Genomic DNA, 57,671 nt, shown 5'->3' on the forward strand with positions numbered 1-57,671 from the left:
AAAAAAAAAAAAAAAAAAAAAATCGCAAAAGCGATTTTTTTAAATCTCAAACCTTTATAGTACTTTTCTAAAGTCGTTTAATACCTCTTCTACCAAGTTTTCATCTATTTGTTTAAAATATTCTATATACTTTGAATCATTAAATCTCTCAAATAAATCTCTAGCCATTTCCATCCATACCTCGGGCACATATATCCAGGCTATTTCTTCCACCTTGCAACTTAACAAAAAATGTTCCATTCCCCAAAACAAATAATTTTCTATGTTATGAAGCTCATTAAATTTAATAAAATGCTTCACAACATCTTTTGAAAGTTCATAATTATAAATATCTACATAGAAAAAATCAAAAGTTTCTTTGTCCGCTTCAAATGCATCACAATTTATTAATTTAACTCTCTCATTAGAACCAAAATTAGCTTCATAAAGACTAATTACATCCCTATCCTTTTCATAAACTACTATGTCAGTTACTTCTTTCTTTTGTAATATTTCTTGAACAAAGTACCCCATTCCTAGTCCAACGATTCCAACTTTTCCTTTTACTTTTTTAATTGCCTCGAAAGAGCCTTGAATTTCCTTAGGAGAAAGTTCCATGTACTTTCTTTCACCGTTAGTGAGCTCTAGTATCTGCAAGTTATCGTTATTATATGAAAGTCTATCTTCTAAAAAAAGATAACCTTCTAATCTATTTAAAAAATTCTCATTTATAATCAGATTATTAAATTTAGCATTTTTTAATTTGTCGTTATATATCTTTAGTTTATCAATATAAAATTCCTCTTCAAACGGAATCATGCTGTCCCCTCAATTCTATATTTTATATTTATATTGTATCATTTTTTCCAACATATTCAAACATTATAATAAAGTAAAACACTTGCATTTAGTAATTAATAGGTATATACTGAAAACAAGTTTTAAATACTATTTATTATCAAGTAGGTGATTTTTATGGAAAAAATAACAATAAGCACACCAGCTTATGAGGAATTCAAAGGGTTCTTAGATGAAAATGAGATTGATAACTACAACATCAGAATAAACCTTGCAGGTTACGGTTGTAGTGGTCCAGTATTTAATATTTCTGTTGATGAATCACATGAAAATGATGTAGTTGAAAAAGTAAATGACATTACTTTCCTCGTAGAGCCTAATTTAGTTGATGAATTTGGTGGTTTTATCATTTTATCAACAGAAGAAAATGATGGCAGAGGCTTATCACTAAGACCTATAATTGAACCTGAAGGTGGCTGTGGTACTTGTGGTGGTTGCCACTAGTAATTATCTTTACCTTAGGTAATCATTTTGAATAATTATCCTCAAAAAGGAAGAGACATAAATATCTCTTCCTTTTATTTTTATATTATTCATTAATTATTATACTTAGTCATAGAAATTTTACAATAATATTATTGTTGAAATTAAGTTCTAAGCCTTAAACTCAAAGCTTGAATAGTTATTACTTATATTAAATATCTTATTTAATATATCAATCCATAAATTTTTAACTTCAATCTTATCCTTCATCCCGTCATAAGTTCCATCATTAGAGTTTTTCTTTATAGTCGTCTGGAAATAAGAATCTAATTCCTTTGAAAAATCATTCATTTTTTTAAAGTTTAGCAAATCATTGTTTTTAAGTTCTATCTTGTCCCCATTAGAGTTAGCATTACTTTCTATAAATTTGTTTACATAGAGCTTTATTTTATTAATCGCATCGTTTGTAACATCGCAGTTAATATTTAAATCATTTTTGAACGTAAATCTCTTAGATTGCTTATAATACGAGTAGTCATCCATCAACTTCCAGACCCCTTGATACACTTGATCATACTGGGAAGATAACTTAACTAAATCAGTTTTTAATATACACTTGCTCTGGATTGAATTAGCCAATATTTGATTAATAGTCTCATTTCCATGTATTATTGTCTCTAGTTCATCAGAAGTTTTCTTTCCAATCCTCTCTCTATAATTTCCGTTATCAACGCTTAAGAAAACATTTACAATTAAACTTATGAGTAAAATCGCCACAATAAAAATAACATACTGAGAATTTTTAAGTTTTCCCATATAATCTCCCCCCGAGCTACAAGGCTTAAGACAAACTCAAACATGTGTAAATTCATAATCTTCGTATAAATTCTTATAAATTACATTTTACCATAGGATGTATCATTCATCTATATTGGATATTACGAAGATTATGAATTTTTTATTAATTTAACTTTTTTAACGTTACATAATGTAACGCCTTATGCATCTTTAGATGTTCCACTTCAGAATATGAATTTGGAGTCTAATCGATAGATCTTCTACCTAGCCCAGTCGTGTATAACATCCCTCATAGCTTGAAGCCCATAATCATATCCATATTTTATTGTTTCTTCTCTAGTAAGTCTTTTCACTATTCCATAAGACTTCTTCAAAATAAGTTCTTCTTTCCCAGTAAGTACCCATAGAATATCTTTATTTATTGGCTTTACAGTAAGCTCTTGTTCACCTAACCCATCAGTAAAATATATTAAAATATGATTCCTCATATTCTCTTTCTTCATATATTCAAATACCGGTGAAAATTTAGTTGCTCCACTTTTACTTATTCTCTTTTTTATATCCTTTGGAGAAGTTAATTCATATACTCTTCTTATTTCGTTGTCGCATTCAATAACCGTGATCTCTGCACTTCTACTTTTTGATATAGCCAAAATCTCAATCATTATATTATTCACTTCTTTATCACTCATAGATGCACTTATATCAATAGCCACTAAAATCTTAGGCATTACACTTGGAAGTTTTCCTCTTAAGTCTAATCTTTCTGGTTGCCTTCTATCTTTACGGGTAATTGTTTTTTTATATCCACATCTTACAGAAGGTATTAACTTTTTTAAGTAATCACTCCATTGAATTTCTGGTTTTTCATCAAGAGCTAATATATACTTTTCAATATTTTTAGGAGCCTTTCCCTTATAGGCATTTAATGCAGTTTTCTTCTTTATTTCTTTTAATATATCTTCAGATATACTAGCATTTTCCCAAGTATCATGAGCACTTTCTACATCAATACTTGTAACTACATTCTCTTTAGTTTTTACTATCGCCTTCTTCCCCTTTTTGGTTATTACTTTTTGTATCTCCTCAGCATACTGCTCCATTGTCATATTTTCCTTAAGTTCAAGCTCATATTCTAAATTCACAGTATATAGCCTGTCACACCAAGTAGGAAGATGTTCAATATATTGGTTTACAGCTATATCCATAGCCTTGCTTATAGCTATATTAGAATATTTATCTCTTAAAGCTCGTTGTCTTTCATAATGTCCTAACATTATATGATAAATTTCATGCTTAAAAAGTGCCTGCAACTCCTTAAGTTCGCATTGAAGGAATAAGATAGGGTTAAAATACATATTAAAGCCTGAAACACGCGGCTCAGTAGCAATAGGCCAAGTTATATCTAGCTTAATTCCTCTCTTTACTTGTATAAGAAATTGGCCAAAAAAGTTATCTTCTTTTTCTAACATGCTTATTATCACTTGTTCTATTAGCTCATTGAAACCTCTTTTAAAGCTTTCATTAACATCCTTTTCACTTTCCCAAGTGGTTGCTTCCTTAAGTAATTCTCTTCTTTTTATATCAAAATTCATATATTATCACCTCCTTGTTAATTCATTATAAATACCTACACAAGCTAATCTTAAAAGTTTAATTTTAAAGTACCTTCTGATTAAAAGATAAATTAATCACAACATAATACTTAATAATATAGCGCGCATTATGCAAATATATCAAAGAATGCATCTAAGAAGTCTTCAGTATCCAGAATTTCTTGATATAACCCACTGGAAGAATAGTCACTTTTTATCTCCTTCATTATTCCAAGCCTCAAATCCTTAGGATAAACCTTTAATAGTTCTGAGAAAACAGCTATTTTATTACTTCTTTTTCCCTCTAAACTCTCCAAGAATTCTAAACAGTTCTTAGCAATTATATAAAGTCTAGAATGGCTTTCATTTTTAGTTCTTTCTTTTAATTCAAAAGATAAAATATCATCTTCAAATATATTTGCTGCAGTTATAAGCGGTGTCTTTAAATTTTTTACGAAATTTATAAAATCTCCTGAAATACTAGTTCCTACATTTCCCTTAACCACATTGTAAAATATATCAAAGGATATGCTATCTTTATGCTTTAAATAAACCCTATAAGATTTAGATATTCTTTCCCAACTTCTTGGAGTTGCTTTAATACTGTCCTTAGAATCTGGTGTGTGAAGGTATTCTGGAAAAGTAGATATGAATTGAATTATATCCCCATGTATATTCCCTTTGCTCATCGCCCACTTTATCCACGACTTAACATCCGAATCCATGTTGATCCAAACAAATCTATCCTCTTGCGCTGAATCCATGTCAACAACTTGATAATCACTTTCCTCAAACCCATCATACTTGTTTGAAGGATTCATAGCAGCTACCACATGTACTCTATAAGATAATTTATATCCATTAATCTCTCTATTAAGTATAAGATTCATAAGCTCCTGCTGTACTGCATGCTCACACCTATTAAGCTCATCTATAAAAAGCAAAACTGAATTGGTACTTCCATCTTCTAAAGCCTCATCAACTTCCACAAGCTTAGAATGTGTAGCATAAATAGTAGTTTTCCTCTTAACTTTTTTGCCACCTACTACATAATCTCTATCTTCAACTGTTGGTAATCCCCCAATTTCTCCTTCCTTAAGAAGATTAGCATCTATATTTACCAGGTAATATTTATTTTCTTCGCATAACTCCTTAATTAAAGAAGTTTTACCTATTCCACTTTCACCTATAATAAGAGGCACATCACCTGCCTCCAAAACTAACTCAACTGTTTTTAATGCTTCACCAAAATTCATACTGTCACCTTCTCTACATCGATAGCTTATAATCAACTAAGATTTTTTTAGCATTTTTACTTCCATATTCACTTATAAACTTTACTTTATTCATATCCAGTATCTCAAGCTCTAAATAATTTCTTACATAGTCATCACTGATATCTTCTCTAGCAAACTCCTCCATCAGCACTTCTACAACCATGTCCACCTCTATGCTGTCATGTATATACTTAACTACATTTATATTGTCTCTTATAAAAAGTTTTATATCTTCATAATCAAAATTCGATATATAATTGATTGCTTCTTCACTAGTCTTAACAGCAGCTCTTTTAGCATTCAAGGTTGGTTTGTCTATAAATCTTACAGCGCCCCAATAACTTTCAATAGCCTTAAGTTGTACCTCTTCTGATGGATCTTTTAAATATTTTATTGCATCATAATCTTTAGCTACAGCCATAAGTTGAAGCTCTACGCTTGGATGCTCAACAAATTGTATGGCCCACCCCTTAGCTCTTACAGCTTCTGTTATTACCCTTTCAGTTTTCTTCTTTATAACCTTTAGCGAATTCCAAAGACTCTTAACTGCAACAACTGCTACATCTTCTTCAACATCTTCAATGTATTCAATCGCTAATGGATTGTTTTTAACTGCTTCATATTGAACCTCATGTTCTGGGTTCTTTATATACTGAATTGCAAATCCATTCTTCTTCACTGCCGCCAACTTTAATTCCATGCTTGGATTTTCTATATTTCTTATTGAAATAGGATTGTCTAATATACTCCTAAGTTCATTATCTGTCATATTTAAGCACTTCCTCTCTTAGACTCACTTAAGGATACACAATTTATGTCTACATATAAATACGTTGCTGTAAAACTCATTAATTTATTGAATCAGCGACACCTTAACTTTGACCCAAGAATTAAAGCTTTACTAACAAATATTTTATCAATATCCCCTTAAGCGTGATTTTATTAGTAAATTTTAAAAATCTTATATTTTTTTAATTTTGCACATTTATGATTTTCACATTTTAAAATATTGTGATTTTATATCTATATAAACAAAAGATGCTTTAAAGTTACATTTATATGATTGCAAATTTTTATTTAAAACGTCGAACTGCTAGTGTTTAAACTTCAACTACTAAAATATGCTTGCCCGTTAATCACGACAAATATTAATTATCAAGCAACTTTTCTAGTATTGTATCTTACAATATTACTATATATTAGATAATAACAAGTATCAATTATTTGTCTAAATTTATTAATTCTATATATTATTTTCTAAACTTTAATAATTGGTTAGACCTTTATTCCAATTCATATACTACAGCCTTAAATCTACTTACAATAAAAACGATACGGTTTAGGAAGCTTTAATTGATAAAACTTCTGGTTACTTGTATAACCTTGTTGTAAACTATTTGTTAGTAGTATAATTATATTTTACTATAAATCTCAAATCATTGGGTTTAAGACTTATATTTTATGCAAAAAGAGCCGCGCACTATTTGTGCGACAGCTCCACTTTTATTTATATCTGACTTTTCGGATTGTTATCATCCAATTGCTCTAAAAAGCAAGAATATAACTACTAGCATTCCAAATCCGTCTATATATTTCTCGAGCGGTTTTCTATTTTCATATGGCTTCTCATTATAAATAATTAAGAGCCTCTTAAAAAAATTGATTGCTAACCCAATAAATATTACACATGAAACCATCATAAAAACAGCGCTTTGGCTTACCACTAACTCACGAAATATAATATATGACATCTCCAAACAGCTTATGGCGTAAATTAGTCTTTCAATAGAAAAATATGCTTTACCCTGATTTTCTATTTCATGCCCTAATGTTTTGTCATCTTCACTCATGAATACACCTCATTTACTAAAAATATATGGACCCACTATTCCCATCTCTATCACATATATCAATTATTTTGGCTACTATATATCCAGGGGACCAAGATATTATATTTCCTATAATATCACTCACTGCATCTGCAAACCACTTTCTTGTCACACTTTTTGTTACCGCATTTGCAGCTCTTCCTCTTAAATTATACACAATCCTATCTAATGCATCATATAACGTATTAGAAATTGATCTTGCAATACTATCTTTTACTGATTTAAAAGCTTTAAATCCTCTTACTATATACGTTAACTTTGCTGAATTATATAGTCCAACAAAATATGGTACTAAAAAGTATAACGCTCCATCCAATATTACTGAAGCCCAAAATACACTAATTCTAAACATTCCAGTTGGATCGCAGCTATTTACTGGATTGTTCTCACAATATGTGAATAGATTTGTCTTAATTAATTCACCTTGCGCTAATTGTAAAATGCTATATTCGTCTGCATTAACAAATCTTCCCCATTCAGCATTGTATCTACTCTGTAAATAATATAATCCAGTTTCAGTATCATACCTATAACCTCTATACCTATAAGGGTTCTTCACTCCTAACGTAGAAGCTAATGTTCCACCTATAGTAACTAACTTTCCCCAAGAATCATAAGTATAGTTAACAACCTGAGTTCCAGATTTATCAAACAATCCTATAATGTCTCCCTGAACATTTTTTATATAATAATACTCAATACCATTTAGGTTCATTGAAACTAAGGAGTTTGAATCATCATAAGTATAGTAAATAGTATCCGTACCATTAGATTCATAAGTCACTCTATCATCAACTAAATGATATTTAGTAACTACTCCATTTACATTTTTCTCTGTCCTTATACCTTCATCATTATACTTATAGCTTATATTATAGCTATTTCCATTCATTGACTTGAGCTGTCTTCCCTCTTCCCAGGTAAAGGTCCATCCATTGTAAGTTAGTGGATTTCCTATAGTATCATAGGTAATTGCCTTGCCATCATAGCTTGTAAGCTTGTCATTCCAATTTGCATCACCATAAGCATATGCATAAGTTTTCGTTGCAGCAGAAACAGTACCTGTTGTATAGGGATATTCAACCTTACTTAATATATTTCCACCTGTATCGTATGAATAAACAATAGTCTTATTTAATACTTGGTTATCTTCTCTCTTAAGCTCATCTAGCTCATTATAATAATATTTTATTAGTTTACCCCCATCATTTATAGTATCAATATTTCCATTCTTGTCGTAAGTATAGCTTATCTTACTACTATTATTTGTTATTGAACTTATTAAATTAAAGGAAGATCCATTTATTCCAGTAGCATAACCTAGTGAGGTATTATAGGTTGCTGTTCCTGTTGAAATTGCGTTGTTAGTTATCCTACCTACTGAATCATACGTATAACTAACTGTATTAGATGAGTTTCTAGTGTATCCTATACTCTTTATTCTATTATCTTTATCATACTGATAAGCAGTATCAAAGGTTTTTCCACCTATAACCTCAGTTATACCCTTATTATTGCTATTGCCATCATAAATAAAGCTTGTGGCATTTCCGACAGAGTCAATAGTTTTAAGTAATCTATTACCTAAGTCATATTGATACTTATAATTAACTCCGTTAACTATATCAACCTTTGCTACTCGATTGCCAAAGCCATCATAATCATAAGTAAATCTGTCACTACCATTATATTGTTTCTTCACAATTCTGTCGCTATTGTCATATATTTGTGATATTATTTGTCCATTTCCATAGGTTACTTTATCTAACCTACCTGTCTTATTATCATAACTGTTAGTTATTAAGTTTTGATTTCCTACTTGTATAGTTGTATTATTACCTAAAGAGTCGTACCCAAAGCTATAACTAAACCCATTATGAGTAATGGTGGCTAACTTATCATTCTGATATGAATAACTATTGTTTACCGTCTGGCCCTCTACTGATTTGCTGACATTAGTAATCCTATCCATGCCATCATAGTCACCACCAATAAGGTCCCTATGGTTCTTATTTTCTTCATTACCTTATCCTCCCAAAATAATAATACTCTTACAAAAGCCTCCTTAACTAACTGTTTATTTAATAATCAATCCTCCCTTATTCTCATACTTTAACTTAGCTACTAAATACTTTAATAAATGCTAGAAATCGTATACATAGCAAGCATAACATTCGCTACTTTATGCAATTTTCCTCCATAAATTCCGTTTTATTTAATATTATTACAAAATATTACATGTTGTATTATTTTTATAACAAATGGTATTTTTTAACTCAAACATTCGTTTGCCTTGATGACATTATCAAATCATAAATATTACCTATAATTAGGATAATAAAAGTTTTATTTCCTAAAAAATAACCATACTCACATAAAAGTGAGTATGGTTATGAAGATTCGGTTTACTTATCAAAAGCCTTATAGCTTAACTTTCTAAAGATATAGATAAAAAATATGCTCCCTGCAGGAATTCGCATTATCATATGATTATATGCAACTTAAAGCAAAGTTTCAAGCTTGATTAAAATATTACAATTTTTCAGTTTGCTCTCTATATCATTCTCAATGCTTTTTGAGATTTTATTTGCTTCCTTTAATGTTAGATTCTCATCTAATACCAGGTGTATATCAACATATCTTTGACTTCCAGCTTTTCTTGTTCTTAGCTCATGCCACTCAGTATAAGAATCCTTGTAATTATCCATAATACTTTTTATCACTAATAAATCCTCTTCAGACAAACTGGAATCTAAAATCGGATTAAAAGCATCTCTTAATAACTCAAAAGCTTCCTTGCATATAAATAATGCCACTAAAATCGCTACTATTGGATCAAGAAAATTTAATCCTGTTATCCAAATTATTAAAAGTCCTCCACCTACCCCTAGGGATGTATACACATCTGTTTTTAGATGCAGCGCATCTGCCTTTAAGGCTATTGAATCATATTTTTGAGAAGCTTTATATAACCTACCAGATACATAATAGTTTATAGCTGCTGATATGAACATAACTATAAAACCAGCTCCAACAGATTCAACTGCTACTCCAGATAATATCTTTTTAGCTGCTTCCCATATGATCCAAAATGCAGCAACAAATATTAATAAAGCCTCGATTACTCCCGAAACATTTTCCATCTTTCCATGTCCGTATGGATGATCTTCATCTGCCGGTTTTCCTGAAATTTTTACCGAAATAAACGCTATAATAGCTGCCACTAAATCTACTGATGAGTGTATCGCCTCTGACATTATACTTACAGAACCTGTAAAAATACCAAATACTATTTTTAATATTATAATTACAGAATTTGATACTATAGATAGCTTGGCAACATTATTTTTTTCACTCATTATAAACATCCTCCGAAACATGAATTATACTGATTTGCATAGTTATTTTAAAATGATTCTCATTTATTTTCACTTGAAAATCAATTGATATAAGTATTTTAATTAATTATCTATATTAAATCAAGTTAAGTTTTAGAACTTTGGTCCATATTTATAAAAGTATTTATAATTTTTCTTTCGATTTAGTATAAACATTGTTTTTCATTGAAAAAATACTTAAGATGAATCTTTGATTTATAATCACGCTTTTTATATTAAGTTTATTATGTACTTTGTTTAAATTAATAATATTAAATAGCGTATTATATTAAAATCTACATAGCTAAAGATGTAGCACTTCAATCCGAAAACTATTTTCAAAGCTTCGCTGGGTCTTGAGATGAGAATTTGAAAATATAAATTTTATTATGAAGTGATACATCCATATAACATATTCAGCTCTAGGAAAAATGGTTCATTAATAACATATTACGAGGAGGATAATAATAATGAATAATTTAGTTGTTTTTGCACATCCAAATCAACAAAGTTTTTGTAAAGGAATAGTAGATACAGTAGTTAAAGCTTCTGAAGAAGCAGGTGCAAATGTAAGAGTTAGAGATTTATATCAAATGCAATTTTGCCCACTACTTAAGCCTGATGATTTCGTGGCGTTTAAAAGTGGCGGTACCCCAGCCGATATAAAAGAAGAACAAGAGCAAATCAAATGGGCAGATGTAATAACTTTCGTTTTCCCTGTATGGTGGGCATCTATGCCAGCCATTTTAAAAGGCTATATAGATAGAGTATTTTCATATGGCTTTGCTTATGAATATGTAAACGGGGCTCCAAATGGATTATTAAAAGGCAAAAAAGTAGTTATATTCAGTACTACTGGTACACCAAATGAAATGTATGCAGCAAGTGGAATGCACAAATCTATGGAACAGACTATAGATCAAGGCATATTCAATTTTAGCGGCATAAACGATGTAGATCATACCTTCTTTGGTGCAGTTCCTTATGTTACTGATGAAATTCGTAAAGATTATCTCGGTGATGTAAGTAGAATCATCACACAAAACATTAGCCATACTGTGAGAGTTCCAATAAAAAGCTAATATAATGAAAATATTTAAAATCAGTTTCTAACATATTTGTATTTTTATAAAGTTAACAAAACAAAAACCTCTGTAATGTCGTACAGAGGTTTTTTGTGTGCAGTATATTAATTTTTTGCATAAGCTCATTAAGACTGAACAACTCTAAACCTAAAAATATAAGTTTAATTATAGAGTTGTTCATCTAAGCAGCATCCGATGGAAGAGCACTTGATTTCAACACAGTGCTTTACCATTTTATATTTCCTTGTATTTCTCTATATCTCTTTGAACCAGATGAAGTAGATTATTAAGCTCCCATACTTCTCCATCTTCAATTAACTTATTAAGAGAGACTTGATATCTTGAAGCCTCTGCAAGCTTTCCAATAGACATGAGGCTTAATATATTGTTCATTATAGTAGAAATAAGATCTGATTTAACCTCAAAAAGCTTTTGTGCGTCCTTTATTTCGTCTTTTATCTCTAACATCTCTTCATCTAGTCTAAAAGCTGCATCAGCTGCTTTTTTAAGCTTTTGCTTTATCTCACTAGGAATCTGTTGTTTATATTTATAATTTAAAGAGTGTTCTATGGTAGCCCAAAAGTTCATAGCTAAAGTTCTTATTTGAAACTCTGCTAGTATTTCCTTTTGTCCCTCCGCCATATTTACTGGATACTTGATTATCATATGATAACTTCTATAGCCACTACCCTTTACATTGGCAACATAGTCCTTCTCATATAATATCTGCATATCTTTTCTTTCTCTTATAATTTCAACAACTCTTTGTATATCATCAACAAACTGACACATTATACGAACACCAGCTATGTCTTCCATCTCATATTGAAGTCTTTGAGATGGAATGTTGAATTTATTTGCTTTCTCTAAAATACTAGAAACTTCTTTTACTCTTCCAGTAATAAATTCAATAGGTGAATATTCATTCTTCCTTCTATACTCTTTTCTTATACTTTTTAGCTTAACTTTCAATTCCTCAACTGCCTGTTCATAAGGAGTAAGGAATTCCTTCCAGTTCTTTATTGCCATAATCTCACCTTTTCATAATCACTTTAAATCCAAGCTCTAAATACAAAAATGAATAAACTTTATTGCAACTTATATAATTATATCAAAATATAATTTGCGTGTAAAAATTTTTATAAATATTACGATAATTAATTATAATTCCAAGTAGAAATGTATTAAAATATGGAGTAAAATTAAAGTTAAGAGTAAAATTTAATTAAACTTATGATTAAAAATTATATTTTGTCACCTAAAAATTTAGTTAATAATTTATGGCCCACAAATGCCAATTTTAAATTATTTTACATAATATGTCAACTAATATTTAAAGGTGTACTTATTAAGAGGTGTGATTATGGATAAAATTTTTTCAGGATTAGAAAACTTGGGGTTTGACAATCTACAAAATGTAGATTTATATAACAAGGAAGAAAAAGCAAAGGCAGCTGCTGCACAAGCTGCAAAAAAGGAAATAGATTTATCAACATTTTTATATGATAAGGAATGCCAATGCCCTGTATGTGAAAGTAAATTTAAAGCTCGTTCACCAAAGACAAACGGACCTAGATTACAAAGCAAAGACTCAGATTTCTTCATGAGATATTCAATTATAAACCCATATTTTTATGATGTTTATGTGTGTCCAACTTGTGGTTATAGTGCAATGAAGGCTGATTTTAACAAAATAAAATCTTATCAAATTGAACCTATTGTAAAAGGTGTATCTAGTAAATGGAATCGTAAAACTTATCCTGCAATTTATGATGAGAAGATAGCTATTGAAAGGTATAAATTAGCTTTAATAAACAGTGTGGTGATGGACGGAAAAAGTAGTACAAAAGCAATGATATGCCTTAAAATTGCTTGGATGTATAGACTAGTTGAAGATAATACCAATGAAACTGCATTCTTAGAAAAAGCTTTAGAAGGCTTTGACAACGCTTACCAAAATGAGGACTTCCCTATATATGGTATGGATAGATTCAGTTTGATGTACCTTCTTGGTGAATTATCCAGAAGAATAGGAAGAACGGAAGCAGCGCTTCAATGGTTTAGCAAAGTAATTAGCAGCATTCAGGCACCGCAAAAAATTAAAGATATGACTAGAGATATGCGAGAATTAATTAAAGATCAACAATTGTAATATTAGTGGCTTTTTTGTTATTTTTTATAGAAAAGCAGAGAATTTTTTGCACTTTGTGCTATAATTAAATTATATAAGTTGAAATAAATAAACATTTTTTCTTATTTAATAATTTTTATTAACAAATTTATCAAAAGAAACTTATATGTTTAATATTATATACGCAAATCAGGGGAGGATAATGATGGGATTATTTTCAAAAAAGAAAGAGTCTATAAGAGAAATAGCCGCTACTCAACCAGAAGAAGTAGCAGTAAAAGAAGTAGCGCAAACTGATTATCATAATTTCGTGGACAAGCTAGTTATACTTTCTAACGAAGCTGATAATGTTAAGAGTAACATTGGAGATGTAACTAACTCTATATCAAGTCTTACAACATCAAGCGAATCAATCAATGAAGAACTACACACAGCAGATGGAATGCTTAGAGGTTTTAATGAATCTATGGAATCTTTAGCAATGAACATTAATAACGTACATATTTCTGTTCTTGACACTGATGAATTAGCTGATAAAGGTATAGTTACAATAAACTCATTAGATTCATCACTTAAAGAACTTCAACAAGCCTTCCAAGTTTCATATTCAACTGTAAATGAGCTTGTTTCAAAGCTAGAATCAGTTAATATGATAACTGACTCAATAAGCCAAATAGCAAGTCAAACAAACCTACTTGCTTTAAATGCAGCTATTGAAGCAGCTAGAGCTGGAGAAGCTGGTAAAGGATTCTCAGTAGTAGCTGGTGAAGTTAGAAAGCTTGCAGAAAACTCAAAACAAGCTGTTCAAAGTATAACAAAAATATTAGATGAAATAAAAGTAGAAATACTTAACGCTTCTTCCGCTATGAATGGTGGAAATACAGCAATAGTAGCTCAACATGATACTATCGTTGAAACAAAAGATACTTTCACTAATATTAAAAATTCTATAGATGGTGCTACTTCAGAAATAAATGATTGTTTAGTTAACCTTGTTGCAACTGCTGAACAAAAGGATAACTTAATTAATTTTATTGGAAATGTAACTACTCTATCAAAAGAAAATTCAGCTTTGGTAGATGAAATAGCAGTAACTTTAAATGAACAAGTTGGATCTCTTTCAGAATTTACTGACTCAGTTAAGGAAATAGAGAACGATCTTAATAAATAGGTAAATTAAAAACCACTTCAATATTAAAACTGAAGTGGTTTTTATCTTTAATGCTATATCTATGGATGTATCACTTCATAATAAAATTTATATTTTCAAATTGAAGTTATACATCTTTATTATTTACACAAAAAGATTTACATTTGAATCCTCTGCTTCACCTAAATAATAACCTACGCCACCAAAATTAATATTATCTAGAAGCTCTTCTTTTTTTATTCCCATTACATCCATAGACATAGTACATGCTACTATATTAACTCCATTATCAATAGCAGCTTGTATTAAATCCTCTAGAGACTGTATATTTTTATTTTTCATAACCGCTCTAATCATCTTAGCACCAAGTCCACCCATATTCATCTTAGAAAGTGTAAGCTTTTTGCTACCTCTAGGCATCATCATTCCAAATGCTTTTTCAACAATATTCTTTTTAGTGTCTATTTTATCATGTTTTCTAAGTATATTAAGTCCCCAGAAGGTAAAGAACATGGTAACCTTTCTTCCCATAGCAGCCGCTCCATTTGCAATTATAAAGGATGCTATGGCTTTATCCAAGTCACCTGAGAAAACTACAATAGTCTTTCCATCATTGTCCGTTTTTATCTGACCTATATCACTTGTAACTGCAGTCTCGTAACTTAATACATTGCTCTTTTTTATATATGCATTAATTATTCCTGCAGATTTCTTTATATCTATTAGTTCATTATTAGTTCTCTTAGCCCAAGCTTTGATATCCTCATAAAAACCTGGGTCGGAAGCTTTAACGCAAAGAACATCTCCATTTTCTAAACTATCCATAGCAGTTTTCACTTTCATCAATGGTCCAGGACAACTAAGGCCACAAGCATCCAATTCAATAAATTTACTATTTTCCATACTGTTATAACCTTTCTCTACAGTTTCAGAACCATAATCTTTTATATCATCCTTACTATTTAAATCATTTGCCAAGGTAGGCTCATTAATCTTATAATTTCCTTGTATAAAACTCTTATATCCACCAGTAAGATTTTTAACTTTAAAACCACTTTGTGATAGCATTCTCGAAGCAACATAACCTCTTAAACCTACAGCACAATATACTACTATTTCCTTTCCTTTATCAAGCTCGTTCATTCTTTTTCTCAACGAATTAACTGGTATGTTTATTGCTCCTTCCATAGTCCCATTCTCTACTTCTATTTCATCTCTAACATCTAATAATATGGTATTATCTTTATCTAAATCCTTCAAATCATCTAATGAATATAAATCTGCCAAACCTCTTAAATCATTTTGGGCAATAAATCCTATCATATTTGCAGGCGATTTAGCTGAAAGGAATGGCGGTGCATATGCAAGTTCTAGTTCAGTCAAATCATCAACTTTAGCCCCAAATCTTATTGCTATAGCTATTACATCAATAAACTTATCAACACCATCATAACCTAATGCTTGAGCCCCTAATATCTTACCATCTAAATCATATAATAACTTAATTGAAAGTTCCGTAGCTCCTGGATAGTAGCTTGCGTGAGACATAGGATGAGCATATGCTTTTTTATAATTTTTACCTAATCTCTTTAAGGTTCTCTCATTATTTCCTGTAGCAGCTGCTACAAGCGAAAACACCTTTAATATAGAAGTTCCAATAGTGCCCTTATATTCCGAACTAATTCCACAGATATTATCTGCTGCTATCCTTCCCTGTCTGTTTGCTGGTCCAGCAAGTGGAACAAAAACTTCATTACCACTTACAAAATCTTTTACCGCTACAGCATCCCCAACAGCTAAAACTCCATCTGCAGAAGTTCTCATGTGAGCATCTACTAAAATGTGACCTCTCTCACCTAGCCTTATTCCTGATTCCTTTAGAAAACCTGTATCTGGAGTTACACCTATAGCTAGAATTACCATATCTGTTTCTAATTTTGTTCCATCATTTAATTCAACTACTACTCCTGATTCACTATCAATAAAGCTTTTAACACCATTATTAAGAATCAACGAAACCCCACTAAATGCAAGTTCCTTTTCTGCAATTGCTACCATTTCTGAATCAAATGGAGCTAAGATATGAGGGGCTGCTTCTACCAAAGTAACTTGCAAGTTTCTTTCAACTAGATTTTCAGCCATTTCAATCCCAATAAATCCACCGCCTATAACAACAGCCTTACGTGATTTTTTTGAATCAACTACAGACTTTATTCTATCTGTATCCGCTATATTTCTTAAGGAATAAATATTATCATTATCTATGCCTTTTATATTTGGTCTTATAGGTTTTGCACCTGGTGAAAGAACAAGAAAATCATATTCTTCCTCATACTCTCCATATTTTTTAGATACTACCTTTACACTTTTTCTTTCTGTATCAACAGATACCACTTCACTATTTATTTTTACATCTATATTAAATCTTCTCTTCATAGCTTCTGGAGTTTGAACTAATAACTTTTCTCTCTCTTTAATAGTTTCTCCGATATAGTATGGTAGTCCGCAATTTGCAAAGGATATATGCTCCCCCTTCTCGAACATAATAATTTCAGCTTTTTCATCTAATCGCCTAATCCTTGCAGCTGCAGATGCTCCACCTGCCACTCCACCAACTATTATAATTTTTTTACTCATACAACTATACCTCCAATAATTTTTGTTAAAACCAACTCAAATTGTTAAATTAAAGCCTCTTACTATTTTGATAATCTATCTATCTCCGTTATAGCCTTTACTATCTTGCTTACTTTGTCATTACTAACCTTATAAGTTATTTCCAGCCCATTCTTATCTCCTTCTATAATCCCAAAGGCTCTTAATTTTTGAAGGTGCTGAGAGACCGTTGATTGAGGCAATTTTAAACATTCCTGCATGTGAGAAACATTACAACCTCCACTCTCTAATAAGCCTTTTATTATACAAAGTCTCACAGGATGTGCAATTATCTTAAGCATCTCTGCTAATTCTTCTAATTCTTTATAATTCATTTCCATTTGGTCCACCTCACCATTTAATTATTTTCAATTCATCTAATATTAGTATATTCATATATTACGATATAGTGATATAATAGTCAATAAATAATTTGTTAATATGGCATTTTTGATACAGCAAAAAAGCACTTCAGTTTTATTACCGAAGTGCTTTTCATTATTTACCCTTATTTCAAAATATAATTAAAATTAAGTGATTATACAGGAGATGCTATATGAGCGAGCTATTAGAATTAAATGATTTTTTCAGATGGAATGGCGTAAAAACTGTACTGTTCGAACGTAGTGAGTTTACAGTTTTAGTCATGGAATATGACAAAATCATATTAATTCTTTGCGTAAGCTCATTAAAGCATTGGATGTATAATCACTTAATTTCAACATGATATTTAACAAATACGTATTTAATCCAAAATCTTTACTGGATCAAAGTTAATATAGTCACATGAAGTCATTATATACTGAACCTCTTCATGCATACCATTTATGACTCTTGATAACGCTGGGCCATGCAAATGGCCATATATGACCTTTTCCACATTATATTCTTTAAATATTTCTGTGAAAGCCGATCCGTCAAACTTTTCATTAGTAGGTGGATAATGTATCATACAAATGAACTTTTCATATCCAGCCCTTTTCGCAGCATCTAAGGACAGCTTTAATCTTATTTGTTCTCTAGAATAAATCTTTTCATCACGACTTGTAAACTTATCACTACCTGGGCAAATCCATCCTCGTGTCCCACATATCGCATAATCTTCGTATGTAAAAAAGTTATTTTGTATAAAATGCATACCTTCATACATAGAATTTAACTTAGATATACTGCTCCACCAATAGTCATGATTTCCTTTTATTATTATTTTTCTTCCTGGTAGGTTATTAATCCAATCAAGGTCATCCTTACTTTCATCAGCAGTCATCGACCATGATATATCACCGCCAATTAATACTGTATCTTCTGCGGTTATTTTACTTATCCAATTTTCTTTTATCTTTTCATCATGCCTATACCAGTTCTGTCCAAATATATCCATAGGCTTATCAACATTTAAAGCAAGATGAAGATCAGAAATAGCATATAGCGCCATATTAAATTCACCTTTCGTCTATTAGTTTATCTATATCAGTTACATAGGCTATCACATGGGCTACAGCTTCGTAAAGATCATAGGGAATATTATCGCCTACATCTACATTTGATAACATCTCAGCCAATTCTTTATTATAAACTACAGGTATTTTATTTTCTTCTGCATTTTCAATTATCTTATCAGCTATAATTCCAATACCTACTGCAGTTACAATAGGTGCTTCAAAATTTTGTTCGTATTTAAGTGCAGCAGCTTTTCTCCTTTGGTTCACATCATCACACCCTTTGCCTATTCCATTAATTGATATGTAACCTTATAGAATAATTTCTTAAAGAGTAAAAAATTGCTGAAGCGACTTTCTTCAGTAATTTTTTTGCGCATCTGCCTTTCCGAATGCATATGAGGAAAACTTGGCAGGCGACATATTCTTTTTATTTATTCTTTAGCATACATTATGTTTTAAGTCTGTTACGCATTTTTATCCGCATATCTCATCAAATTATAATTTCTTAAAGAATAAACGATTTCTACTCTTAATTATAACAGATTAGTCGGTAAATCGTATATATTAAACAGTTACATTTATGGCAGATATATTCTTATCATCAAAAAAATCTCTACAATTTACTAGATTAACATCTTCTAACTTTTTGGATATAACAACATTTGAAATAAAGCCCATATTCTCTAAGGAATTTTGAAGTTTACTTTTCCCTAGATCTAAAGCTTTAACAAATCTTCCATCACATTTTAGATCAATGCTAAGCATCTTATTTTTTAAATTCAAATATCCATCTACTGTTCCTAGATTAAAAGTTTTTACGGTAACTACCATCTTAACATTAGTAGAATCAATTTTTTTGCCTTCTTTTCTATCATCTTTTATTATAAGCTTACAAGGATAGTCCTTTTCTTTTAGCTGAATAGGAAGGTCCAAACAATAATACTGATTATTTAAATTATTAAACACTTTAAAGTCATTCATATTATTTTTTAAAAGTTCCATTACCTTTTCACCAAGTTTGTCTGAAAATACTCCATCTAATTGATTCTTAATTGTATCATTTAATTTTTCAATAACCTTCATTTTAGTTGGCTCATCTAAATTAGCCATCTTCACTTCTAAAATCTTATCCATTGCATGCTTGTCTAATAAAGTTTTTACTATATCCAGTTTTGAATTTTCAATTTCCTTTGGAGATAACTGCTCAGTTAATTTATCAACAGAAGATTTAGTTGGTTGAACAAAAGCTTTATCTTTAGGCAGATTTTCTTTATATTCGATAGTTTCTCCATTAGGAACAGTTTCATTCTTATTTATAGTATTTGCTTTACCATCAGCTACTAATCCATCACTATTAATCTGCTCTTGAACAACTTTATTTATCATATCATCAATTGAACTATTTAAATCAGTATTTATAGTACTATTTACTAAATCCAAATGAGTCATTACACTTTTTATGAGATCTTTAACTTGTTCATTTCTGCTTGAAAATTGATTTTTTATAATTTCGTTGTTAGGCAAATTTGTGTTCACTTTTGTATCTTTTCCATTTGCTAATGCTTCTGCACTATTAGATTTTAGAGAGATACTCTTTGCATTGCTAGTTTTATCTACTTCAACTTTATTAGCTTGTACATCATTTCCGCCTATGTCTTTACCGCCAAAATCACTATCAGATACAGCCTCATTTACAAATTTTATTACATCTTGTAACCTACTAAATTCCTTATTTGATAGACTTATTCTTCTATCCAGAATTTTAAATATGCTATCTTCAATATTTTCTTTATTAATTTTAGCCATTTCATTCCCATTTGATGAAACTTCTTTTCTAATAACTGCTATCAATTCCTTATCAGAAAGAGAGTTTAATTTACCTTCTAGCGCATCATACTCCCCTGTAATCATAAATTGATTTTTATTATTTGATAATACATCTCTTAAGCTGTCTCTTAATATATCATTATCATTAGCAGTCATTGACCTAAGAAGTTGTAGCATACTAATCTTGCTATTTCCTGAGGAATAGGTGTCATTTACCAGCTTTCCTTTTACATTATTGGAAGCGACCTCATTATTAGTGTTGCTAGCTTTACTATTATCAATAGATTTTTCTTGAGATACTTCTACTTTATTATTTGATCGTTCTTGAGGGATTTCATTGGAATCGTACGTATTGACATCTGATTTTATCTCAACCTCATTCATCTTATCGTCAATCAAATTTAAATTTTCAAAAACAACACCAAAATTCTTTGATAACTTTTTAAAACTTTCTATATTTTCTGATGTGAGATCTATTCCACTCTCCATCATCATCATTAACTCATCTTTATTCAAAGAATTAAAGCTCACAAAAAAATCTTTAAGAAGTTTTTGAATCTTTTGTCCTTGCTCACTGTCTTTGGCAATTCCCTTTATAGAAAGATATCTATCTATAAAAGCATCAGCTTCCTTAGGATTATCTTGAAGCTTGTCTCTAAAATTTATAAGACTTTTAAGCCTTACTACGCTATCTTTAGTTAAATTCATATTGAATTTAATCATAAGCTTTATTATATCCTTATCATCTGAAGAAAGACCCTCTGCTTTAATAAAGTCGTCAACAGGATCTTTGGTGCTGCTTCCATCTTTAGTATTGTCATTTACAATCTTAAGTTTTAACTTTCCGTCTACAAAACCATCTACTTGAAACTTAACTAATCCATCTTTCATTTGTTCTAGAGGGGCATCTACATCAGCAGCAAATTGCCAACCATCTATAAGCTTAATCATTACTTCATTTTTATCATCTAAAGATTTGACTACTCTACCAGAAAACTTTTCACCTACTTCAAAAGTTAGCTTTGAAGACATCTTTTTATTTCCAGTATTATATACATTATTTACATTCCAAATTGCTGGCATAGGCTACTCCCCTCTACAAAACTATTTATAATATATTATCGAAAAACAAATCACTTTTCTTTAATAATTATTTCTCCTAAAAGTCATTGTACCTATTATAATGCATTTAGTAGATAAATGTATATATATTGAGTTTTTTCTAAATATTGCACTTACATAATAATTGAAATTTGTAGGACACTCTAGAGATACCATCATGAGCAAGTTTATATAAATAATAAATAAAAGCACTACTCCATGCTCAAATTATTTCAAATAACCTTCGTTCAAACCAAATGGCTATTTTCAATAAAAAGCATTAAGTAGTGCACTAGAATATTCTTAAGCTAATTCAATTTTATTGTAATTTTTCTTACCTCTTTTTATAAGGGCCGCTCCATCTTTGAAGTCTTCTTCAGTTAGTTCTCTTTTAAAGTCAGTTACCTTTTCTCCATTTACCGACAATCCACCTTGTTGAACTAATCTCTTTCCTTCAGCCTTTGATGGAATTATAGCAGTTTCAGCTAGAACATCTAAAAGTGATACTCCTAGCTTTTCTCTAGTTACAGTTACTGTAGGAACATTACTCATATCACTTCCAGCACCAAATAGAGCTTCTGCTGCACTTTGAGCTTTAGCTGCCTCTTCTTCTCCATGTATAAGCTTTGTCACTTCAAAAGCAAGAACTTTCTTTGCATCATTTATAGCTGAATCCTTTAAAGCTCCTAATCTTCTTACTTCATCCATAGGTAAGAAAGTAAGTAATGCAAGACATTTTTCAACATCAGCATCTCCTACATTTCTCCAGTACTGATAGAAATCATATGGAGATGTCTTTTCAGGATCTAACCATAAAGCTCCATTTTCTGTTTTTCCCATCTTCTTACCTTCACTGTTAGTAAGTAGAGTACATGTCATTGCAAAAGAATCTTTTTGAGACTTTCTTCTTATAAGCTCAACACCAGCAATCATATTTGACCACTGATCATCTCCTCCAAGCTGCATCTTACAATCATACTTTTGGTTTAATTCATAGAAATCATAACCTTGCATTAACATATAGTTAAATTCTAAGAATGAAAGTCCCTTTTCTAGTCTTTGTTTAAAGCATTCTGCAGTAAGCATTCTATTTACAGAGAAATGAGTTCCTACTTCTCTTAGGAAGTCAACATAGTTTAGATTTAAAAGCCAATCAGCATTGTTTGCAAGAATTGCTTTTCCCTCTGAGAAATCAATAAACTTCTCCATTTGCTTCTTTATGCAATCTACATTGTGCTGTATTTGCTCTTTTGTAAGCATCTTTCTCATATCAGTTTTTCCACTTGGATCTCCAACCATAGCTGTTCCACCACCAATTAGTGCAATTGGTCTGTGTCCAGCTCTTTGCATATGTGCCATAAACATCATAGCAATAAAATGCCCAACATGAAGACTATCAGCAGTTGGATCAAAACCTATATAAAAAGTTATTTTTTCCTTTTCTAATAATTCTCTAGTTTCATTTTCATGAGTAAATTGTTTTATGTATCCACGCTCCATTAACTCATTAAGTACTTGTGCCATTTAAATCCCTCCAAATATTCTTAGATGTATCACTTTATCATCCAACTGTTATTTTGTTTTTCTCTTTAAAAGCTAAAAGTCTCATATCTGCTCGTAAAAGCCAATAATTATAGTATATAAATATTCCCTTTATTTATCAACATAAAACTCTAATTATAGCCTTTATTCCTATAAATTAAATTTAATAGGAGCTACAATATAGTAGCTCCCTTATTTAACATATTATAATGTTCAATTTCAGCCATTAAGCTATAATGTTAAAAGTCAAAGGTTAATGATTTTCTAACATGCATAACTTAAGTTTTCACATAAGACATCTTTAGACGTACAACTTCGTATATATATTTATATCTTAGTCTACATTTAAGCCTGGCACTTTAATATCGCTATATTCTTAGTTAGCAACCAATTGATAGTTAGTGTATTTTTGAATAAATTCCGGAGCTTCATTTTCATGATTAATACTAATGTATACGTTTATTCCAAATCTATTAGCCAATTCATCTAATTTATAAAACAAATGTGCCGCATTTTCCAATTCACAATCGACAATATTGCATAGCCCATCTATATAGATGTTCTCAATATCGTAATCCTCAGAAATTATGCCGCACAAAAAACCATACATACCTTCATAGCTCATTAGACCTAAATCGCTAGTAGATATAAACCTTATTTTTTTGTCTACTTGTAGCATGCATCTGCTATCGTCATCGATAAAAACAGAGTTACCTTTTTCAGTTAAAACATTTCTGTTTGCAAGATTAATTAGCTCTTTTGTTTTCCCAGAACCTCTCTTATTACAGAATACCTGAATCATTAGAATCACTCCTTAAATTTATTTTAATTTAGTTCAAGATTTCACACAGATTTTTTACAAGAAATAATTGTGAAAAATCTTCAACTAAAGAATAAGTACAAACGAACATTCATTAAGATTTTATAGAAGTTATTTAATCTTTATATAGATTATTAACTAGAAATAGTGAAAAAAATCAACTAATTATATAATTTTACTTTATTTATATAATATTCAGATTTTCTTAACATCTTTCATAAGTTTTTAATTTTTACAAAGCTTCACTTACTCCTGGAAATATAACTTTAAAAACATTCTCTTGTTTTGAATTAATAAATATTATCTTTCCTTTTCCTTTAAAAGCTTTTTTCATGTTAGACAAACCTGTGTTATTCTTTAGAAATCTCCCTTTATCATCTAGGGTTATCACTTTTTCATATAGCCACATATTTCTTCTATTATAATCCCTTGTATCACCATTCTTTTTATTGGTTTTCATAAGTTCGCCTGGACTCATCACTACAATGGAGTTGTATCCCATATAAACTTCAATTATCCTTGAAAATTCTGAATATTCCCTGTATAAAACTGCATTCTTAATAGCTTCTAATACTGCAATATATGGGTAATTATCTGGCAGCAATTCTTTTAAGTGAATTTCGCAAAGATCAATCATATTTATTATATTACCTTGAACTATTATGACCTCTGGCTTATTCTTATTTATTTTATTTATTATTTTTATCATATTATGGGGTATATATATACTATTTATATCTGAAAATACTAAGAGCCCTCCAAGAGTACAAATAGTTTCTCCTGTTTCTCTATCTCTAGAAGTTATTGAGCTCTTTCGAAGAAGAAACTCTCTATTATCATCATTTATTTCAATGGATTTAGACTCAAAGTACTTATTAACTATCTCCATATTTAAAGCACTAATATCACTTCTTACAATAGCACAGGCTTCTATATTAAGGTTTAAACTTTCCTCAAAAGCAGCAACAAGCTCTTGCTTTCTCATGATATCAGTAGTGGACCCCCTTCTTATAAAAAACGCTCCACTTTCTCTTACTTGATACGGTCTCTGTTCCCAGTTATATATGGTTATCACTGCTACATCTTTATCTTCGATTCTCAGATAATCCACTGATACCGGTATTGGAGGATCACATCTAGAGGCTACTATTTGCTGAATCTTCTCTTCATTAAATTTATCTTCTTCACTTATTCCTATGATTTTCTTTGTCTTATCTTCTATTCCAACTACTATATAACCTCTTCCACCATTAGAATTGGCTATAGCACATATATCCTTCGTCAATTCCTTTTTGCCAGTCTCAAAGTTTAACTCTATTCGTTGTTTAAAATCTAACTTTCTTCCTTCTTCCCTAGCTAGTAGGCTTAAAAGTTTTTTCTTATCCATTAGAAATTTCCTCTCAAAAGTTAAATTAAATTCACTTAATATAATATATTATATTCCAATAGCATCGTATAAGATACCACATAAAAGTTAAATTACTTATAAAAACTTTTTTAGTTTATATTTAGATGTCTCTACCTCCGATACTTTAATGAGCTTCGCAAAGAGTTAATATTAAACAAAAAACAGCCTGTACAACAAGCTGTTTTTTATTTGAAAATTAGTGAACTTATCACTCTATTCTTACCTGAACTCTTAGCTTTATACATTAGTGAATCAGCTACTTCTACCACAGCATCAACGCTATGCCCGTCCATAGGATAAAAACTTAATCCTATACTTATAGTTATAGTCTTTATAATATTATCTCTTGTAACAGGACTATTCTCCAATTTCTTTCTTGTTTGCTCTACTCGTTCTTCCATTTCTTTTTCTGTTTCATCACTCCGTAGACAAACTATTATTTCTTCTCCACCATATCTGGCAATTATATCTTCCTCCTTGAGGCAGCCTTTTATAACTTCAACTACATGTTGAAGGGCTTCATCACCAAATTGATGTCCAAAATTATCATTAACCTTTTTGAAGTTATCTACATCTATCATAACTATTCCAAAGCTCTTCTCTGGAAACTCTTTAATCTTCTTATCTAAGCTTTCGAAAAAGTATTTCCTATTATATATATTAAGAAGAGGGTCCCTCTTGGATGATTCCTGTATTCTTTTATAAAGTATACTATTTTCTATTGCTATAGCAATCTGATTAGCAATAGAAGACACAAACTTTATATGTGCCCTTGTAAAGAATCTATATAATGTATGTTCAACCATTATATAACCAATATTTCTATTTCTTATCCTTATAGGAAATCCTATTACCGAACGAATGTCTCTTCTAAATTCTTGCGCTTCAAATATTATATCTTTAGAATTTACTACGAATTCTTCAGCATTTTCAATGTAACTGTTTATAATAGTAGGAAATATTATTTCTTGAGAGTTTGTATTAGTTGCTTTAACTTCTAGTTTTCCATCTTCTATAAGATAAATTGTAGAGTAAGTTCCTCCAAGTATACCAACAATCATATCATTTATCATTGATATTAAATTTTCATGAGAAATGTATGAATTAATATATTGGCTTACTTCAACTATATTTGCTAGTGCATCTAGATCTCTTTCCAATCTAGTATTTCTTTCACTTAGCACTTGTAATTGCTTTTCAGCAAAATTTTGATAGGTCTCAAACTCTTCATGTATTCTCTCATACATCAATCTGTAATCGTCCATAAGCAACTCTCCTACTACTTTTCTTCTTTTACTCTTTATAATGAATGTAAGTTATCATTATCTGAATTTTTTTACTTGTATATATCCCATTCCACACTTAAATACATTTTTAACATTATATTAAAATATTTTATAAATTAAATTTAGAATATCATCAATAAATCTATTATATTACTTAAAACTTCAATTTTATAAAGGGTAAAAAAAACAAGCTCTAATATGTCATTATTAGAGTATTTAGGATATTTTAATAATTTACGACATACAATATTATTTTATCTTATTAGGTTTAATTTGTAAATCCAAAAAAATAACCATTTTATTACATTTTTATAAGATAACATATTAATTTAACTTCAAAGTTCATTTAACTTTTCATTAAATACAGTAACCTTTACGCTTCAAATTAATCCCCTAGGGGGTTTATTCTTCATATGGTTATTTTAGCTTATGTACCCTATTACATCAAGAATTTCAGGGGCATTTTTATACACATGCCCCCTAAATTATTACATGTTAAGTAATCTTTTTAATTCATCTAAATTTATGAAATCAATAACCACTCTATTACGACATTAAAATGTATGTTCTCTTACACTTGGTCCTTCTAAGTTTACATTTACATTTAATATCAAATCAGTTTTTTCCATAAGCTCACCTTTTAGATCTGCATTAGGATATTTCTCTTCAAGCAACCTTCCAACCTTAAACACATCTAAGTCCTGCAATTTATAAGTATCAAAAACCATACCTAGATACTTCTTAACATTTTGTTCTTCAGCATTTTGTATATAATCTCTTACAGTTTTATCTACTATTAACCTTCCTTGAGATTCAGCTAAATTACATCTTATATTTATAGTTTTATATAACTTTACTCTTTCACCATCGTATTTTAAATCAGTTTTAGTCTTTGAATTTAGTATCTCAAGAGTTATAAATTGTTCAGGATTCTGTGGATTATTTATTTCAAGAGTTCCACTCTTAACATTATTGCTTAAAAAACTATAACTTAGTGCTTCTTCAATAGTTAATTTTGCAGCAAGTTTATCATTCTTAAGAATAGCTCCACCTTTTATTTGAACTCTATTTTCCATAATATCCTTGACAATTTCTAATCCTCCTAAAACCGCAACATTGCCTCCATTAATTCTATTGGTCAGATAATCATTTAAGTTAGTTGCTATGGTTCTAGGACTTGCTTTCATTTTATACACTAGTTCATCTAAAAATATTCCCAAATATTCTTCGTCTGATTTTACCTTAGTGAAAAGATCTTCAATTTGACCAAAAAACACAAAAACATAAGGTCTTATAAGAAATTCTTGATCTCTAGCCATTATATCAACAAATTGCCCCACACCTTCTTTTGCTGCCCTTTCAGAGAAAATGTAGGCTTTACATTGAGTCATATTAAGCTTAAAGCTTGAAAAGGTACTTGCATTTCTAATTGCTTCTAGAACAGTTTTTCCTTGTCCTTTAAAGACCATTCTTTTTCCTTTTTCAGAACTTTCATTTGTGCTTCTGTAAGGCATAACACAATCCAAATACAAAACTGTGTTTTTACTTTCATCAATGTCATAAACTATACTGGTTACGAATGTAGCTCTATTAATATCCCTATAGTTATAGCAGCCCGTTAATCCTATTGAAAAACATATAATCAAAAAAACTGAAACTATCCTATTTAGTCTTTTCATTAGTATCATCCTCGCCTAAAAAATCATTTGAAATATCTTCTAAAGGTCCTCTAAATACTATATCTTTAAGTTTTAATTTTTTTAAAGTTCCTATAGGAAACATATAGTAATATCCACAAGACTTAAGATTGCATATATGAGCAAACAACAGCATTACTCCAACAAAAAAACCAGGTAACCCCAAAAATGCAGCCATAATCACCAAAAGCATAGACCATACTGTAATTGCTCCATATATCCTAGGAATTAGAAAATACGACAAAGAACTTATCGCTACCACTAATATTGTTATTCTAGAAGCGATACCTGCTCCAACAGCGGCATCTCCTAGTATAAGTGCAGCTACTATACTCATTGCAGTCCCTATTGGCTGAGGAAGCCTAAGTCCTGCTTCTTTTATTAACTGAAAGAAAATCATCATAAGCACAACTTCAACCACAGTAGGGATTGGCACCCCTGCTCTAGACACAGCTAATCTAAATACAAATGATGGAGGTATTACATCAAAATGATAGGTTACTATAGCTAAATATAATCCAGGTAAAAAGGCTGCAAAAAAGAAAGCAAGCCATCTCATGAATCTTGTGAAATTAGCATAATATCTATTTATATAATAATCATCTTGAGCTTGAAAATTTTCCACAAAGAAGCATGGTGCAGTCATTACGAAGGGGGTTCCATCTACTAACACTGCAATTCTTCCTTCCATTAATTTGGCTACAACAGTATCAGGCTTCTCAGTATATCCTACAGTATCAAAAATTGTATTTTTATCTCTAAGTTTATTCTCTATATAGTTTGTATCCAAGATAAATTCATAATCCAATTCATTTATTTGATTTCTTATATAATCAACTAAACTTTTAGGCGCAGTACCTTTCAAATAGGAAAGACATACTACAGTATTTGATTTATTACCTACATATATAGGCTCAAACTTTAAATCAGGATCTTTTATCCTTCTTCTGATTAGCGCCACATTATCCACAAAAGCTTCTGTAAAACCTTCTCTCGGGCCTTTAAGAACAGCTTCTGAAACCGGTATGCTTACACCTCTTCTTATAAACCCCTTAGCCTCGCAGTATAGTATCTTTCCATCATAATCATCGAACAATACTATAACATCACCTGATAGTATGTGAAGAATAGCATCGTCATCATTTTTGGCATATCCTACTATATTTATGTCCAAGGCTTTGCTAGCCATGTCGTCTATAGAATTTATACCTACTTTAGTATTTTTTAAAGGAGCAACAATATATTGACTCACAAATACTGTAGAGCACATATCATCTATAAATAATACAGTAGCTTTTCCCAGTGCTGTATCTACCTCCCTAACCTTTAAGTCAAAAGAATCCTTTAGTTTTTCTGAAATATAATCTTTTGTATTTTTCATAATCATCACCTAAAAATATTATCTTCACTAAAAATGTTTAATATTCACTTTTTGGAGAATAATAAATTAAGGTAATTATAGGATTTTTAAAAGAGGTGAATTTTTTGGAAGGATTGTCATCAAAACATTTAATACTTTTTATAGCAGGCTCTATGATAGTATCCATGAAGATTTTTTCATCAATCTTCATATCTTCGGGGGGAAGAGATACCTGGATTATTGGTATACTTTCATCAATTGTATTTATGATTTTAATTCTATACATTGTAAATACATTTAATAAAGCAAAGACTTTCAATTTTAGAGAGATCGTCCACGGTGCTATTGGTGATAGATTTGGCGAGGTTTATATATGGCTTTTTGCTGTTGGTTTATTCATATCTGCTGGTGAAAGCGCTGCAGTAGAAGCGAGTTCCATACATGTAAATCTATTTATAGAAAGCCCTATTTGGTATATACTGTTGTTCTTTATTGTTCCAGCAGTGTATATTGCATCTAGGAATTTCAATAGTATACTGAATATAGTACTTATTGCAACATCTATAGTGTTAATAACCATAGTTGTAATAGAGCTATTAGTACATAGATATAAACACTTTGACTATCTATTCCCCTTGTTCAAATACAACTCACTTTATAGCCAATTACGTTGCGCCTTAGAGTTCTTAGGAGGTTTTAGCTGTGTTGCAATAATTTTTCCTTTACTAAAAAATGTACAAAAAACTAAAAGTTTTACTTTCCACTTTTTTATAGGGGTATTATTATCCGTAGATTTAGTATGCTTTGCAATAACTGGACATATTGCAAGCATGGGGTCTATGAGAGCAAAAAACATATTATTTCCAGCCTTTAGGCAAGTGCAAAGAATATCCTACGGAAACTTTATTGAAAACGGAGAAATACTGGTCCTTATTTTGTGTGTGCTTGGACTAATGGTAAAATACATTTTAGCTATAAATGGGATTGTAATGTTATTTAGAAACAATATAAAAAACAAATTACTTTTTGTAACAATACTTTCAATATTACTTTACATTTACTCACTATTAATTGGTAATAATGCTTTCAGATTTATGGATATTTTAGAAATAAATCAATACATTTATCTAGTGATATTTTTGATTTTTCCATTGATACTTTTTAGCCTTTATAGAGCAAAGCATTTCGACGGAAACAGAGGAAAACTAAAGCTTAAGAAGAATTCTTAAATAAAAAATCCAGTTGAAAATCTACTAAAATATGCTATAATATAGGAGTGAATATTATTAAAATTTTATAGGAAATTTTCTGTTTACTAACCTGCCCTTTAAAGACTGGTATGGCAGTAAATATCCAAAATAGCCTATGAGTTTTAAAGGAGGTTTTTTTAATGGAAGATAGAAAAATTACATGTAAAGATTGTGGAAAGGAATTCGTTTTCACAGTTGGAGAACAAGAATTCTACAAAGAAAAAGGATTTGAAAATGATCCTGTAAGATGTCCAGAATGCAGAAAAGCAAGAAAAGCTCAAAAACAAAGAGATAGATTCTAATTAATCTTTCGAGATTTTGAGTAAACCCAGTAGTCCTTCAAGGATTACTGGGTTATTTTTTACTGTATAAGAAACTATAAAATTTTTAATGTAGCTAAACCTATATATTTCAATGCTTTTACAAGCTATTTATAGCTATACAATAAAAAAACAAAACTTATTCGCCTGCCAAATTTTCCTCATATACATTCGGAAAGGCAGATGCGTGAAAAAAGCTCGCTGAAGAAGGTCGCTTCAGCGACTTTTTTTTATAATTAAATACTAGCACTGTTCCTTTTCTTCACAAGTGCTACTGATAAAGGTAATGCTATAACAACACCAGAGGTAGCTTGAAGTACATTGCCCACAATATCTTTAGCCGCAAATACAAGTCCCCCAACGATTGCAGTTGAAAATCCATTTCCTGATGTAGCTGCTGCAATAACTGTACCAGCTAAAAAATATCCAAAAATCATGAATATTCCCCCTAAAACAAAGCCTACTACATACGAAATATAAGTCCCCTTAAATCTTTCAATCACATCCCCAGCGATATAAGCCATGCCAGCCTTTATTATAAACGTAAACGGAGCCCAGATAATCCATCCTCCACTTATATCTACCATAGCCATCCCTATAGCAGCAGCTAATGCTCCCCTCTTTTTACCAAGTATAACAGCTGAAAGAAGAACCATACAATCTCCTAAATGCACAAAACCACCCGCAGTAGGAATCTTAATTATATTCCCTGCTATAAAAACCAATGCAATCATTAACCCAGTTAAAGCTAAATCTCTAGTTTTTAAGTTTTTTAAGTTTTCCATAATATTCGCCCCTTTTTAATATTTTTTAATAAAAAAACTTTATATGTACTTTGTTTACAGTTTTAGCTATGTAATCGTAGAAAACCATATTAATTCTTAGCGAAGTTCATTAAGTATTAACAACTCTAATCCTATAACTATTTTAAAAAATTCTGCTGGGTTTTGAGCATAGTTTTTAAAAATATAAATTCAAATATAGAGTTGTTAATCTAAAGATCATCGGATGAATAACCACTTAATTTCAATCGTTACTTTACATGATAATCAATCCATAAATGGATGATATAACATAATTCATTGCATTGCAAATGTACCGATACAAAGTTAATGTATTATTATTTTATTTTTACTAATACTAGTATCAAGATATAAAATGCATTATTTCATAAGCATATTTAGGTTTTAATATTTCTTAAAATCATCTGTACTAAAAAGGAGGTGATTATATGGCTTTCCTAAGATGGCTTGGTGGTATAGTAGTATTCTTTTGGTTACTTGGAATAATCTTCAGAATAGGAGGTTACTTCATCAACATTCTTCTTGTAGTAGCAGCAATAATTTTTATAGTTAACTTAATCTTCGGAAGAAAGAATAAAGTCTGAGTTGACACTTTGTTTTATATGTCATAATATAGAAGTAATAAATCATTACTTCTATATTCTAAAATCAAAGAAGAGAAATAGTAAACTTAAGTTCACATTTTCAGAGAGCTGTAGGCGATGAAATTACAGTAATGTTGTTTAAGTTGAATGGATCTCTGAGATACTTAGACGAAAAATTATTATAGATAATTAAGTAGTTTCAGTCGTGTTCTCACGTTATAGAGATAGGATATTATTGTATCTTAATTTAAAGAAGAGAATGAACTTCTCTTGAATATAGGTGGCACCGCGTTTTATACGCCCTATGGATTTTTATCCATAGGGCTTTTTTACTGTTTAGGCAAGTATAATTTTTTTTAGTAGGAGGATTAAAGAATGGAAGACAAAAAGAAAGTAATATTTAGTGGTATTCAACCATCTGGCGAATTGACCATAGGGAATTATTTAGGAGCTATAAAAAACTGGGTTAAACTTCAAGATCAATATGACTGTCTATTCTGCGTAGTAGATTTACATGCAATTACTGTTAAGCAAGTACCTGCAGACCTTAGGCGAAGAACCCTAGAAGTTTTAGCAATATATATAGCTGCTGGTATAGATCCTGAAAAGAATACTCTTTTCATACAATCACATGTACCTGCCCACAGCGAAGCAGCATGGCTTTTAAATTGTAATTCATATATGGGTGAACTAGGAAGAATGACTCAATATAAGGATAAATCACAAAAAATGGGTGATTCTATAGTAGCTGGACTTTTCAACTATCCAGTTCTTATGGCCGCTGACATACTTTTGTATAATACAGATTTAGTTCCTGTTGGAAAGGATCAAACTCAACATCTAGAATTAGCTAGAGATTTAGCTCAAAGATTCAATAATGCTTACAGCCCAACTTTTGTTGTACCTGAAGGTTATATAGCTAAAGAAGGTGCAAAAATAATGAGCCTTCAAGAGCCAACAAAGAAGATGTCCAAATCAGATGAAAATCAAAATAGCTTCATCTTGCTTCTAGACCCACCAGAAGTTATAAGAAAGAAGGTAAGCAGAGCTGTTACTGATGGTATTGGGGTTGTAAACTATACCGATGAACAACCTGGAGTAAAAAACCTTATTGATATATTATGTGCCATAAAAGGCTTAAAACCTGAAGAAGTTGTTGCTGACTATGTAGGAAAAGGATACGCAGAACTTAAGAGCGATGTTGCTGATACAATAGTAGCTGAACTTTCTCCGCTTCAAGAGAAGGTAAAGGAGCTTTTAGCTGATAAGTCTTACCTTGAAGAAGTCTATAAAAAGGGTGCAGAAAAGGCTAATTATTTAGCTACTAAGAATTTAAGAAAAATGCAAAAGAAGATTGGATTCATTCCTAGGTAATATTGATACTGAAAATAAAGTGCTCCTACATCCAATGCTTAGATGAGCTTCGCAAAGAATTAATATAATTTTCTCCGTTGAATTAGCTAAAATTGTATAACTCGCTTTGCTCAGACAATACAATTGTGAAAAATAAAAAGCTCATGAGCAAATCATGAACTTTTTATTTTGAGAAAAACCTATTTTTCTTCTTCAAAATTAATCTTTTCTTTAATTATATATAGTGGTCTCTTTTTACTTTCATCGTAAATTCTAGCTATATATTCTCCCATAATTCCAAGGGATAATAATTGTACTCCACTGAATAATGTTATAACCACCATTAGAGATGTCCAGCCTGGTTGTGTTCTATAACCGAAGACTTTAACTATTATTGAATATAAGAGCATTATGAAAGATATAATTATGGTTATGCTTCCAATTAGGGATACGACTTTTAATGGTTTTGAAGAGAAAGCAACTATTCCATCTGATGCAAATTTAAGCATTTTCTTTAAAGGGTATTTTGTAGTTCCAGCAAATCTCTCATTTCTATTGTATTCTATGTATGTTTGATTAAACCCAACCCAACTTACCATGCCTCTTACAAATCTATTTCTTTCTGGCATTTCTCTTAGAGCTTCTACTACAGTTCTATCTATAAGTCTAAAATCACCTGTGTCCTTTGGTATCTCTATATCTGACATGCTGGCTAAAAACTTATAGAAGTATTTTGCAGTAATTAACTTAAACCAGGTTTCCCCATCTCTTTTTCTTCTCTTTGCATATACAACTTCATAACCTTCATTCCACTTATTAACCATATCTACTATTAATTCTGGGGGATCTTGAAGGTCGGCGTCTATTATTACAACAGCATCACCTGTAGCATTAAACATACCAGCAGTTACTGCAGTTTGATGACCAAAGTTTCTTGAAAAGCCTATAATCTTTACATTCTTGTCATTTGCAGCAATATCCTTAAGTATTGGCATTGTTTTATCTGTAGAACCATCATTAACAAATACAATCTCGTAGTTATAATTATTGTTTTTCATAACTTCAGTCATTCTGTTGTAGCATTCTTCAGCAACTTCCTCTTCAAAATACATAGGAATAACAACCGAAAGTTTTTTATCCATTCTTTACATCCTCCGAAAACGTCCATTTTTTATTCAAGAAGTAATTTAACACCATACATATTCCAATCACTAATATCTGAGCTATATGCTTATCTATACCAAACTTACTTACAAATAATATGAGTAGGCAGTTATTAATAGCTAATACAATAAGATTGATAATAATGAATTTTACACTTCTTTCACTGTTCTTGGCATCTACCTTAAACACCCATTTACTATTTAAAAAGTAACTATTTACTACACCTATAAGGTAACTAAGGGTATTTGCCAAAATATAATTCATTCCGAACTTACCTAATATCCAAAACGCTATAATAGTAATTAGAGTATTCATACCCCCTACTATTCCAAATCTTATGAATCTTAATAATTCCTTCATTTTATCACCACAGAAAATATATTTATAAACATTAAATTCATTGTAACCTTAAATTTGTTGCTCAAATATGCGATAATTATGTAAAAATTTTGTGAAAACATCTAATATAAAAGTAATATATTTTATATACAAAAGAAAAATAGGAGTTTTCACTTATCTCCTATTCTCCAAAAAAGAAATACAAATTCATAAAATGTCTTATTGGTTTTCCCAAGGTTTTGAATTAAGATACTGTGTAAAGCTATCTTTTAGATCTTCTCTTCTTAAAGCATACTCAACAGTAGCTTGTAAAAATCCAAGCTTATCTCCTACATCGTATCTATTACCTTCAAAATTATAAGCATACATAGCTTCTTGCTTTATCAAAGTCTTAAGTGCATCTGTTAATTGTATTTCTCCACCTTTTCCTGGTGCAGTGTTGTCTAGTATATCAAATATTGCTGGAGTTATTATGTATCTTCCTAAAATAGCAACATTACTTGGAGCTTCTTCAATTGATGGCTTCTCTACTAGATCTTTTACCTTGTAAACTCTATCTTCTATATGGATACCGTTTACTATTCCATATTTATTAACATTTTCGTGAGCTACTTCTTGAACTCCTAAGATTGTAGTATTATACTCACTGTAGCAATCCATAAGTTGCTTTAAGCATGGCTGTTTATCGTTATAAACAACATCATCACCAAGCATAACAGCAAAAGGTTCATTACCAACGAAAGCCTTAGCGCAATGAATTGCATGACCAAGTCCCTTTGGCTCCTTTTGTCTTATATAATGTATATCAACCATATCACTTATATCTCTAACTAACTCTAAAAGCTCACTTTTTCCTGACTTCTCAAGTTCCATCTCAAGTTCAACAGATTTATCAAAATGATCTTCTATACACTTTTTATTTCTTCCAGTTATTATAAGTATTTCTTCTATCCCTGAATCTATAGCTTCTTCGATTATATACTGAATTGTTGGTTTATCAACTATAGGAAGCATCTCCTTAGGTTGTGCTTTTGTAGCTGGTAAAAATCTAGTTCCAAGTCCTGCAGCAGGAATTATTGCTTTTTTAACTCTCATAATAAATGTCCTCCAATCAATAAGTTTAACATTTACATTTTAACATACTGGTAAAATTATAACAAATTTATTTGTATAAAATTAGTTACTAAGTAAACTATATAAATACCTTACTCACTGTCCATTTATAAATATATCCAAATAAATATTATTTAAACACCATAACCATATTTTAGAGAGAAATAACTAAAGATAAGTTCAAATAATTATATTTATATATTATCTAATTGACTGTTTATTATCTTACTATGTTTAAGTGTTGTGTTGAGATTTGCAACTAAAACGAGTATTTTTTATCTATATACTAACATATTTATACTTACTATAAAAATCACACAATTTTACATTGGCACTATTGTATATTATATACCTAATGCTCTAAAATATAGATATATTATTATTGACTTGAAGGAGGCAAAAATTAAAATGTTAAACTTTACTTATTATAACCCAACTCAATTAGTCTTCGGTAAAGATACTATTAAGACTATAGGAAATCATGTAAGTAGCTTTGGAGTTAAAAAAGTCTTATTCTTATATGGAAAAGGCTCTATATTTAAAAATGGTGTTTACGATACAGCAATTGCATCACTTAAAGAACACAATATCGATTTTGTTGAACTATCAGGGGTTAAACCTAATCCTGTACTATCAAAGGTACACGAGGCTATTAAGATAGTTAAGGATAACAATCTAGAGGGTATAGTTGCAGTTGGTGGAGGAAGCGTTGTAGACTCTGCAAAAGCAATTGCAGCTGGTGCTTTTTATGATGGAGATGTTTGGGACTTCTTTGAAGGAAAAGCTCAGATTACTAAAGCTCTACCTATATTCCCTATACTTACTATTTCAGCAACAGGATCAGAAATGAATGCTGGTGGAGTTATAACAAATGAAGCTGAAGGTAAGAAATGGGGCTTTGGTTCTCTTTTACTTTTCCCAAAGGTTTCAATCCTTGATCCATCAGTTCAAGCAACCCTTCCAACTATCCAAACAGTTAATGGAGCTGTAGATGGCTTAAGTCATGTATTTGAAGCTTACTTTGGAGGAACTTCAAATACAGATATGGAAGATGAACTTTCAGAAGGTATCATAAGAACTATCATCAAGCATACAAGAGTTTTAATAGAAGATCCTTCAAACTATGATTCAAGAAGCGAGCTAGCATGGTCAGCGACTCTTGCACTAAACGGAATAAATGGAGTTGGAAGAAAAGGTGACTGGTCTTCTCATGGAATTGAGCATGGAGTTAGTGTATTTAATGATATAGCTCATGGTTCAGGGCTTGCAATAGTAATGCCTGCTTGGATGAAATACGTACACAGTATGTGGCCTGAAAAATTCGAAAGATTTGCTGAAAATATATTTGGCATAACAGAAGGAACTAGAGAAGAAAAGGGCTTAAAAGCTATAGAAGCTTTAAGAGCTTTCTATAAAGAAATAGGAGCTCCAATAACGCTGAAAGAAGTTGGAGTTGAAAAGAAGGATTTAGATTTTATAGCTGATACTGTTGCGAAGCAAGGAGTATTAGGTTCTTTAAAGAGATTAGAGCGAGACGATGTATATAAAATATTAGAAATAGCCTTTGAATAATCTACGTCTTTTTTAGTACTGAATTGAAATTAAGCTGTTAGTCATCCAATGCTTTAATGAGCTTACGCAAAGAATTAATATGATTTTTGTCATATTCCATGGCTAAAACTGTAAACTCACTCCGTTCGAACAGTACAGTTTTTTAACGCCATTCCATCTGAAAAAATCATTTAATTCTAATAGCTTTCTCATATAGCATCTCCTGCCTAACCACTTAATTTCAAATATAGTCTAAACATCAAACTAAACTAATTATAGAAAGAGTTGCTCACAACAAGAGCAACTCTTTCTATATTAGACTTTTTAAGTACCGTGTTAAACATAGAATTATGTTTAAACTATCTTTAAATTAAAATTATGTAATTATATCCTCTTCAACTTTTCTATTATATCATCATCTATACTATGCATTCCCTTATTTGACACTAATTCTTCATATTCCGCTGAACTTATCGGGTACAATATATCCTTTTTTACTAATAGACCTTCTTTTTTTATAGAAGCATAAAATGAATCATCAGTTCCTATTTTGTACTTTCTTGTATTCTTATTCTTTGCAATTAATAATTTGTTATCTAAAACATCTTTTCCTATAAAGTACTTACCATTTTCCCCAATTATCGTACATCTATATAATTTTAATTCATCCATAAAGTTAACCCTCCATCAAATCCAGCGTATACCATCTTAAACACTATACTAACCATTCAAATATAATTATTTCTTTAATGCCATTAAATATTTAATATAATATTTACAATTATATTCTACATATTAATCTATAAAAATGCAACTAAAATCTATCAATAAACATTTTAACATCGAAAATTGACATTCTACCTATATTATTCACTCTTTTACAGAAAAATAAACACAGTAAGGTTAATTATCCTTATTGTGTTTATTTTCGACAAATTGTTACTTTTTCTTTAATTATTTAACATTGCTTATTAATTCATCAAGACAAAAAATTTATCATTTTATTAATATTTAAATACGATATTTTTATAAACTATAAAAGCCAAAGTTTACATAATGTATCCTTCAGCCTTTATAACTTATATTATTATACTAATATGTATTTTACATACACTCTGCATTACTTAAAAACTAATTATTAAAGTAAATATATATTATATATAAACAAAAATTATTTGATTTAGTTATATACTGGATATTCAAAATCAACTCTCACGCCTCTATACAAATAATACAAATCATCTATAGTTCCAGAAATACCTCTTGCCCAATGAGCATCGGTAGCATACTGATGAATACCATTGCTTGCGTTATTATCCCAAGCATAATTCCATCTCATTTTATATAATGTATTTTGAGCTAAAGGTGTTGCATGTATATAGTGCTCCGATATCCACTTAGCCCCACCATTTATAGCAGCAGCTTTGTTTGTCCACCCTTCAGTATATGCCTTTTTTGCACCTGCCTTAACAGGATCGGAATCATATGCTCCTATTCCCCAAAAATTATACACAACAGTTGGTGTTATAGGGTTATTATTCTTATCTACGTTCAAAGTTACTCCATTGGAAAGCTGTGAAGTACCATGTCCAGTCTCCCAAATAGCATGAGCTACTAAGTATAGTGTATCCACATTATACTGTCTAGCTGCATCTATAAACGCTTTTGCTTGTCCTGATAAAGATCCTTGGTTTAATAGAAAAAGATTCAACTCAAATTCATTTATTCCTGATCTAAAAGTATCTAACGTTAAAAATTGATATCTTTGTGAAGGAGTTTTAAAATCCTCTGGTGTTGCATAATATTGCACGTAAGTATCACTTGCAGCCCCTCCATTATAAACGTTAGATGCATTTCTTGTTTTTTGTTCCTGTAGGAATTGAGCTAAAGTTTTACCAGTAGGAACTGCTTTCTCAACAACACTATTTGTATTTTGATTTTTTATAAACCTTACTCTTATTGCTTCTAATCTAAGACCTTGTCCTGTTGTACCAGCAACTTGTCCATCTTCAACCCAAGGCATCCATCCAATATTTTGAACATGCGCTTGATACTGAACATGATATCCTGGTGGTACATTGTTCAGCCATATCTTTATAGCTTCAACTCTGAGCGATTGTCCTATAGTACCTGACAATGCGCCATCATTAGTCACCGGTTGCCAACCTAAGTTTTCAACATGAGTTTGATAACTTAAACTCATACCAAGTGGCGCCTTAGCGAGAGATAATTTAATAGCTTCTAATCTCAAGTTTTTACCTTCAGTACCAGAAGTATTACCATCATTTACATTACCTTGCCAACCTATATTTTGTACGTGCGATTGATAAGTAATGCTAGTATCATCATCATTAGGTCTTTCTATTTTTATCCTAATAGCTTCTATTCTTAAACTCTCGCCAGTTGTACCAGCAACTTGTCCATCTCGAGTCCACGGCATCCAACCTTTATTTTGTACATGTACCTGATATGCTACATGATATCCTGCAGGAACATTTTCTAATTGAATTTGTACTGCTTCTATTCTTTTGCTTTGTCCTGTGGTTCCTATATTATTAGGTCCATAAACCCAATCAGACCACCCAATATCTTGAATATGGGCTTTATATTTTATTTTTGCAGAAGAAAGCTCCTTTATATTTTGAGGAACACTCAATTTTACATTAAAGCTCTCTATTCTAAGTCCTTGTCCAATAGTACCTATTACAGAATCTTCAGTAACTAACCTCATCCATCCTAAATTCTCAGCATGCACATTGTAGCTAACTGTAAGATCTTTATCAGTATTTGTTTCCGCATACACTTTGTTACCGCTAAAAGCTACAAGAAAAAGCAATACCAATAAAGAAAAATATTTACTTACTCTTTTCAAAACTTCACCTCCATAATTACAAATTATACTAAAATTATAATTCTAATATTGTAATATATCAATGTTTTCACTAATTTTTCCACATAAAATTCTATAAGACTAAAAAAACAAGCCTTTTGCATTATACTTTGTGAAGCTTTACCCTTACGAGCAACTCCTATAAAGTAAAAAATTTCTAAATCATTATACCTTTGCAAATGATTTAGAAATTAATTATTTCCTATTTTTCAATGTTTTGAATAAATATTTGTAATGCATCTTCCCAATTTCTCATATGATCTCCAATAGTTAATCTAAGCATCATATTATCCAGAGAAGAGAATTCTGGTCTTTTCGTTGGACTTGCAAATTCCTCGGAAGTACAAGGTCTAACTTCACAATCAATTTCTGAAAGTTCCATTATCTTCTTAGCAAAATCATACCAACTACACTCACCAGCGCCAGTACAATGATATGTTCCATACTCTTCAGTTTCTATAAGATTAAGAAGATGATGTGCTAAATCTTCAGCATTAGTAGGATTACCTCTTTGGTCATTTACTACATTAATATATTCTTTATCTTTCCCAAGTTTCATCATAGTATAAACAAAATTCTTCCCATTATAACCATATAGCCAAGCAGTTCTCACTATAAAGTATTTACTTGAAAATTGTTTTACAAATTCTTCTCCAGCAAGCTTTGTTTTTCCGTATACACTTACAGGACCAGTTAAATCATACTCTTTTAATGCTTTTGTTCCAAATCCGCTAAATACATAATCAGTAGAGACATGTATTAGTTTTGCTCCTAATTCTTCACATACCACAGCTAGATTTCTTGGCCCAATAGCATTTACCCTAAATGCTATATCTTCATTGCTTTCACAGGCATCTACATTTGTATAAGCAGCACAGTTGATAACAACATCTGGTTTAATATCATTAAGGTATGATCTAGTATCTGATAAATTAGTTATATCAAGTTCTTGAATATCTATACCTATTACTTCAGAATTAGCAACCGAATTTGGTATATCTCCTAATTCTGATCTTTTTTGTTTTATAATATTTATTATTTGAGTTCCAAGTTGTCCTCTTGCTCCCGTAATTAATATCTTCATAACCTATATCTCCTTAAAATAATTACTTCTATTTTTACTGATAATTACTCACTATTCCATCCACTATTGCACTAGACATTTTTTCCGCATCATATCTTTGCATATCATCCGTATTATCTATAAAACAGCCTTCTATTAATACTGCTGGTGCTGTTGTATTTCTTAATACCGAAAGATTATCAGTTTTTATTCCCCTATTGGTAAATCCTAGGTTAACCAGGTTGTTTAGTATAGTTTGTGCCAAGTTTTTAGAAATATCCGAATTAGTTTGGTAAAAAACTTCCGATCCATGAGCTTGTCCATTAAATACGTTAAAATGAACACACACAAATCTTCCAACTTCATTTTCATTAGCATAATTTGATCTTTGTATTAATGAATCACTAGTACTTGTGGCACTTGATGGCAGTGTATCAATTACCGTATATCCAAGATTCTTCAATTTATTTATTACTTTATCTCCAACTTCCTTTGTCATTGCATCTTCTTGCCTGATTCCCGTAGCCCCAGAATCATAATCGTTATTATGACCTATATCAATAGCTACTTTTGGCTTTACATATTGAGATAATTCACTTGTCTTAACTAATTTTATAATCAAGCCTTCTATTCTAAGACTTCTTCCTACATATCCCGATATTTCGCCATCACCAAGCCAACCTTGCCAACCTCTACCTTCTACATAGGTTTTATATATTATATGGTAATCACCAACATTTCCATCAAGCTTTATTCTCAAACCTTCTATTCTTAAGCATTTTCCAGTAGATCCAGAGTTTTGCCCACTTTCTACCCAATTCGTCCAGCCAACATTTTGAACATGGGTTTGGTATAGTATTTTTAGCCCCTGCGGAGCATTAATACTATATATATTTATACTCTCCATTCTTAAACCTTCACCAGGAGTTCCAGCAATATCTCCCTCCTTTTTAACTTGTTGCCAACCAATTGTTTGCATATGTGCTGTATAATTTAATGTCATTTGGTTTCTCACTAATCTAATTCTAATTGCCTCAATCCTTAAGCTTTTTCCTGTAGTTCCTGCTACTTCACCATTCTTAACCCAGTTTTGCCAACCAATATCTTGTATATGAACTTGATATTGAACATCATAGCCTGCTACATTTTCTAACTGAATCTTAATAGCTTCAACTCTAAGCGCATTTCCTACAGTTCCAGATACTTGTCCATTTTCTACCCAATTTTGCCAACCTAAATTTTGAACATGAGTCTGATATTTTATTTTCATTCCTGAACTAGGATTCTGTAATTCTATCTTAACAGCCTCCATTCTAAGTGCTTTACCACTTGTTCCTGAATCATTTCCATTTGAATTATAGTCTTGCCACCCAATATCTTGGATATGACTTGAATATTTTACTCCTTGAAGCTCGTCTGCTTTTGCGACATGTTTGAACCCTATTATACATACCAACAATGGTAATATAAATAATACTAACTTTCTCATAACACCCTCCCCTAAAAAAATATTACTTTTTTACTAATAAAACAATATTCTTCAATTCTTTTCTGAAAAACAACAAATTTATCAGAATAAGTACTGCTATATAAATAAATATACCAATATACCACTTAAAAAACTGAGCTATAGCTATGAACAATACAAAAATAATTATATCAAATATTTGGTATCTAATAACCGTTATATTTAATAATTTACAAAAATATCTATCTGAGTATATTATCCATAAAACAAAGGAGATCAGAGTTGCTATAGCTACTGATATGCTACTTCTAAAAATTGCAAAAGCAACTATATTGGTCACCACAGCTATGACTAAAGCAACTAAATTATTCTTAGTATAGTCCTTAGTCGCCTTCAAAACCTTGTACATATTTTGAACAAGTATATTTATAATTCCACTACATACAATTGTCGGAATCAGATATATCAATATCTCAAGGGAATCTGTGTATTTCGATACAAACCGTTCAACTATGAAACTTATTATAAAATAACCACTTAGAGCAAACGTCATAACGAAACTTATAGCATATCTACTAATCTTATACACAGAATCATACTTACTCTTATCTGATCTAGTTAAAAAAGGATATATTACCGAAGTAACAGAACTTAGTAATACTAAAAATAAAGAAACTAATGTGTATGCAAAAGAATACATGGCAAAATCATATTTAGTCATAAATCTATCAACTATAAGTCTATCAATACCCAAAACTAAGAGTGTCGTAAAATTTCCCATCATAGCTAAAAATCCAATTCCAAATATCGATTTGTACTCATTAAAACTATTTTTTATTGATTCACTTTTACCAAATACTATCTCTTTATTATTAATTATGTATATAATCACAACAATAAAGTTAACTATTGTTTGTATAATAATATAGTATACATAGCCGTATTGATTAATTAAAAGTAACACTACACATCCAATTCCATAAAATAACTTTGTAAAAATAGTATTGAATGAAAATAACTTAAATCTTCTAGTAAATTGGTGTATAAATGAAAACAACATGGCCATGTTTATTAAAACCATATTAATTACTACAAACAGCATAACTATATTTCTATCTTTATCTGCTGTAAACAAACATACCCCAAAACCTAATACAATAGCTTCAACTAATTGTAATAAAAGCATAAACTTAAAATATGCCCTAAATTTTTCTCTTGGTAAATCATCATAGTCATAAGCTCCATATTTTATATAAATTCCATCTAAAAATCCAAAATGAGTTATCCCAACATATGTTATATAGAAACTGAATACTCTTATATAGTTATAATCGTTATACCCTAAGTAGGCAGGTAATACAAATCCAGTTATTACTCCTATTAGTAAGGTGATTATATTTGCACTTAACGTATAATATAAATCTCTGAACTTTTTGTTCATATGGTTTTTCTCCTTGAAATTTTGTCTATGTATATTAATAATGTTATTATTTCTCAATAAATTAAAGGGGACATTTCCCCTTCAATTTATTGATTATACATAGTGTCATAGTACTTTTGATAAACTCCAGAAGTAACATTTTCCATCCATTGTCTATTATCTAAATACCACTCAATAGTCTTAACTATTCCTACCTCAAAAGTAGTTTCAGGATACCAACCCAACTCTTCTTTTATCTTATCTGGAGCTATCCCATATCTTCTATCATGACCTTTTCTATCTTCTACATATTTAATTAAGTTTTCTGTCACCATTTCGTCAACATTATCGTGGATATGTTTTATAACAGTTTTAACTATTTGAATGTTAGTTCTTTCATTGTGTCCACCAACATTATACACTTCTCCAACTCTTCCGCATCTTACAACCATATCTATTGCCTTACAGTGATCTTCTACATAAAGCCAGTCTCTTATATTTAATCCATCACCATATACAGGAAGATCTTTATGGTTTAAACAGTTGTTAATAAGTAGTGGTATTAGTTTCTCTGGGAAGTGATATGGACCATAGTTATTTGAGCATCTTGTTATAGTTACGGGCATATTGAAAGTATCAAAATAAGCCTTAACCATGAAGTCTGCTCCAGCCTTACTTGATGAGTATGGGCTGTGAGGATCTAGTGGCGTAGTTTCCATGAAGTATCCTGTCTCGCCAAGCGAACCGTAAACTTCATCTGTTGATACTTGATGATATCTTACTCCTTCTTTCCATCCATTTTCTCTTTCCCATGCATTTTTAGCACAGTTTAATAGGTTAACTGTTCCTAAAACATTTGTACTTGCAAATATTTCCGGTTCTTTTATACTTCTATCAACATGTGATTCAGCTGCAAAGTTAACAACATAATCTATATCATACTTATCAAAAAGTTCTGTAACTAATTCCTTATCACATATATCTCCTTGAACAAAAATATGATTAGGATTTTCTTGTACATCCTTTAAATTTTCAAGATTTCCTGCATATGTAAGCTTATCTAAATTAACTATCTTAACATCACTATATTTTTTAAGCATGTAAAGTACAAAATTTGAACCGATGAATCCGGCTCCACCAGTTACTAAATATGTTTTCATAATAAGATTATTCTCCTTTATATTCAAATGGTACATCTAACTCTTTTAGAGTCTTTTGTTTCTTGTCTTTCTCTGATAAAAGAAGTTCTTCTATTCCATCAAGTGGCCATTGTACTCCAACTTCTGGATCATTCCATAAAAGTCCACTATCATATTCTGGTGCATAATAATCAGTGCATTTATAGTTAAATACAGCTTCATCAGATACTACCAAGAACCCATGTGCAAACCCTTCAGGTACATAGAACTGTCTTTTATTTTCAGCCGTAAGAAGAACACCCTCCCACATACCATATGTTGGAGAACCTTTTCTAAGATCTACAGCTACATCATAAACTGAACCCTGGGTAGCTCTTACAAGTTTCCCTTGAGTATGTTTTGTTTGAAAATGTAATCCTCTTAACACACCTTTTTTAGACTTTGATTCATTATCCTGAACAAACTCCATCTTTAGACCAGCTTCAAAGAAATCTTTCTTACTGTAAGTTTCCATAAAATAGCCTCTATGATCACCAAAAACAGTAGGTTCAATTATATATAAATCTTTTATCTTAGTTTCTATAAAATTAAATTTTCCCATCGTAACTCACCTTCACATATAAGAGTATTATCTTTTCTTATTTTCCACTTCTTCAACTACATCTATCAAGTATTGGCCGTATCCAGTCTTCATAAGTGGTTTTGCAAGTTCCTTAACTTGATCAGATGTAATCCATCCTTTTCTAAAGGATATTTCTTCTAAACAAGCTATATAGGTTCCTTGAGTATTTTGAACTGCTTCAACAAAGTTAGAAGCTTGAAGCATTGAACCATGTGTCCCTGTATCTAACCACGCAAGCCCTCTACCTAAAAGTTCAACTTTTAAAGTTCCGTCTTCCATATACACCTTATTTAAATCAGTTATTTCTAACTCTCCTCTTGGTGATGGTTTTAGTGCTTTAGCTTTTTTTACTACAGAATTATCATAAAAATAAAGCCCTGGAACTGCATACTTTGACTTGGGCTTTTCTGGCTTTTCTTCTAGAGAAACAACATTCCCTTTATCATCAAATTCCACTACTCCAAAGGCCTTTGGATTTTGTACATAATATCCAAATATCATGGCACCTTGTTCTAATGCAGCTGCTTTCTTTAAATTATCACTAAATCTTTGACCATAGAAGATATTATCCCCTAATATCATAGCAACATTATCATCTCCAATAAACTTTTCTCCTATTATGAAGGCTTCAGCAAGTCCATTAGGTGCTTCCTGTATTGCATATTCAATTTTAAGCCCTAATTCAGTTCCATGTTTAAACAATTCTTTAAAATTAATAATATCTCTCGGTGTAGAGATGATCAAAATTTCTCTAATGCCTGCTAACATAAGCACTGACATAGGATAATATATCATCGGCTTATCATATATTGGAACCATTTGTTTTGACATCGCTTTTGTTACTGGATATAGTCTTGTACCAGACCCTCCAGCCAATATTATTCCTTTCATAATTAAACACTCCTCTTATATATTATTGAAGTCTCTTAATGAAACACCATTTCATCGACACATAAAAATCTTATTATAACCTTATTAAGTGCTTTTATATCTTCGATTTGATAAAGTTTCTGCCTAACTTTATGCCTTCTACCATAGCTCTAGCTTTATCTGACTCACCGTTTGCAATATACTTAATATATTTAGCAATTCTTGATACATAAAAGAACGCCTTTGCCTTAATCAAAGCAGATTTATCAACCTTGTAGTAATACTTATTCATTAATATAATTCTGTTTCTATTACCCCATTTTACTGAAAATGCAGATTCTTCCCCACCAGTAGCAGCGCTTACTTTATGATATATTTTTGAGCTTGGGTTATAAATAATTTTATAACCCTTCTCAGCTACAGCTATGCAAAAATCTAAATCTTCTAAGTATAAAAAATACTCGTCAGGTAAAAGTCCAACAATTCTAAAAACTTCTGTCTTTATAAGCATACAGCATCCAGTCATAAAATCTATTTCTCTGATTGTCTTATCACCATTATCTATGCTACCATAATTCTGATGTGCTCCAGAAAATCTATCCCATTTAATTTGGCCTCCACCAAACCATATTTTATTCTTTTGTGAAAAATAGTTTATTTGATTCCCTACTATTCCTATTTTATCATCCATCTTAAATGTCTCAACCATCTTTGCTAAGAAATCCGCCTCTACTAAAGTATCGTTATTTAGCAAAAGTACATATTGAGCATTATTTTTAATGGCATAATCAATCCCAATATTATTTCCTGAAGCAAACCCACCATTAACCCCCGATTGAATAACTTTGCAGTACATCCCTACTGACTCACTAAGAATCTTCTCTGAATCATTTGTAGATTTATTATCTACAATGACGATCTTATAGTTTTTGTACTCAATCTTTTTAAGACTTTCCACACACTCAATTGTATCATTGTAGCTATTATAATTTAAAAGTATTATATATATTAAAGGTTCGTTCATATTTAAATCCTTCTCTTATAATCTAATTCTTCCTACTATTCTCGTAAAAGCTTTTGGAAGTACTGCTATAAATGCTAATGCTAAAAGTGGATATACATCATGAAAGCCAGATGAAATAGATAATGAATTAGCAAAAGTTATACCTAAGCTTATAATTATAAATCTTAATTCGAATCTATCTTTTTCTTTTAGCACATTTGTATGAAAAGACTTTTCGCCTAATCCATACATTATACCTAATATTATAGCTACCACCAACACCCCAATCCAACTGAAGTTGACATAAGGTTGAAGGAACATTCCACCTCTTAACCCATAATGGTCTTCATACCCTGCAAGCTGTTTTGCAGTAAAATTTCCCCATGACCAAGTCTGCCTATAACTTGATAACGAAGACGGTACAAAAGACATCAAATCTGCAAGATAGTTCTTACCATAGAGATAACCGTCGAATTTATCTTCGTATTTATTTAATACAAAAGCTCCATCTCTTATATCAGAAAATGTATTTCCGTACATTACTTCTTGTTCCATTTTATCTGCAAAACTTGTATCAATCTTATTACCATGTCTAATAAATAGCATTCCAATACCTAATACTAATGTAATAAGCAAAGCAGATACTATTATTAAGTTTGGTTTTTCAAACCTTTTTCTATTTGAGTATATATAGAATAATGTTAAGTTAGCAATTAGATTAACAAAAGGCCCTCTGCTTCCAACACAAAAGATAATAATAATCCCAATAACCACTAAAACAATAAGATATACCTTTTTTGTATTTATAAACTTCAAAAATATGTATTGAACGAGTATAACTATTATTATATTTAGCGCTAGATATATAGGCCTTAAGGAGTTATTTACTCCAGAGTCAAATATCATCCTGTTTCCGAATACAGGAATAGCGCCTACTTTTATTATAAGCAACCACCACAAAGCTACACATAATACATAAAAATATATTAATAATTTATCTTTTATAACAAAATTATCATTTACTCTTAAATAACCTGATGATCCTTTATAAAAGAACTCAAAATATGAAATCGTAAAAATAAAAACAAGAAACCCTATATTGTTAATTATCATATTCTCATTTAGATTACCTATGTATGCAATTGCAGTTGAACTTCCAAGCGCTTCCCATGCTTTATCATTATATTGAAGCATGGAAATAAACAATAACGCAAATGCTGAAATAAATATTGAAATATTAAAAGGTGAAAATATATATTCTCTCATTTTATATTTATATATCAAATATGAAATGAAAACAAAAATATTAGTAATTAGCAATAGTTTTACAAATATTGTGGAATTGTTTATAAAACTAAAAAAGTAACCCAAATCAATCACCAACTCTCAAAGTTTCTATCGTATAGTTTTCCAATGTGTATTTTGTTTAAATTCTTTGTATTTCAAATTTACAAACTCTTGTATTTTCTTTTTAAAAATTTCTTCATCAAATGTTTCAGCATGTTTTCTTATTTCATGTTTGTCAAAACTCATTTTTTCAAACTTTTTAACAGCATTAACTAAAGATTCAGTAGTTTGTTCATCAAAAAATGTTCCAGTTACACCATCTACTACGGTTTCTAATGCTCCACCCTTACCATAAGCTATAACTGGCCTTCCACTAGCTTGAGCCTCTAGAGGAGTTATTCCGAAGTCTTCCTCTCCAGGAAAAACAAAAGCTCTACATTTAGCATAATACTCTTTAATGACTTCATCTGATTGTCTCCCTAAAAATTGTATATTTCCTTTTGCCATTGCTTCAAGCTTTTCTCTTTCTTCTCCATCACCAATTATGACAAGAGGTAATCCTAGTTCATTGAAAGCTTTTACTGCTAAATCAATTCTTTTATAAGGAACCAATCTTGACAATATTAAAAAGTAATCTTCATCTTGATCAACAATATTAAAAAGTTTACATCTAACCGGTGGATGTATAACCACTGATTCTCTCCTATAATGCTTCCATATACGACGTGCTACATTTTCTGAATTGGCGATAAAATAATCTACTCTATCTGAAGCAAGCTTATCCCACATTCTCATATAATTCATGAAATATTTTAGGAATATTTTTTTTATCTTCTTCATATTGGTCTTATCTGCATACTCATAATAAAACTCCCATGCATATCTCATCGGTGTATGACAGTAACATACGTGCATTGTGTTAGGATTGGTTACAACTCCTTTTGCACATGAAGAACTACTACTTAGTACTATATCATATTCATTCAAATCAAAACTCTCAAATGCCATAGGCATAAAAGGAAGATATCTTTGGTGACCATTCTTCACTTTTTTTTGCAAAAAAGATGTTCTGACATCTATATTTTTTAACTCTTCGTCTAAATTTTCCGGACTATACATAGTTGTATATATAGGGGCATTTTCATACAATTCTTTAAAATTAACTACAACTCTTTCAGAGCCTGCCATGTTTGTAAGCCATTCGTGTACAAGTGCTATGTTCATTAAATCACCTCATTAGATAAATGCTCTTTAGCAATCTTTATTTCTTGTTCATGTTTCTTAGAAGAAATCATTATGTAATCATCTGTCTCCACAATTATTAGGTCATTTATATTATTCAATAATATCTTTTTCTTAGTTAGAACTATATTATTATTTGAATTAAATGGATATCCATTAGCGTTAAATACATTTCCATTAAAATCCTTATTTGAATATCTATCAATGCTAGTCCAATTCCCAACATCATCCCAACCAAAATTACAAGGTACTACAAATATTTTATTATATCTCTCCATGATAGCATAATCTACAGATATGTTATCTGTTTTATGGTAGTTTTGATTAATATATTCTTGTACTTTATCTTCTTCTAAAGTTATTATCTCTTTTAATGCATCATAAGTAAAAGGCAAGAACTTTTTCACTAAGTTAAGTATATTCTCAACTTTCCAGAGGAACATCCCGCCATTCCATAAGTAATTGCCCTCTTCTAAATATTGTTTCGCCTTCTCATAATTTGGCTTTTCTACAAATGATTCAACATCATACACACGCCTATAATCACAATTAAAAAATTCATTTCCTACCTTTATATAACCATATCCAGTCTCAGGTCTATTAGGCTCCATCCCTAACGTAACTATCGCATCTTCATTTTCATCAACAAACTTAGAAGCGACACTTAAAATATCTATAAAATTATCCTCTTCTCCAATCAGGTGATCTGATGGCAGAACTACTATATTCGTATCTTTATAGTATCTGCTTATCACTAAAGATGAAAGAGCTATACATGGAGCCGTATTTCTCCCTTCAGGTTCTACAATTATATTTCTATAAGGTAAATTTGGGAGCTGTTCTTTAACTAAATCTATGTATTTTTCTCCAGTTGAGATAAAAATTCTTTCTATAGGAATCAATTTTTCAATTCTATCTACAGTCATCTGTATCATAGTTTTATTCCCTAATAGTTCCAAAAACTGTTTTGGTCTCTCCTCAGTAGAAAGCGGCCAAAATCTTGTTCCCTTTCCCCCTGCCATTATTAAAGCACAAAGCATAACTATCTTCTCCTTCTATACGCTTTTAATTATCTTGTGAAGATTAGATGAATTAATTAGTTTATTATCTTAGCAAGTCAACCTGCTTAATATAATCAATCTACACTTATCGAATTCACTTTTTATTGTATTTAATTCTATATCTTCACTTATTTATATTAAATCCAAATAATCAAGACTAAGATAATTCAATTCTTAGCCTTCATTCATTTTCACTTTAAGAATAGTAATTAAGATTACATGCTTGCCCATATTTTTTCATATTGTGATATAGTTTCTTCTACAAGTTTTCCCCAAGTGAAAGCCTTTGCTCTATTTATACCATAATCAATATATTCAGAACATTTCTTATTATCGTTGAATAAGTAATCAATCTTTTCTGCCAACTCAACATCATTGATTGCTTCAAAAACAATTCCTCCATCACCTATAACTTCTGGTAGTGATGAAGTATTAGCAACTATTGAAGGGCATCCACATGACATAGCCTCAAGAGGTGGAAGTCCAAATCCTTCATATAATGATGGAAATACAAATAACGAAGCCATATTGTAAAGTTCCACCAAATCCTCTTCATCAATAAATCCTATAAACCTTACTCTATTCTCAAGATTATATTCTTTTATTATACTCATAAGAGAATCATTGGCATTTCCTCCTATAACTAACTTAATCTCATCATCAAGCTTTACATGTCTCATTGATTTTATCAAAGTTTCTACATTCTTATGAGGCTTTAGGTTTCCTACATAAAGCAAAAACTTTTCTGGAAGGTTATATTTAATCTTTACTTGATTCATTTGTTTCAAATCATCAATCACTTTAAATCTATCCCCTATACCATTATAGGTTACTATTACATCCTCATCTTTTAAATCTATCCATGATAAAATTTCTTGTTTTGAAAACTCTGATACAGTAAATATAATATTACATTTCTTCGCTGAATATCTAACAATATACTTATAATAATACTTATGGAAAGGAGAATAGAATTGTGGCAATCTCACATGATTTAAATCATGAATTGTCATTATCATCTCATTCTTTATAAATGGGCTTGAGACAAAAGATGGAGAGTGAAATATTGCCTTTCCACAGTATCTGTTTACTATTTTCGGAAGTTCTAACTGCTCAGTCAAAGATAAAAACTTAGATTTCATTACTATAAAATCTATATCTGTTACACTTTGAAACATCTTTTCAGCCAACTTTATGTCATTAACTAAAAGTGAAAAGTAAACCCTTCCAGTTTTAACACTGTTCTTAATCAATTCATAAGTATATCTAGCTATTCCATGAAGATTTTCATCTATCATTCTAGCATCAATTATTACATGAATTCTATTTTCCATGATCTTTTAAATCCTTTCAATTTTTTCCAGTTTACATTGCGCCTTCTTTTCTCAAAACAGAAATGAAAGTCTTAAAAACTATCTTTATATCTAAAATCAAAGACTTGTTATCTACATAATACATATCCATTTGGACTCTTTCTTCATAGGTAGTATCACTTCTACCATTTGCTTGCCAATAACCAGTTAATCCTGGTGTAACTGAAAAAAGCTTGTCCGCCCATTCCCCATACTTCTCAATTTCTTTCTCAACTATTGGTCTTGGCCCCACTACACTCATATTTCCGACTAAAATATTAAAAAGTTGTGGAAGTTCATCTAAGCTTGTCTTTCTTAAAAAACTTCCTATTTTAGTTATTCTAGGATCATTTTCTAACTTAAAATTTATTGCAAATTCTTCTTTTTGCTCTTTGGTAAAGTTTTTGAATACCTCATCAGCATTTACTACCATTGTTCTAAACTTATATACTTTTATACTTTTACCGTACTTACCAATTCTTTTATGTCCAAAAACAGCTGGCCCTTCTGAGTCTAGTTTAATCAATGCAATCAAGATAATAAATATTGGAAAAAGCACTACTACACCTATTAGAGCGCTTATAAAATCAAACACTCTTTTCATAAACATGTATATAAAACTCTGTTCTTTTTTACTTTTTTTATTTTCAGATACCACATTTGCATTATCCATCATCTGCATATTACTCCCCCACCTTAGTCACTTTTTACATTAATATTATATATTCACAGAATAATTATGTCTATATTAATAAAATGTTGTCATTTTTCATTTCTCTTACAGCATAAATATTATTTTACACCATTTATCATAATTAATAAATTCAATTTAGTTTAAAAGCTAAATAATCACTCAACATTTATCATGGTTTTGTGAATTATTTACCATATTTCTTGAAAATATTTTAACCCGATTAAATATTGTACTATATTTTTATTAGTAATATAATACCATTATTTACAATAACTTCACCAAATACTATTAAAAATTTTAATTTTCCAATCTAAATATAAAATTGTACATGTCTAATTGATCTAAAAATAATGAGTTTAACTAAAAATATAATCTAATCGCTCTTTTATTTTTATATTTTCAGTGCTTAAACTTTTATTATCTAGGCTAATCATTATATTACTATTAAGTGGAGTTTTTAACCTTATTTCATCTTTTATAGTTTCACTTTAGTAAAGAACCATCTAATAATATTCTAACTTATTCATAATGCTTCTCTCATAATTTTTTCATCTTGCCAAAATTCTCTCTGAACTATTTCATAGTTCATAAACTCCTCCTTCTAAATTATTCATTTAAGCAAAATTCTTATTTAGTTTATTACGTTAAAGTATCATACTACACTTCAATGTTTCCCTTAAATTTTACTTTTCGTAATATTTCGCATTATAAGATTATAATAATTTATATTATAAGTTCAATCCCTATATATACCTAGTTGTTAAGAAATTTGTAATAATTTATTCTTAACTCAGTAAAAACTACGCTGTATATGTGAACACTTTGGTTGATGAGTCTATAAGACAGTAATATTATTATATCATTAACAAATCGAATAACATTTAATTATTTACAAATAAGCAAAACTCCAGAAGAAGTCAATTCTACTGGAGTTAAGAATCATAATAAAAACTATTTACTCTAATTATAATACCTACCCCTATTATATAAAGTAAATGATTGCAACTTTTCAATATATCTTTCTACACCTTCGTAAACTATAATGTCAGGTCTTTCCTTTTCAATATCTGAAGGCTTAAAACTTTCTCCATGAATAAATACTGTTGATGCGAAGTTTTTAGGTATATAATCAAACATTGCTTCTGAGAAGGAATCTCTAATTACAAGAATCTTTCTCTTATCCAACGCATTAGATTCATATTTTATATAACTCTCGTCAGCAGTCTTCTTCACTAAATTAACCTTTATGTCATCATGAAATCCCGATATAGAAAACATCTTATCATCATTAAAATATGAAGTTAAATTTAACATATTAGCTAAATCTCCACTACATTTACTTTCATCTAAAATTTTTACGTCCTTTAGATATAATCGATTTCCAGTCAACTTATCAGCCAGTTCTTGGCTACCTATAAATCCACCGATTTGATTCCAATGAGTATCATATTTATAGTAGATCTGATACTTTTTTTTAGCCTCTAACAATTCCGATTTCGGGTAAATTACCGGAATATCTGTATTCTCTGATATATATTTTGCAGTTTGATCTGCAATAGTGATATTACCTTCAACTTTTATATTACTCGGCATATGCTCAGAATACATAATTTCCTTGTCCGGAGCTAAGAACAAAACAAATTTTATATTTTTATTTTTCAAATACGCTTCTACTTTTTCTAATCTATCCTTCAATGATGATAATTGCTGGTCAGAAAAAAGATTGTTCCTTTGATAATCTGAAATAGGATCTCCATCATCTTCATCTTTATAGAACAACCAATTGTTGTCACCTAACAAAACACGTTCAGAGCTTATTGTATGAAAAAATTTTATATTAATAAGATTATTTAATTTTACAAACTGATTCTTGAAAGCTATATTATCATCATAATACTCTTCATATTGCCTTGGATATATACATATATTTTTAAATGAAAATGTAGGTTTTTCACTCAATTTCTTCTTTTGAAAGTTTCTTGTATCTACATAACCTTTTAAAAAGAAAAATAAAATATTTGGGGCTAAAAGTGCTATTATAAAAACTGTAATAAAAATCCGCTGCCTTTTTTTCATATTCTCACCTCCTAAAACTGGAAATAAATAAATGACTTTATTGAACTTGAAACAAGCATCATGATAGATACAAATAGTATAACTAACTGAGCTATACTTTCAGTGATATATATTTTTTTCTCATCATAAACTGCCCACTTTAGCTTTTTAACTAAACTCTGAAGAATACCAGATAGCAAAATACCTACAATAATAAATATTGTAATTCTTGTATCAATGAACTTTGCTACATAGTAATGCCCTGAACTATGTATAAACATTATTTTAATATATTCCACCGCAATATGTAGGTTATCAGCTCTAAAGATTACCCAAGCTGTAATAATGATAAGAAGAGAATAAATATGATTAATAAACTTTAACTTATTATTTCTTAGCCATTTACCTAGAAACATTCTTTCTAACACCAAGAAAACACCATAAAATAATCCCCATGCAATATATTTAAAACCTGCTCCATGCCAAAATCCTGTAACAAAAAATACTACTAGAAGATTTAGATACGTCCTCAAGTTTCCTTTACGGTTTCCCCCTAAAGGAATATACAAATATTCTTTAAACCATGTTGATAGTGATATATGCCATCTTCTCCAAAAGTCTTGAACTGAATCTGCCAAATAAGGATAATTGAAATTTTCTATAAAATCAAACCCAAAAATTTTTCCTAATCCTATTGCCATATCTGAATATCCAGAAAAATCATAATATATTTGAAGTGTATATAAAATAGCCGCTACCCACATCAAACCTGTACCTATTTGTGAAGCTGGCTCTCTCAGTATACTATCAGTTACAGCACCAAAAGTATTCGCTAAAATCACTTTTTTCCCTAAACCATAAATAAACCTTTTTATTCCATATGCCGTTTTTGAAGTATTTATCGGATGGGCTGTTATTTGCCCTTCAATTTCATGGTATTTATTAATCGGGCCTGCCATAATTTGAGGAAAAAATGAAATATAAAGAGCAAAATCTAATATACTTTTTTGCGACTTACTGTTCTTTCTGTATACATCAATAATATAAGATAAAGAAAGGAATGTATAAAATGAAATTCCAATTGGCAATACTATATTATTAATTGATAGAAGTTCATGATTAGTCACAGCATTTATTTTCTTAGCAAAAAACTCGTAATATTTGTAATAACCTAGAAAAAAGAGATTTATACAAACATCTAATATAAGAAATATTTTACGTATGCCTTCTCTTTTCTGTTTTTCTATAAGTAAACCGAGAACATAGTTTACACCAATAGAAAAAATTAAAAGTATAATATATTGTGGCTGCCCCCAGGTATAAAATAA

Annotated in this window: 50 protein-coding genes and 1 other annotated feature (1 of these 51 running past the window's edge); of the genes, 10 read left to right on the forward strand and 40 right to left on the reverse strand. The window is 30.4% G+C overall.

Features of this window, described 5'->3' with window-relative positions:
* Positions 1-54: 54 nt before the first annotated feature.
* Positions 55-798, reverse strand: a complete 744-nt coding sequence (locus J3477_RS22080; RefSeq protein WP_206872409.1) for a hypothetical protein — start codon at positions 796-798, stop codon at positions 55-57.
* A 156-nt stretch (positions 799-954) separates the two neighbouring features.
* On the opposite strand from J3477_RS22080, the gene J3477_RS22085 reads away from it, so the two are divergent.
* Positions 955-1,281, forward strand: coding sequence for a HesB-like protein (locus J3477_RS22085; RefSeq protein WP_183275871.1), 327 nt, complete (start codon positions 955-957; stop codon positions 1,279-1,281).
* Between the two features lie 150 nt (positions 1,282-1,431).
* On the opposite strand, the gene J3477_RS22090 is transcribed toward J3477_RS22085, so the two are convergent.
* The 7 genes from J3477_RS22090 to J3477_RS22120 form a co-directional block, all read right to left on the reverse strand.
* Entirely contained in the window at positions 1,432-2,076 is a 645-nt protein-coding gene (locus J3477_RS22090) for a hypothetical protein (protein ID WP_206872411.1), read from the reverse strand.
* A 242-nt stretch (positions 2,077-2,318) separates the two neighbouring features.
* The gene (locus tag J3477_RS22095) at positions 2,319-3,653 is read right to left on the reverse strand and encodes a vWA domain-containing protein (RefSeq protein ID WP_206872412.1); all 1,335 of its coding nucleotides are present in this window, start codon (positions 3,651-3,653) and stop codon (positions 2,319-2,321) included.
* Between the two features lie 128 nt (positions 3,654-3,781).
* Positions 3,782-4,909 carry an AAA family ATPase gene (locus tag J3477_RS22100; protein WP_206872414.1) on the reverse strand — a complete coding sequence of 376 codons (1,128 nt, stop codon included), beginning with the start codon at positions 4,907-4,909 and terminating at the stop codon, positions 3,782-3,784.
* Between the two features lie 13 nt (positions 4,910-4,922).
* Positions 4,923-5,699: a hypothetical protein gene (locus J3477_RS22105; protein WP_206872415.1), complete on the reverse strand. Its 777-nt coding sequence runs from the start codon at positions 5,697-5,699 to the stop codon at positions 4,923-4,925.
* Positions 5,700-6,462: 763 nt separating this feature from the next.
* On the reverse strand, positions 6,463-6,780 hold the full coding sequence (locus tag J3477_RS22110; RefSeq protein ID WP_206872416.1) for a hypothetical protein: 318 nt from the start codon (positions 6,778-6,780) through the stop codon (positions 6,463-6,465).
* A 16-nt stretch (positions 6,781-6,796) separates the two neighbouring features.
* A complete protein-coding gene (locus J3477_RS22115) occupies positions 6,797-8,791 on the reverse strand; it encodes an RHS repeat-associated core domain-containing protein (RefSeq protein ID WP_206872417.1) in 1,995 nt (664 codons plus the stop codon).
* Between the two features lie 529 nt (positions 8,792-9,320).
* Complete coding sequence (locus J3477_RS22120; RefSeq protein WP_206872418.1) at positions 9,321-10,178, reverse strand: cation diffusion facilitator family transporter; 858 nt, start codon at positions 10,176-10,178, stop codon at positions 9,321-9,323.
* Positions 10,179-10,666: 488 nt separating this feature from the next.
* Between J3477_RS22120 and J3477_RS22125 the strand changes: the two genes are divergently transcribed.
* Entirely contained in the window at positions 10,667-11,278 is a 612-nt protein-coding gene (locus tag J3477_RS22125) for an NAD(P)H-dependent oxidoreductase (RefSeq protein ID WP_206872419.1), read from the forward strand.
* Between the two features lie 237 nt (positions 11,279-11,515).
* Here J3477_RS22125 and yjbM read toward each other — a convergent pair whose 3' ends face one another.
* Positions 11,516-12,310, reverse strand: a complete 795-nt coding sequence (gene yjbM, locus J3477_RS22130; RefSeq protein WP_206872420.1) for a GTP diphosphokinase — start codon at positions 12,308-12,310, stop codon at positions 11,516-11,518.
* Positions 12,311-12,644: 334 nt separating this feature from the next.
* Between yjbM and J3477_RS22135 the strand changes: the two genes are divergently transcribed.
* Positions 12,645-13,433 carry a DUF2225 domain-containing protein gene (locus tag J3477_RS22135; protein WP_206872421.1) on the forward strand — a complete coding sequence of 263 codons (789 nt, stop codon included), beginning with the start codon at positions 12,645-12,647 and terminating at the stop codon, positions 13,431-13,433.
* Positions 13,434-13,617: 184 nt separating this feature from the next.
* Entirely contained in the window at positions 13,618-14,583 is a 966-nt protein-coding gene (locus J3477_RS22140) for a methyl-accepting chemotaxis protein (RefSeq protein WP_206872422.1), read from the forward strand.
* Positions 14,584-14,706: 123 nt separating this feature from the next.
* Here J3477_RS22140 and J3477_RS22145 read toward each other — a convergent pair whose 3' ends face one another.
* The gene (locus J3477_RS22145; protein ID WP_206872423.1) at positions 14,707-17,199 is read right to left on the reverse strand and encodes a DsrE/DsrF/DrsH-like family protein; all 2,493 of its coding nucleotides are present in this window, start codon (positions 17,197-17,199) and stop codon (positions 14,707-14,709) included.
* A gap of 62 nt (positions 17,200-17,261) precedes the next feature.
* Positions 17,262-17,558 (reverse strand): ArsR/SmtB family transcription factor, encoded by a 297-nt coding sequence (locus tag J3477_RS22150; RefSeq protein WP_206872424.1) that lies wholly within the window; start codon positions 17,556-17,558, stop codon positions 17,262-17,264.
* Positions 17,559-17,773: 215 nt separating this feature from the next.
* Between J3477_RS22150 and J3477_RS22155 the strand changes: the two genes are divergently transcribed.
* The gene (locus J3477_RS22155; protein WP_206872425.1) at positions 17,774-17,944 is read left to right on the forward strand and encodes a hypothetical protein; all 171 of its coding nucleotides are present in this window, start codon (positions 17,774-17,776) and stop codon (positions 17,942-17,944) included.
* Between the two features lie 18 nt (positions 17,945-17,962).
* Here the strand turns inward: J3477_RS22155 and J3477_RS22160 are convergent, their stop codons facing one another.
* From J3477_RS22160 to J3477_RS22200, 9 genes are all read right to left on the reverse strand, one after another.
* Positions 17,963-18,652: a metallophosphoesterase gene (locus tag J3477_RS22160; RefSeq protein ID WP_206872426.1), complete on the reverse strand. Its 690-nt coding sequence runs from the start codon at positions 18,650-18,652 to the stop codon at positions 17,963-17,965.
* Positions 18,653-18,659: 7 nt separating this feature from the next.
* Positions 18,660-18,926, reverse strand: a complete 267-nt coding sequence (locus J3477_RS22165; RefSeq protein WP_206872427.1) for an EscU/YscU/HrcU family type III secretion system export apparatus switch protein — start codon at positions 18,924-18,926, stop codon at positions 18,660-18,662.
* A gap of 297 nt (positions 18,927-19,223) precedes the next feature.
* Entirely contained in the window at positions 19,224-21,569 is a 2,346-nt protein-coding gene (locus J3477_RS22170) for a hypothetical protein (protein WP_206872428.1), read from the reverse strand.
* Positions 21,570-21,890: 321 nt separating this feature from the next.
* Positions 21,891-23,111, reverse strand: coding sequence for a tyrosine--tRNA ligase (gene tyrS / locus J3477_RS22175; RefSeq protein ID WP_206872429.1), 1,221 nt, complete (start codon positions 23,109-23,111; stop codon positions 21,891-21,893).
* A gap of 394 nt (positions 23,112-23,505) precedes the next feature.
* Positions 23,506-23,931: a hypothetical protein gene (locus J3477_RS22180; RefSeq protein WP_206872430.1), complete on the reverse strand. Its 426-nt coding sequence runs from the start codon at positions 23,929-23,931 to the stop codon at positions 23,506-23,508.
* 250 nt (positions 23,932-24,181) lie between these two features.
* The gene (locus tag J3477_RS22185; protein ID WP_206872431.1) at positions 24,182-25,336 is read right to left on the reverse strand and encodes an AlbA family DNA-binding domain-containing protein; all 1,155 of its coding nucleotides are present in this window, start codon (positions 25,334-25,336) and stop codon (positions 24,182-24,184) included.
* A 206-nt stretch (positions 25,337-25,542) separates the two neighbouring features.
* Positions 25,543-26,622: a sensor domain-containing diguanylate cyclase gene (locus tag J3477_RS22190; RefSeq protein ID WP_206872432.1), complete on the reverse strand. Its 1,080-nt coding sequence runs from the start codon at positions 26,620-26,622 to the stop codon at positions 25,543-25,545.
* Between the two features lie 575 nt (positions 26,623-27,197).
* Positions 27,198-28,322: a Ger(x)C family spore germination protein gene (locus J3477_RS22195; protein ID WP_206872433.1), complete on the reverse strand. Its 1,125-nt coding sequence runs from the start codon at positions 28,320-28,322 to the stop codon at positions 27,198-27,200.
* Entirely contained in the window at positions 28,306-29,721 is a 1,416-nt protein-coding gene (locus tag J3477_RS22200; protein ID WP_206872434.1) for a spore germination protein, read from the reverse strand. The genes J3477_RS22195 and J3477_RS22200 overlap by 17 nt, the downstream gene beginning before the upstream one ends.
* 104 nt (positions 29,722-29,825) lie before the next feature.
* Between J3477_RS22200 and J3477_RS22205 the strand changes: the two genes are divergently transcribed.
* Entirely contained in the window at positions 29,826-30,929 is a 1,104-nt protein-coding gene (locus J3477_RS22205; protein WP_206872435.1) for an endospore germination permease, read from the forward strand.
* 161 nt (positions 30,930-31,090) lie between these two features.
* On the forward strand, positions 31,091-31,252 hold the full coding sequence (locus tag J3477_RS22210) for a zinc-ribbon domain-containing protein (protein ID WP_206872436.1): 162 nt from the start codon (positions 31,091-31,093) through the stop codon (positions 31,250-31,252).
* Between the two features lie 254 nt (positions 31,253-31,506).
* Here the strand turns inward: J3477_RS22210 and J3477_RS22215 are convergent, their stop codons facing one another.
* The gene (locus J3477_RS22215; protein ID WP_206872437.1) at positions 31,507-32,055 is read right to left on the reverse strand and encodes an ECF transporter S component; all 549 of its coding nucleotides are present in this window, start codon (positions 32,053-32,055) and stop codon (positions 31,507-31,509) included.
* A gap of 446 nt (positions 32,056-32,501) precedes the next feature.
* On the opposite strand from J3477_RS22215, the gene J3477_RS22220 reads away from it, so the two are divergent.
* Together J3477_RS22220 and trpS are read left to right on the forward strand one after the other, a co-directional pair.
* The gene (locus tag J3477_RS22220) at positions 32,502-32,657 is read left to right on the forward strand and encodes a lmo0937 family membrane protein (protein ID WP_206872438.1); all 156 of its coding nucleotides are present in this window, start codon (positions 32,502-32,504) and stop codon (positions 32,655-32,657) included.
* 58 nt (positions 32,658-32,715) lie between these two features.
* Positions 32,716-32,965: a binding site (T-box leader), on the forward strand.
* A gap of 67 nt (positions 32,966-33,032) precedes the next feature.
* Positions 33,033-34,031 carry a tryptophan--tRNA ligase gene (gene trpS / locus J3477_RS22225; RefSeq protein ID WP_206872439.1) on the forward strand — a complete coding sequence of 333 codons (999 nt, stop codon included), beginning with the start codon at positions 33,033-33,035 and terminating at the stop codon, positions 34,029-34,031.
* Positions 34,032-34,210: 179 nt separating this feature from the next.
* On the opposite strand, the gene J3477_RS22230 is transcribed toward trpS, so the two are convergent.
* The 3 genes from J3477_RS22230 to galU form a co-directional block, all read right to left on the reverse strand.
* The gene (locus J3477_RS22230) at positions 34,211-35,152 is read right to left on the reverse strand and encodes a glycosyltransferase family 2 protein (protein ID WP_206872440.1); all 942 of its coding nucleotides are present in this window, start codon (positions 35,150-35,152) and stop codon (positions 34,211-34,213) included.
* A complete protein-coding gene (locus tag J3477_RS22235; protein ID WP_206872441.1) occupies positions 35,145-35,534 on the reverse strand; it encodes a GtrA family protein in 390 nt (129 codons plus the stop codon). The genes J3477_RS22230 and J3477_RS22235 overlap by 8 nt, the downstream gene beginning before the upstream one ends.
* 198 nt (positions 35,535-35,732) lie before the next feature.
* Entirely contained in the window at positions 35,733-36,608 is an 876-nt protein-coding gene (gene galU, locus J3477_RS22240; protein ID WP_206872442.1) for a UTP--glucose-1-phosphate uridylyltransferase GalU, read from the reverse strand.
* A 426-nt stretch (positions 36,609-37,034) separates the two neighbouring features.
* Here galU and J3477_RS22245 point away from each other — a divergent pair, with 426 nt between their 5' ends.
* The gene (locus J3477_RS22245; protein ID WP_206872443.1) at positions 37,035-38,198 is read left to right on the forward strand and encodes an iron-containing alcohol dehydrogenase; all 1,164 of its coding nucleotides are present in this window, start codon (positions 37,035-37,037) and stop codon (positions 38,196-38,198) included.
* Between the two features lie 363 nt (positions 38,199-38,561).
* Here J3477_RS22245 and J3477_RS22250 read toward each other — a convergent pair whose 3' ends face one another.
* The 16 genes from J3477_RS22250 to J3477_RS22325 form a co-directional block, all read right to left on the reverse strand.
* Positions 38,562-38,849 carry a hypothetical protein gene (locus tag J3477_RS22250; RefSeq protein ID WP_206872444.1) on the reverse strand — a complete coding sequence of 96 codons (288 nt, stop codon included), beginning with the start codon at positions 38,847-38,849 and terminating at the stop codon, positions 38,562-38,564.
* 508 nt (positions 38,850-39,357) lie between these two features.
* Positions 39,358-41,049 carry a glucosaminidase domain-containing protein gene (locus J3477_RS22255; protein ID WP_206872445.1) on the reverse strand — a complete coding sequence of 564 codons (1,692 nt, stop codon included), beginning with the start codon at positions 41,047-41,049 and terminating at the stop codon, positions 39,358-39,360.
* A gap of 220 nt (positions 41,050-41,269) precedes the next feature.
* Positions 41,270-42,151, reverse strand: coding sequence for a dTDP-4-dehydrorhamnose reductase (gene rfbD, locus J3477_RS22260; RefSeq protein WP_206872446.1), 882 nt, complete (start codon positions 42,149-42,151; stop codon positions 41,270-41,272).
* Positions 42,152-42,185: 34 nt separating this feature from the next.
* Entirely contained in the window at positions 42,186-43,619 is a 1,434-nt protein-coding gene (locus tag J3477_RS22265) for an N-acetylmuramoyl-L-alanine amidase (RefSeq protein WP_206872447.1), read from the reverse strand.
* Between the two features lie 22 nt (positions 43,620-43,641).
* The gene (locus tag J3477_RS22270) at positions 43,642-45,039 is read right to left on the reverse strand and encodes an oligosaccharide flippase family protein (protein ID WP_206872448.1); all 1,398 of its coding nucleotides are present in this window, start codon (positions 45,037-45,039) and stop codon (positions 43,642-43,644) included.
* Between the two features lie 86 nt (positions 45,040-45,125).
* Positions 45,126-46,178: a dTDP-glucose 4,6-dehydratase gene (rfbB, locus tag J3477_RS22275; RefSeq protein ID WP_206872449.1), complete on the reverse strand. Its 1,053-nt coding sequence runs from the start codon at positions 46,176-46,178 to the stop codon at positions 45,126-45,128.
* Positions 46,179-46,185: 7 nt separating this feature from the next.
* Entirely contained in the window at positions 46,186-46,758 is a 573-nt protein-coding gene (gene rfbC / locus J3477_RS22280; protein WP_206872450.1) for a dTDP-4-dehydrorhamnose 3,5-epimerase, read from the reverse strand.
* Positions 46,759-46,785: 27 nt separating this feature from the next.
* Entirely contained in the window at positions 46,786-47,670 is an 885-nt protein-coding gene (gene rfbA / locus J3477_RS22285) for a glucose-1-phosphate thymidylyltransferase RfbA (RefSeq protein ID WP_206872451.1), read from the reverse strand.
* A 94-nt stretch (positions 47,671-47,764) separates the two neighbouring features.
* On the reverse strand, positions 47,765-48,673 hold the full coding sequence (locus J3477_RS22290; RefSeq protein ID WP_206872452.1) for a glycosyltransferase family 2 protein: 909 nt from the start codon (positions 48,671-48,673) through the stop codon (positions 47,765-47,767).
* Positions 48,674-48,688: 15 nt separating this feature from the next.
* A complete protein-coding gene (locus tag J3477_RS22295) occupies positions 48,689-50,023 on the reverse strand; it encodes an O-antigen polymerase (protein ID WP_206872453.1) in 1,335 nt (444 codons plus the stop codon).
* Between the two features lie 24 nt (positions 50,024-50,047).
* Positions 50,048-51,163, reverse strand: coding sequence for a glycosyltransferase family 4 protein (locus J3477_RS22300; RefSeq protein WP_206872454.1), 1,116 nt, complete (start codon positions 51,161-51,163; stop codon positions 50,048-50,050).
* Positions 51,163-52,221: a mannose-1-phosphate guanylyltransferase gene (locus J3477_RS22305; protein WP_206872455.1), complete on the reverse strand. Its 1,059-nt coding sequence runs from the start codon at positions 52,219-52,221 to the stop codon at positions 51,163-51,165. The genes J3477_RS22300 and J3477_RS22305 overlap by 1 nt, the downstream gene beginning before the upstream one ends.
* Positions 52,222-52,457: 236 nt before the next feature.
* On the reverse strand, positions 52,458-53,576 hold the full coding sequence (locus J3477_RS22310; RefSeq protein ID WP_228731343.1) for a glycosyltransferase family 4 protein: 1,119 nt from the start codon (positions 53,574-53,576) through the stop codon (positions 52,458-52,460).
* A gap of 31 nt (positions 53,577-53,607) precedes the next feature.
* The gene (locus J3477_RS22315) at positions 53,608-54,267 is read right to left on the reverse strand and encodes a sugar transferase (RefSeq protein ID WP_206872541.1); all 660 of its coding nucleotides are present in this window, start codon (positions 54,265-54,267) and stop codon (positions 53,608-53,610) included.
* 981 nt (positions 54,268-55,248) lie between these two features.
* Complete coding sequence (locus J3477_RS22320; RefSeq protein ID WP_206872456.1) at positions 55,249-56,364, reverse strand: alginate O-acetyltransferase AlgX-related protein; 1,116 nt, start codon at positions 56,362-56,364, stop codon at positions 55,249-55,251.
* Positions 56,365-56,375: 11 nt separating this feature from the next.
* Positions 56,376-57,671, reverse strand: the 3' portion of a protein-coding gene (locus J3477_RS22325) for an MBOAT family O-acyltransferase (RefSeq protein ID WP_206872457.1). 111 nt of this gene lie beyond the right edge of the window; the window shows 1,296 of its 1,407 coding nt (coding positions 112-1,407); its start codon lies beyond the right edge, outside the window; it ends in the stop codon at positions 56,376-56,378.

This window comes from Clostridium zeae (assembly GCF_017312485.1).
Classification (GTDB): domain Bacteria; phylum Bacillota; class Clostridia; order Clostridiales; family Clostridiaceae; genus Clostridium_AR; species Clostridium_AR zeae.

Excerpts from the sequence above, each read along its gene's own strand:
- J3477_RS22320 (WP_206872456.1), bottom strand. The coding sequence starts at position 56,364 with ATGAAAAAAAGGCAGCGGATTTTTATTACAGTTTTTATAATAGCACTT.
- J3477_RS22145 (WP_206872423.1), bottom strand. The coding sequence starts at position 17,199 with ATGAGTAAAAAAATTATAATAGTTGGTGGAGTGGCAGGTGGAGCATCT.
- J3477_RS22300 (WP_206872454.1), bottom strand. The coding sequence starts at position 51,163 with ATGAACATAGCACTTGTACACGAATGGCTTACAAACATGGCAGGCTCT.
- J3477_RS22245 (WP_206872443.1), top strand. The coding sequence starts at position 37,035 with ATGTTAAACTTTACTTATTATAACCCAACTCAATTAGTCTTCGGTAAA.
- J3477_RS22180 (WP_206872430.1), bottom strand. The coding sequence starts at position 23,931 with ATGATTCAGGTATTCTGTAATAAGAGAGGTTCTGGGAAAACAAAAGAG.
- J3477_RS22120 (WP_206872418.1), bottom strand. The coding sequence starts at position 10,178 with ATGAGTGAAAAAAATAATGTTGCCAAGCTATCTATAGTATCAAATTCT.
- J3477_RS22090 (WP_206872411.1), bottom strand. The coding sequence starts at position 2,076 with ATGGGAAAACTTAAAAATTCTCAGTATGTTATTTTTATTGTGGCGATT.
- J3477_RS22100 (WP_206872414.1), bottom strand. The coding sequence starts at position 4,909 with ATGAATTTTGGTGAAGCATTAAAAACAGTTGAGTTAGTTTTGGAGGCA.
- J3477_RS22135 (WP_206872421.1), top strand. The coding sequence starts at position 12,645 with ATGGATAAAATTTTTTCAGGATTAGAAAACTTGGGGTTTGACAATCTA.
- J3477_RS22250 (WP_206872444.1), bottom strand. The coding sequence starts at position 38,849 with ATGGATGAATTAAAATTATATAGATGTACGATAATTGGGGAAAATGGT.
- J3477_RS22160 (WP_206872426.1), bottom strand. The coding sequence starts at position 18,652 with ATGGCGCTATATGCTATTTCTGATCTTCATCTTGCTTTAAATGTTGAT.
- J3477_RS22155 (WP_206872425.1), top strand. The coding sequence starts at position 17,774 with ATGAGCGAGCTATTAGAATTAAATGATTTTTTCAGATGGAATGGCGTA.
- J3477_RS22220 (WP_206872438.1), top strand. The coding sequence starts at position 32,502 with ATGGCTTTCCTAAGATGGCTTGGTGGTATAGTAGTATTCTTTTGGTTA.
- rfbB (WP_206872449.1), bottom strand. The coding sequence starts at position 46,178 with ATGAAAACATATTTAGTAACTGGTGGAGCCGGATTCATCGGTTCAAAT.
- J3477_RS22115 (WP_206872417.1), bottom strand. The coding sequence starts at position 8,791 with ATGGATAGGATTACTAATGTCAGCAAATCAGTAGAGGGCCAGACGGTA.
- J3477_RS22185 (WP_206872431.1), bottom strand. The coding sequence starts at position 25,336 with ATGGATAAGAAAAAACTTTTAAGCCTACTAGCTAGGGAAGAAGGAAGA.
- J3477_RS22200 (WP_206872434.1), bottom strand. The coding sequence starts at position 29,721 with ATGAAAAATACAAAAGATTATATTTCAGAAAAACTAAAGGATTCTTTT.
- J3477_RS22085 (WP_183275871.1), top strand. The coding sequence starts at position 955 with ATGGAAAAAATAACAATAAGCACACCAGCTTATGAGGAATTCAAAGGG.
- J3477_RS22140 (WP_206872422.1), top strand. The coding sequence starts at position 13,618 with ATGGGATTATTTTCAAAAAAGAAAGAGTCTATAAGAGAAATAGCCGCT.
- J3477_RS22105 (WP_206872415.1), bottom strand. The coding sequence starts at position 5,699 with ATGACAGATAATGAACTTAGGAGTATATTAGACAATCCTATTTCAATA.
- J3477_RS22315 (WP_206872541.1), bottom strand. The coding sequence starts at position 54,267 with ATGGATAATGCAAATGTGGTATCTGAAAATAAAAAAAGTAAAAAAGAA.
- J3477_RS22190 (WP_206872432.1), bottom strand. The coding sequence starts at position 26,622 with ATGGACGATTACAGATTGATGTATGAGAGAATACATGAAGAGTTTGAG.
- J3477_RS22290 (WP_206872452.1), bottom strand. The coding sequence starts at position 48,673 with ATGAACGAACCTTTAATATATATAATACTTTTAAATTATAATAGCTAC.
- J3477_RS22080 (WP_206872409.1), bottom strand. The coding sequence starts at position 798 with ATGATTCCGTTTGAAGAGGAATTTTATATTGATAAACTAAAGATATAT.
- galU (WP_206872442.1), bottom strand. The coding sequence starts at position 36,608 with ATGAGAGTTAAAAAAGCAATAATTCCTGCTGCAGGACTTGGAACTAGA.
- J3477_RS22125 (WP_206872419.1), top strand. The coding sequence starts at position 10,667 with ATGAATAATTTAGTTGTTTTTGCACATCCAAATCAACAAAGTTTTTGT.
- J3477_RS22235 (WP_206872441.1), bottom strand. The coding sequence starts at position 35,534 with ATGAAGGAATTATTAAGATTCATAAGATTTGGAATAGTAGGGGGTATG.
- J3477_RS22170 (WP_206872428.1), bottom strand. The coding sequence starts at position 21,569 with ATGCCAGCAATTTGGAATGTAAATAATGTATATAATACTGGAAATAAA.
- rfbA (WP_206872451.1), bottom strand. The coding sequence starts at position 47,670 with ATGAAAGGAATAATATTGGCTGGAGGGTCTGGTACAAGACTATATCCA.
- J3477_RS22305 (WP_206872455.1), bottom strand. The coding sequence starts at position 52,221 with ATGCTTTGTGCTTTAATAATGGCAGGGGGAAAGGGAACAAGATTTTGG.
- trpS (WP_206872439.1), top strand. The coding sequence starts at position 33,033 with ATGGAAGACAAAAAGAAAGTAATATTTAGTGGTATTCAACCATCTGGC.
- J3477_RS22265 (WP_206872447.1), bottom strand. The coding sequence starts at position 43,619 with ATGAGAAAGTTAGTATTATTTATATTACCATTGTTGGTATGTATAATA.
- J3477_RS22270 (WP_206872448.1), bottom strand. The coding sequence starts at position 45,039 with ATGAACAAAAAGTTCAGAGATTTATATTATACGTTAAGTGCAAATATA.
- J3477_RS22215 (WP_206872437.1), bottom strand. The coding sequence starts at position 32,055 with ATGGAAAACTTAAAAAACTTAAAAACTAGAGATTTAGCTTTAACTGGG.
- J3477_RS22210 (WP_206872436.1), top strand. The coding sequence starts at position 31,091 with ATGGAAGATAGAAAAATTACATGTAAAGATTGTGGAAAGGAATTCGTT.
- J3477_RS22230 (WP_206872440.1), bottom strand. The coding sequence starts at position 35,152 with ATGGATAAAAAACTTTCGGTTGTTATTCCTATGTATTTTGAAGAGGAA.
- J3477_RS22150 (WP_206872424.1), bottom strand. The coding sequence starts at position 17,558 with ATGGAAATGAATTATAAAGAATTAGAAGAATTAGCAGAGATGCTTAAG.
- J3477_RS22310 (WP_228731343.1), bottom strand. The coding sequence starts at position 53,576 with ATGGAAAATAGAATTCATGTAATAATTGATGCTAGAATGATAGATGAA.
- yjbM (WP_206872420.1), bottom strand. The coding sequence starts at position 12,310 with ATGGCAATAAAGAACTGGAAGGAATTCCTTACTCCTTATGAACAGGCA.
- rfbC (WP_206872450.1), bottom strand. The coding sequence starts at position 46,758 with ATGGGAAAATTTAATTTTATAGAAACTAAGATAAAAGATTTATATATA.
- J3477_RS22095 (WP_206872412.1), bottom strand. The coding sequence starts at position 3,653 with ATGAATTTTGATATAAAAAGAAGAGAATTACTTAAGGAAGCAACCACT.
- tyrS (WP_206872429.1), bottom strand. The coding sequence starts at position 23,111 with ATGGCACAAGTACTTAATGAGTTAATGGAGCGTGGATACATAAAACAA.
- rfbD (WP_206872446.1), bottom strand. The coding sequence starts at position 42,151 with ATGAAGATATTAATTACGGGAGCAAGAGGACAACTTGGAACTCAAATA.
- J3477_RS22195 (WP_206872433.1), bottom strand. The coding sequence starts at position 28,322 with ATGAAAAGACTAAATAGGATAGTTTCAGTTTTTTTGATTATATGTTTT.
- J3477_RS22110 (WP_206872416.1), bottom strand. The coding sequence starts at position 6,780 with ATGAGTGAAGATGACAAAACATTAGGGCATGAAATAGAAAATCAGGGT.